Source organism: Streptomyces sp. LUP30 (genome assembly GCF_001746365.1).
Taxonomy (GTDB): Bacteria; Actinomycetota; Actinomycetes; order Streptomycetales; family Streptomycetaceae; genus Streptomyces.
In genome coordinates this window covers 55,069-111,429 of record NZ_MJAJ01000024.1, presented here as the reverse complement: position 1 = coordinate 111,429, position 56,361 = coordinate 55,069, and the positions used below count along the sequence as shown (strand labels likewise).

Genomic DNA, 56,361 nt, shown 5'->3' with positions numbered 1-56,361 from the left:
GCCCCCGCCCCCGGCGACGGCGCCGACGCGGATGCCCCGGCGCCGGTGACGGAGTTCGCCGAGCGCGCCACGCGCATACGGCGTCGGCTGGAGCGGCTGATCGGCATCGCGGCGACCGAGGGCAACTCGCTCACCGCCCTGCGCAACGGGGACGAGATCTTTCCCGCGATGCTCGAGGCCATCCGGTCCGCCGCGCACACCGTGGACATGATGACGTTCGTGTACTGGCGGGGAGACATCGCCCGGGAGTTCGCACGGGCCCTGGCCGACCGGGCCGAGGCGGGTGTACGGGTGCGGCTGCTGCTGGACGGGTTCGGCAGCCGGCTGATCGAGAAGGAACTGCTGGAGGAGATGGAGCGGGCCGGCGTGCAGATCGCCTGGTTCCGCAGACCCCTGACCCTGTCGCCGTTCAAGCAGAACCACCGCTGCCACCGCAAGGTCCTCGTCGTGGACGAGCAGACGGCCTTCACCGGCGGGGTCGGCATCGCCGAGGAGTGGTGCGGCAACGCCCGTGACCAGAACGAGTGGCGCGACACGCATGTCGAGGTCCGCGGGCCGGCCGTGGACGGCGTCGCCGCCGCCTTCGCGCAGAACTGGGCCGAGTGCCACGACGAACTCTTCGACGACTGCGACCGGTTCGTCCCGCACCGCCCGCAGGGCGACGCCGTGGTGCAGGTGGTGCGCGGCTCGGCCAGCTTCGGCTGGCAGGACATGCAGACCCTGATCCGGGTGATGCTGGAGTCCGCCGAGGAACGCTTCCGGCTGGCCACCGCCTACTTCTCGCCGGACGCCTTCTTCATCGAACTCCTGTGCGCCACCGCCCGGCGGGGCGTGGAGGTCGAGATCCTGCTGCCCGGCCCGCACACCGACAAACGGGTCTGCCAGCTGGCCGGTCAGCACTACTACGAGGACCTCACCGCCTGCGGCGTGAAGATCTACCAGTACCAGCCGACGATGATGCACGCCAAGGTCATCACCGTCGACGGTGTGGCCGCGCTGGTGGGCTCGACCAACTTCAACCGCCGGTCCCTCGACCACGACGAGGAGATCATGCTGGCCGTGCTGGACCAGGAGTTCACGGCCACGCTGGACGGGCACTTCGACGACGACGTGAAGGCCGCGGAGCTGATCCGGGAGGGGCGCTGGAAGCGGCGTTCCGCGCTGCAGCGGGCGCGGGAGACGGCGGTCCTGCCGATCCGCCGATTCCTCTGAAGACCCTTCAGGCGTTTCCGCCGCCCGATTCCTCCGCGCGATTCCGTCGCCGGATTCCCCCGGGCGCTTCTTCCGCCGATTCCCCGGGCGCGGGAGACTCGTATTACCCGGAATCCCGCAGACATGCGTCGAAGATTTGTGGGCGTGAAGGGGATTTCGTGGGGCACCTGACTCTGCGGAGGTTGATAATCATGGTTCCCCTGCTTCTTGTTCTGCTTCTCGCGCTGGTTCTGTTCGGTGCCGGCTTCGCCCTCAAGGCACTGTGGTGGATCGCCGTCATCGTCCTGGCGGTCTGGCTGGTGGGCTTCGTGGTCCGCCCCGCCGGACACGGTGGCCGCAAGGGCCGCTGGTACCGCTGGTAGACGGAAATCCCGGTGAGAAGGGCCCCATCGACGATCGTCGATGGGGCCCTTCGGCCTTCAGCCGCTCATTCACTCCGGTCGCTTTCCAGCACACCTTCCACGAAGTGGTCGAATTCGCCCGCCTGCACGCCCAGGACGAATGCGTCCCACTTACGGCGGTTCGTCGTGACGACCGTCTCCGGGGCGTCGCTTCCCCTCAGGTAGACGGGGGCCTCGCCGTCGTCCCCCGGGCCGAAGGCGATCTCGATCCAGGGGCCGGGTCCGGTCGCGTCCGGGGGAGCGGCTCGGGTCCACACGAGGTCACGGGGGATGTCGGTCACGGCTGGTGTCCTTGGGGGAGGCGAGCGGGGCAGGAGGGCGAGCGGGAAGGGGTGGGAGGGCGCGGACGGCGGGCCTTCCTCCCGGAAGTACATCAGGGAGGTCCCGGACGGCCCGCCGGATTCACTCCAATGGCCGAACCGCCGACCGGCCCGCCCGGGGCGCCCCCGGGCCCCGGGGCCCGTACGGGCCGCCCCTGCCTGCCATCCGTGCTGACCCTCGTACTCCCGTCCGAGACCGGGAAGATTGTGCGGGCCAAGTGCGGGTAGCGTCGAAAGGGACAACTGACGTTCCTCTCACCTTCGTGGGGCACAGTGAACCCGATGAAGCGAAACGCCCTCCTCGGTGCGGTCGTCATGCTGGCCGTCGCCACGGTCACCGCCGCCTCCGAGGCGACCGCCGACGGCGGGACCGGCCCCCTGGGGGTGACGGCCGTCGCTGTGGCGACGCCGCAGACCGCCCGGGTCGGCGCGCTGTTCACCGCGGAGGACGCCGAGGCCGGCAAGTTCGTCGGCCAGCACTTCTGCACCGCGTCCGTCGTGCGCAGCCCGCACCACAACCTCATCGCCACGGCGGCGCACTGCCTCGAAGGGCCTGGAGAGTTCGTCTTCGTCCCCGGATACCACGACGGGCACGCCCCCTACGGGGTCTGGAAGGCGGACCGCGTCTTCCTGCCCGACGGGTGGTCCAAGGACCAGGACGAGGACAGCGACGTGGCGTTCGCCACCCTCGACGAGCGGCAGGCCAAGGGCATCGAGGACGTCGTCGGCGCCAACCGGTTCACCACCGGCACCGCCACCGGGGCCACGCCCGTGACCGTCACCGGATACCCGCACGCCGCCGAGGAATCGGTCCGCTGCACGAACCGGCCCACCCCGCACAGCCCCACCCAGCAGCGCATAGCCTGCCCCGGCCTCACCAGCGGAACGAGCGGCAGCCCGTGGGTGAACGGCGACGGCCAGGTCGTGGGCGTGCTGGGCGGTCACGAGCAGGGCGGGGACACGGACGACGTGTCGTACAGCATCGTTCTGGGCGCGGAGGCCGCCCAGCTGTACCGCGCCGCGACCGCGGACCCCTAGGGGCCACGGGCCGCGCCGTCGGATGCGGTCTCGGGTCTGCGCCCGGCCGCCGGGAGACGGGCGTCGGACGACTGCTTTCCGCTGCCGTGTGATCACCCCGTGGTGACCGGGCCGCCTCTACACTGTCCGGGGCGGACTCCCGGGCGGCGAGGGGCGGTTGACGGTGCGTAGGACATGGATCGTGGTGACCGCTGTCGCCGGCGCCGGAACCGCCTTCATGATGGCGCTCGTCATCGGCGTGTACGTCATCGGCGGGAACCTGGCCAACGAGGTGAGCGGGGCGACCAGGCAACTGGCCAAGGGAGCCGTGCCCGCCGCCTATCAGACGCTCGTGGCGAAGTGGGGCAACCTCTGTCCCGCCCTCAACCCTGCCCTGCTGGCCGCCCAGCTCTACCAGGAGAGCGGGTTCAACCCGAGGGCGCAGAGCGGCGCCGCCGCGCAGGGGATAGCGCAGTTCATCCCGGGCACCTGGGCCACGCACGGCGTCGACGGCGACGGCGACGGCGACCGGGACGTCTGGGACCCGAATGACGCGATTCCGTCGGCCGCGTCGTACGACTGCCAGCTCGCGTCGTACGTGAAGACCGTCCCCGGGGACATCACGAGGAACATGCTCGCGGCGTACAACGCGGGGCCGGACGCGGTCATCAGGTACAAGGGGGTCCCGCCGTACGGGGAGACCCAGAACTACGTGAAGACGATCACGACGCTGGAGGAGTCCTTCGCCGCCCCGGTGACCCGGGTGGACCCCTCGAAGCAGGCCGCCGGAGCCATCTACTTCGCCCAGAAGAAGCTCGGGACGCCCTATCTGTGGGGCGGGAACGGCACCGCTGACCAGGGCGGACGGTTCGACTGCTCCGGCTTGACCAAGGCCGCCTACGAAAGCGTCGGGATCACCCTGCCCCGGGTGGCCAACGACCAGTACAACGCCGGACCGCACCCCAGGCGGAGCGAGTTGCTGCCGGGGGATCTGGTGTTCTTCTCCACCGACCCCGGCAACTCGCGGGCCATCCACCACGTGGGGATCTACGTCGGCGGCGGGTACATGATCGACGCGCCGTACACGGGCGCCGTCATCCGGTTCGACCCGATCGACACGGGCGAGTACTTCGGGGCCACCCGGGTCACCGAAGATGGCGCGAAAGCGCTCCCGACGACGGTGTGAAGAGGGCCGGCGACCCGGCTCTGAGCTGCGGGGATCTGTTTCTCTTCGATAACGTCTGAGTGATCATTCAGTGGAGAGTGGAACGTATCAACCGGGGCCGTGCGTTCCTGTTGGAGCGGGCGCATGTGAGGCGTGCCGAGCAGAACACGACGAAGGGGCCGCAGCACCATGGCTGGACTCGCCGAATCCGGGTCGAACCCCGACGTCGACCTTCTCTACGACATCAACGGGCTGGCCAAGGACGCGCCGCACTGGCTCGACCGGGTGGTCGAGTTCGTGGGCGAGTACGGGCTGCTGCTCGCCATGGTGCTGCTGATCGTGTGGTGCTGGTGGGGTGTGCGGCGGCGGCCCGGCGGGGCCGAGGAGGCCGCGTCCTCCGTCGCCGCCCTGGTGTGGGCGCCGCTCGCCGCCGGCCTGGCCGTGCTGGTGAACGTGCCCATACGCGGGTTCGTGGAGCGGCCGCGGCCCTTCCGGGACCACCAGGGGCTGGAGGTGCTCGTCTCCGGCAAGACCGACTACTCCTTCGTGAGCGACCACGCCACCCTGACCATGGCCATGGCCGTCGGACTGTTCGTCGCCAACCGGAGGTTCGGGCTCGTCGGGATAGGGATCGCCCTGCTCGAAGGGTTCTGCCGGGTGTTCATGGGCGTGCACTACCCGACCGACGTGGTCGGCGGGTTCGCGCTCGGGACCGCGGTGACGCTGCTGCTGTCGCCCATCGCCTCCATGATGCTCACCCCCGTGCTGAAGGCCGTCGACCGGTCGCCGCGGGCCGGATGGCTCGTGCGCGGGCGGGCCGCCCGGGCCGGGGAGCGGGACGCCCTGGTGACCGGCGCGCGCCCGGAACTCGCCGCCGAGGAACGGGACCTGGCCGCCTAGCGCCGGCTTCCGGGAGGCGTGGAAGCCTCCCGGAACGCCTGAGAGGCCGTCTCCCGGGCTTGTTGGGCCGACCGTTGACGGGATGGAGCGGGCGTCCGCCGGAGGCGCTCAGAGGGCCTGGGGGTAGGTGAAGAAGCCGTTGGGGTCGTACTGCTTCTTCAGCTGGGTCAGGCGGGGGAGTGCCTCGCCGTAGTAGGCCTTGCGCCAGTTCGTCAGCGTCGGGTCCGCGTAGTTCTGGTAGGCGGCGCCCGACGCGTACGGGGCCATGGCCTTGTGGGCCGTGTTCAGCCAGGACTGCGCCGCCGCCCCCGTCGTGCCCGCCCGCCACGAGGCGATGTACTGCGCCAGCATGCGCGAGCGGCGGTGGACGAACGCCGTCGCCGTGGGGGAGACCCGGTTCACCGCGCCGCCCAGCGCCGTCAGGGCGATGCTGCCCGAGCCGCCCTGAACCGACTTGATCTGCTTCAGCAGGGCCTGGATGCCCGCCGCCGACAGCGAGACGTCGAAGAAGTCGGAGCGGGCCGCGTACGTCTCGCGGACGAGCTTGCCCTGCGAGGAGCGGCCCGGGGTGGAGCCCGGCAGGTGGCACTGGGCGTCGGAGGAGAAGGACGAGCAGCCGGCGTAGGCCTCCATCGCCTGCTCGTACGTGCGGCGGCGGAGGGAGACGCTCGCCGCGGGCCCGCCCACCCGGTCCGCGAGCCGGTCCACCGCGTTCTGGAGCTGGCCGTACGTGCCGATGCAGAACGCGGCGACCGAGATGGTGGGTGTGCCGCCCGGCGCGTTCGCCACGTGCAGGGAGGACCAGATCTCGTCGGGCTGGGACGGACCCCACTCCTGCCAGGCCTTCACGACCGCGGCCGCCCTCGACCAGGGCCAGGTGAGGTAGCCCGTCACGGCCTGGGGCGCCGGATGGGTCGTGAACTGCAGTTCTGTGACGACGCCGAAGTTGCCGTTGCCGGCTCCGCGTAGGGCCCAGAACAGGTCCTTGTTCGTCGTCGCGTCGGCGGTGAGCTGCTTGCCGTCGGCGGTGACGATCGTGGCCCGGGTGAGGCTGTCGCAGGTCAGACCGTAGGCGCGGGAGACGACCCCGTGGCCGCCGCCCAGCACCAGGCCGGAGACGCCGACCGTCGGGCAGGACCCCGCCGGGATCGTGACGCCCTTGGCGGCGAGCGCCCGGTAGACGTCGATCAGCTTGGCGCCCGCGCCGACCACGGCCGTGCCGCCGCTCGCCCGGACCCGGTTCAGCTTGGAGACGTCGATGATCAGCCGGCCGTCGCCCGAGGACCAACCGCCGTAGGAGTGGCCGCCGTTGCGGATCGCGACCTTGGTGTGGTGGGCACGGGCGTACGCCATGACGGTGCGGATGTCGTCGGCGTGGGCGACATACGCCACGGCCGCCGGCTTGAGGCTGTCGAAGCGGGTGTTGTAGAGCTGCCGCGCCGCGGCCCAGGACGCCTCGCCGGGGCGGACCAGGGTGCCGTCCAGGTCGCGGGCCAACGCCGTCCAGGTGGCGGGGGCGGCGACGCTGGTCGTCGTCAGCGCCGCTCCCGTCCGCGCGGAGCCGGTGTTCGCCGTGGCCGGGGTGGAGGCGCTCGCGCTGCCGCCGGTCGCCTTGCACGCGGTCGCCGCCGCCGCGAGGGCGGCCGTGCCGCCCGCGATGAACCTTCGCCGTTCCATGTCCTTGCGCCTTCCCTCGGCTCGTCGGCTGTACCGAGCGAGACGGGGTCAGGGAACCACAGGTTCCTGACGGCTCCAGCGGTGACGGAACGGTGACGTCAGCCACGGACGGCAGCTACGGACGGCAGGCACGGATGTCAGCCACGGACGTGGGACTCCGCGTCGGATCTCGCCATGCTCCTCGCTCTGCGGGCCGGGCCGCGCCAGCCACAGGTGCAGCGGGCCAGGCAGAACCTGCCCTGTTCGACGGTCGTGGTGCTGTGTCCCGCGGCGGGGCGGGAAAGGGCCGAGCCGTCCTGCTGTGTCACAGGAACAACGGTACCCAGTTTCGGCGAAGGACCCGCATGCGGTCGCAAGCCTTCGGCCCTGCGTGACGGCGGGCACTCGGCCGTCGTTAGCCGGTACGGCAGCAGGCCCGTGACGGACTTACCGGCTGGGGGTAGACAGGCCATGACGGAGCGCCAGCGCAGGCAGAGGGGCGCCGCGGTCCTTTCGGGGATCGTGGCCGGGGTTTGTGTGTGCGCCGCCGGGTGTTCCGCGACCGGACGCGCCGCCGGGGACGGGCGGGCCGGCGACCCCGTCGAGATCCTGCACCGGGCCGCCGACGCGCTCGTCGAGGCGGGCACGTCGAAGGCCCGCACCTCGATGGAGATGGCCACCGGCGGGACCCGGGTGACCATTCGCGGCCAGGGGGTGTACGACTACCGCCGGCAGCTCGGGGAGCTGAAGGTGCTGCTGCCGCAGGACCCGGCCGGGGCCAGTGAGCACCGGCCGATCACCGAACTCCTCGCGCCCGGAGCCCTGTTCATGAAGAACCGGGGCGCGGGGGTGCCGGCCGACAAATGGGTGCGGGTGGAGACGGCGACGCTGTCCGACGGGAATCTGGTGACGGGCGGGGCCACCGATCCGTTCGCCGCCGCCGAGGTGCTGCGGGGAACGCGGACGGCGACGTACGTGGGGAGGACCGAGGTGGCCGGGACGGCGGTACGGCACTATCGCGGGACCGCCGACCTGGCGGTGGCCGCCCGGGACGCGTCGGAGGGCGGACGGGACTCGCTGCGGGCGGCGGCGAAAGGGTTCGCCACGGCCCGCGTGCCGTTCGACGCGTATCTCGACGACGAGGGGCGCATCCGCAAGGTCCGGCACCGGTTCAGCTTCCTGAACGGGCGGGGCGCGGACGACGGGCGGGGCGGACAGACCGGACGGAACGTGCAGGACGGGCGGAACGGACACGGCGGGCCGGACGGACACGGCGGCGGGCCGGACGGGCGGCCGAGGGCGGCCGTCGCGGTCGCCTCGACGACGCTGCTGTACGACTTCGGCGCGCCCGTCGACGTGCGGCTGCCGGCGGCGGACGACATCTACGCGGGCCGGATCGCGGAGGACTGAAGGCGCCCCGGGGTCGGCTTCGACTGCTTCGACCGGCTTCGAGAAGATGATTTCGGCCACGGAGACACAAGGACTAGCCCGTCCGTGCCATGCGCGCGGTGTATAGCGCTCCCTACTCTAGGAAGCCGGTGACGGCAGGGACGAGGTGATGCGCGTGGCTCCGGGCGGCGGTACGGCAGTTCAGGACCACGTGGCCCTCGCCGAGATCGAGCTGTGCGGGGAGCTGATCATCGCGGCCTCGGCGGCCGGTGAGGAACGGCTCAGCATGGAGAGCATCGACCTGGTGCTGCGGGTGGGCGAGGAACCGGACGGGTCCGGCGGCTCAGGTGCGCAGTAGGCGGGCGATCGCCTTCGTCGCCTCTTCCACCTTCGCGTCGATCTCGTCGCCGCCCCTGAGCGCCGCGTCGGCGACGCAGTGGCGCAGGTGCTCCTCCAGGAGTTGCAGGGCGAACGACTGCAGCGCCTTGGTGGACGCCGACACCTGGGTGAGTATGTCGATGCAGTAGGTGTCCTCGTCCACCATGCGCTGCAGGCCGCGGATCTGGCCCTCGATGCGGCGCAGGCGCTTGAGGTGTTCGGCCTTCTGGTCGTGGTAGCCGTGGACCGTCGCGGCGGCGGGCCGTTCGGTTTCGGCCACTGCGGCGGGTTCGGGGGTGCGGCCCGCCTCGGGGGTGGAGCGGGCTTCCGCGCCGGCCTCGGTGGTCGTCATGGTGTCCTCCAGCGCTCCAGCTCCCGACATATACCCCTACTGGGTATATCCTACCGAACTTTCGCGGGGGGACGGCCGCGGACAGCACTCAGCCGGTCGCCCCCCTGCCGGTCTCCGTGCGCGATGGGCGACACTGGTGGACGGCCCATTAGCCGTGGCCGGATGATGCGCCTAGCATCAGCCTGACCGAAACCGATGCATCTTGAGGACCCCACGTGCGCTTTCGTCTGACCCCCAGGGAGACGAGCTTCTACGACATGTTCGCCGCGTCCGCGGACAACATCGTCACGGGCTCGAAACTCCTGATGGAACTCCTCGGGGCGGACACCTCCGCCCGGGCCGAGATCGCAGAGCGTATGCGGGCCGCGGAACACGCAGGTGACGACGCCACGCACGCGATCTTCCACCAGCTGAACTCCTCGTTCATCACGCCGTTCGACCGTGAGGACATCTACAACCTCGCGTCCTCGCTCGACGACATCATGGACTTCATGGAGGAGGCCGTCGACCTGGTCGTCCTCTACAACGTGGAGGAACTGCCCAAGGGCGTCGAACAGCAGATCGAGGTGCTGGCCAGGGCCGCCGAGCTCACGGCCGAGGCCATGCCGAACCTGCGCACCATGCAGAACCTCACCGAGTACTGGATCGAGGTCAACCGGCTCGAGAACCAGGCCGACCAGATCCACCGCAAGCTGCTCGCGCATCTCTTCAACGGCAAGTACGAGGCCATCGAGGTGCTCAAGCTGAAGCAGATCGTGGATGTGCTCGAGGAGGCCGCCGACGCCTTCGAGCACGTGGCCAACACGGTGGAGACCATCGCGGTCAAGGAGTCCTGAACCCTTAATGGACACCTTTGCTCTGGTCGTGACCATCGGCGTCGCGCTCGGATTCACCTACACCAACGGCTTCCACGACTCGGCGAACGCCATCGCCACGTCCGTCTCCACACGGGCGCTGACGCCTCGAGCGGCGCTGGCGATGGCCGCGGTCATGAACCTCGCCGGCGCGTTCCTCGGGAGCGGCGTCGCGCACACGGTCAGCAAGGGGCTGATCGAGACGCCCGAGGGGTCCAAGGGGATGGGGATCCTGTTCGCCGCGTTGATCGGGGCGATCGTCTGGAACCTCGTCACCTGGTACTTCGGGCTGCCTTCGTCGTCGTCGCACGCGTTGTTCGGCGGGATGGTGGGGGCCGCGCTCGCGGGCGGCACGGAGGTGATCTGGTCCGGCGTGCTGGACAAGGTCGTCATTCCGATGTTCGTCTCGCCGGTGGTGGGACTCATCGTCGGTTATCTGGTGATGACGGCCATCCTGTGGCTGTTCCGGCGGTCCAATCCGCACAAGGCGAAGCGGGGCTTCCGGATCGCTCAGACCGTCTCCGCCGCGGGTATGGCGCTGGGGCACGGTCTGCAGGACGCCCAGAAGACGATGGGCATCGTGGTGATGGCGCTGGTCATCGGCGATGTTCAGGGAGCGGACGATCCCATTCCGGTGTGGGTGAAGATCGCTTGCGCCGTGATGCTGTCGCTCGGGACGTATGCGGGTGGGTGGCGCATCATGCGGACACTCGGCCGGAAGATCATCGAGCTCGATCCGCCGCAGGGATTCGCCGCGGAGACGACGGGGGCGTCGATCATGTTCACGACGGCGTTCCTCTTCAAGGCGCCCATCTCGACGACGCATGTGATCACCTCGGCGATCATGGGTGTCGGGGCGACCAAGCGGATCAATGCCGTGCGGTGGGGGGTCGCCAAGAACATCGTTCTCGGGTGGTTCATCACCATGCCCGCGGCCGGAGCGGTGGCGGCGTGTGCGTTCTGGATCGTGGACCTGGCGTTTCTCTAGGCCGGATCCCGCAACACCCACCCACACGATTCGGTGGGTGAAAAGGCGACCGCCACTCCGGGGCTCCGCCCGGAAGCCGGCGACCATGGTCCCGGGGCTCCGCCCCGAACCCGGTGACCGCGGCCGCCCCGGATGCCAGCGGGAGGGGGAGGGGTGCGTGTCTCCCTCTGTCCCCTCCCCCGGGCGGTTTCCGCCCTGAGCCGTCGAAGAGCCCGCCCCCCGGGAGTCAGGGGGCGGGCTCTTGCGGCCTCGCGGTGGCACCGCCATGCAGCACCGCGAGGGGTTTCGGGTCAGCCGAAGCGGCCTGAGATGTAGTCCTCCGTGGCCTGGACCGACGGGTTGGAGAAGATGCGTTCCGTGTCGTCGAGCTCGATCAGACGGCCGGGCTGGCCGACCGCGGCGAGGTTGAAGAACGCCGTGCGGTCCGAGACGCGGGCCGCCTGCTGCATGTTGTGCGTCACGATGACGATCGTGAAGCGTTCCTTCAGCTCGCCGATCAGGTCCTCGATGGCGAGGGTGGAGATCGGGTCGAGGGCCGAGCAGGGCTCGTCCATCAGCAGGACCTTCGGCTCCACGGCGATCGCCCGCGCGATGCACAGACGCTGCTGCTGGCCGCCCGACAGGCCCGAGCCGGGCTTGTTCAGGCGGTCCTTGACCTCGTTCCAGAGGTTCGCGCCCTTGAGGGACTTCTCCACCACGTCCGCGAGCTGGGACTTCTTGTAGCTGCCGTTCAGGCGGAGGCCCGCGGCCACGTTGTCGAAGATCGACATCGTGGGGAAGGGATTCGGGCGCTGGAAGACCATGCCGACCTCGCGGCGGACGGACACCGGGTCCACACCCGCGCCGTAGAGGTCCTCGTCGTCCAGCAGCACCTTGCCCTCGACGCGACCGCCGGAGGTCACCTCGTGCATACGGTTCAGCGTGCGCAGGAACGTCGACTTGCCGCAGCCGGACGGGCCGATGAACGCCGTCACCGAGCGCGGCTCGACCGTCATCGAGATGTCTTCGATCGCCTTGTGGGATCCGTAGTAGGCGGTCAGTCCGCTTACGTCGATTCGCTTGGCCATGTCTTCTACTTCACTTCCCGGTCGTATAGATCAGTCGCTGTGGCCGCGTCAGCGACCGGTCTTCGGGGCCTTCCAGCGGGCGATGCCGCGAGCCACCAGGTTCAGGATCATCACGAAGGCGATCAGCGTGAGCGACGCGGCCCAGGCGCGGTCGTAGGCCGCCGTCGAGCCCGCGCTCTGTGCGTACTGCTGGTAGATGTACAGCGGCAGCGACGCCTGCGCGCCCTCGAAGGGGTTCGCGTTGATGAACGGGTTGCCGAAGACCAGAAGCAGGACCGGGGCCGTCTCGCCGGCGATGCGGGCGATCGCCAGCATCACGCCCGTGATGATCCCTCCGATCGACGTCGGGACTACCACCTTGAGGATCGTGCGCCACTTGGGGACGCCCAGGGCGAGCGACGCCTCGCGCAGCTCGTTCGGGACGAGCTTCAGCATTTCCTCCGTCGAGCGTACGACGACCGGCATCATCAGGATCGCCAGCGCCAGCGAGCCCGCGAAGCCGAACGGCTGCATGTCCAGCATCAGCATCAGGCTGAGGATGAACAGACCGGCCACGATGGAGGGGATGCCGGTCATCACGTCCACGAAGAACGTGACCGCCTTCGCCAGGCTGCCGCGGCCGTACTCCACCAGGTAGATCGCCGTCAGGATGCCGATCGGAGCGCCGATCGCGGTGGCGAGGCCGACCTGCTCCAGGCTGCCGAGGATCGCGTGGTAGATGCCGCCGCCCGGCTCGCTGTCCGCCACCACGCCCATGGAGTGGGTGAGGAAGTAGACGTCCAGGACCTTCACGCCCCGCGCGATCGTCGTCCACAGGAGCGAGACCAGCGGGACCACGGCCAGCAGGAACGCCACCCAGACCAGGCTCGTCGCGATCCTGTCCTTGGCCTGGCGGCGGCCCTCCACCTTCGCGGCGATGCCGTAGGTGCCGACGATGAACAGGATGCCGGCGATCAGACCCCACTGGATCTTGCTGTCCAGGCCGCCGGCGAGGCCGATGACGACCGCGAGGGCGAGCGAGCCGGCCGCGATGGCCCAGGGGGACCAGGTCGGCAGGCTGGCGCCGCGGAGCGTGCTGGGGGTCTTGTCGGCTACTGCGCTTGCGTGGCTCATGCGTTGGCCCCCGAGTACTCCTTGCGGCGGGCGATGATCATGCGTGCCGCGCCGTTGACCAGCAGGGTGATGACGAACAGGACCAGGCCGGAGGCGATGAGCGCGTCACGGCCGAACTCCGTCGCCTCGTTGAACTTGCTGGCGATGTTCTGGGCGAAGGTGCCGCCACCGGGGTTGAGGAGGCTGGCGTGGATGTCGAAGTCGGGGGAGAGGACGGTGGCGACGGCCATCGTCTCGCCGAGGGCGCGGCCGAGGCCGAGCATCGAGGCGGAGATCACGCCGGAGCGGCCGAAGGGGAGCACCGACATGCGGATGACCTCCCATCGGGTGGCGCCCAGCGCCAGGGCCGCCTCCTCGTGCATCTGCGGGACCTGGCGGAAGACCTCGCGGCTGACGTTGGTGATGACCGGCAGGATCATCACGGCGAGCAGGATGCCCACCGTCAGCATGGAGCGCGGCGCGCCCTGGTCCCAGGAGAAGACGCCGGTCCAGCCCAGGTAGTCGTCCAGCCAGCCGAAGAGGCCGTCCATGTGCGGTACGAGGACCAGCGCGCCCCAGAGGCCGTACACGATGGACGGCACGGCGGCGAGCAGGTCGATCACGTACGACACGGGGCCGCTCATGCGGCGCGGGGCGTAGTGCGTGATGAACAGCGCGATCGCCACCGCGATCGGGACCGCGATGACCATGGCGATGATCGACGAGACCACCGTGCCGAAGGCCAGCACCGCGATGCCGAACTTCGGCGGGACGAGGCTGGTGTTCCACTCGAAGGCGGTGAGGAAGTTCGCCTCGTCCTTGCTGATGGCCAGGTAGGCCCGGTAGGTGAGGAAGACCGCGATGGCGGCCATGATCACCAGCAGGAAGATGCCCGAGCCGCGGGAGAGGGCGAGGAAGATGCGGTCGCCGGGCCGGGTGGCACCGCGGGCCGCGCGCTTCTGCTCGGCCGACGGGGGCGGCGGGGGCGTGGGGGGTGGGGTGTCGTCCGTGTCTGTCTTCTGCGTCGATATGTCCATGGGGATCTCCGGTCTGCGGAGCCGCCGGCGGGTGTGGGCGGCTCGGGTGGGGCCGGATGGCGGGTGGCCCCTGGCGGCGGTGCACCGGACGGGTGCGGTCCGGACCGGGTCACCCCGGCGGCCGGACCGCACCTTCAGATCAGCTCAGGCCCTCGATGGTGGTGCGGACCTTGGAGATGATGGCGTCGGGGATCGGCGCGTAGTCGATGCCCGAGAGGATGCCCTGGCCCTCCGTGCTGGCGATGTAGCGCAGGAACGCCTTGGTGGCGGGCAGGGTGTCGGCCTTGTTGCCCTTGTCGCAGGCGATCTCGTACGTGACCAGGGTGAGCGGGTAGGCGCCGTCGGCCTTGGTGTTGTAGTCCAGCTTCAGCGACAGGTCGCTGCCCGTGCCGACGACCTTCGCGGCGGCGACGGCCTTGGTGGCGCCGTCGGAGGAGGGCTTCACCGGGGCGGAGGCGCCCGTGTTGACGGAGACGGTGCCGAGACCGTCCTTGGCGTAGGACAGCTCCATGTAGCCGATCGCGCCGTTGGTCTGCTTGACGCCCTGGGCGACACCGGAGGAGCCGGCCGCGGCCTGGCCGCCCTTGGCCTGCCAGGCCTTGCCGCCGGAGTACTTCCAGTCGCTCGGGGCGGCGGCGATCAGGTACTTGGTGAAGTTGTCCGTCGTGCCGGACTCGTCGGAGCGGTGGTACGGCTGGATCTTCAGGTCGGGAAGCTTCGCGCCCGGGTTGAGCTTGGCGATCGCGGCGTCGTTCCAGTTGGTGATCTTGCCGTCGAAGATCTTGGCGATCGTGGCGGCGTCGAGCACCAGGTTGTCCACGCCGGAGACGTTGTAGGCGACGGCGATCGGGCCGGCCACCATCGGCAGGTCGATGCCCTGACCGCCCTTGCAGACCGACTTGGAGGCGGCGACCGCGTCGGGCTTCAGCGCGGAGTCCGAGCCGGCGAAGGCGACCTGGCCCTGCGTGAAGGCGGTGACGCCGGCGCCGGAGCCCGAGCCCTTGTAGTTGACCTGGACGCCGGAGCAGGCCTGGGTGAAGTTCTTCACCCAGGCGTCGATCGCGTTCTTCTGCGCGGAGGATCCGTCGGCGAGGAGCTGGCCCTTGGCGTCGTCGCACTTGATGGACCCGGCGGCCGCGGTGGCGGAGGAGCTGTTGCCGCCGCTCTTGCCGGAGCCGGTGTCGTCGGAGCCGCACGCCGTGAGGGCCAGGGCGCCGGAGACGGCGAGAGCACCGAGGGAGAGAGCCCGCCGGTTCATGCGCTGAAGCTTCACTTGGGGAAGGTCCTTCCAGGAGCCGCCGTCCTGAATCCGGCGGCGTGCGGAGTGTGCGAAGTCGTATGCGAAGTCTGTTTGGTACGGAGACGTCCCGCTTGGTCGCGAGCCGCACCGCGTAAGGCTGAAATTAGGCAGATCAGGTGAAGGCGCTTACGGGCGCGGGTGAACGGGGGGTGAACCCCTGCCGACGGTGCGGTTAGGTCACGGAACGCTCACGCCGAGGACACGGGGTGATTCCGGTCGCGGCCCGCTCGGGGGGACGTCGCGGCCCGCTCGGGGGGACGTCGCGGCCCGGACGGGACCGGGTCGGGAGGCCGGGGCGAGCCCGGGGCCACGGCGGGGGCCGTAACAGCCCGGGGCCGCTGCTCGACGGTGTGTCCGTCAGGTCAGGGGCAGGATCTGCAACAGGGCGTCCAGGAGACAGCGGTCCCTCGGCTGGGTGAGCCGGTCGCGGGCGGCGGGCGGGGCCAGCCAGAGGAGGCGGTCGACCTCGTCGGTCGGGGCGAAAGCGCCGGACACGGCCTCGGCGGCCCAGTAGCGGACCTCCTTGGGGCGGCCGTTCGCCTCGTACTCGGCGGTGGGCAGGCGAGCGCCGGGGACGGCACGGTGGCCCGTCTCCTCCTCCACCTCGCGCAAGGCGCCCGCGAGCGGGTCCTCGCCGCGTTTCAGCTTGCCCTTGGGGTGCGACCAGTCGTCGTACTTGGGTCGATGTACGAGACACACCTCCAGCGTGGCGTCCACCGGCGAAAGGCGCCACAGCACACAGCCCGCCGCCCGGACGACGTCGTCGTCCTCGGGGTTCCTCTCAGTGCTCACCGGGTTCTCACCGCCTGTCGCCCCTCTCCCGTCAGGGTTTGCCGATGGTCTGCTTCTGCCACGACCGCTGGAACGCGTAACGCGCCGCCTCCACCTCGTGGCGCTGGTCGGCGTGCAGCACGCCGAGCGCGTACGCGGTCGCGGGCGCGATGCGGGGGGTGCGGGCCGCCTGCGCCGCGGCGGACGCCGCCTCCGAGGCATCGCGGTGCCGGTCGAGTGCCTGGCCCGCGGTGACCAGCCGGACGTCCAGGGGGGCGCCGCCGCCGTGGACGACCTCGCAGGCGTACCGGTGCAGCCGCAGGAGCAGGCGGACCTGGTGCCAGGGCGCGTCCTGCGGGTGCGGGGCCGGGTCCGAGGAGAGGCCGTGGATCAGGGCCTCCGCGTTGTAGGGGCTGCCCGCGGTGATGAGCGGAAGCGCCGTGACCGCGTCGGCGAGACGTTCCTCCGCCGCTTGGGCCAGAGGGCGCAGATCGGCGGTGACGGCGGCGGGTGTGAGGGGGACCTCGCTGGCCAGGACGGCGACCTTGTCGGCGACGGCGTGGAAGCGGGAGGAGCCGAGGGCCTGCAGCGCGGTGGAGTGGGCCCGGGTGCGGGCGAGGGTGAGCTGACGGTCCAGGAGGGCGCCCGCCTTCGCCGCGCCCACGGTGAGGTGGCCGCGGTCCGGGGCGGCCGGGTGGGCGCCTGACCGGCCGCCGCCCCCCATGGCCTGACCGGCCGCGCCGCCGGTCTGCCGCTGCACCTGTGTCTGTACCTGAGTCTGAGTCTGCGTTTGCAGCGACGTCTGCGGCTGGGCCTGCGCCGGTGTCTGTGCCTGTAGCTGCATCTGCGCCTGGGCCTGCGCCTGGACCGGTACCGGCATCGACATCGGCGCGGAGGGCGTGGAGGGTGCGGAGGGCGTCGAGCCGGACAGCCGGTTCAGCGCCAGCAGCAGTCGCTCCAGCCGGGCCCCGTACGCGTGCTCCAGCGCCAGCGTGCCCGACAGCCAGGCCAGCTCGGGCCGGATGTCGTCCGACCAGTCCGGGTCGAGGAGTGGGCGGAAGGTGTGGAGGCTGCCGCTGATGCGGCGGGCCGAGCGGCGCAGGGCGCGCACCGCGTCGGTCCGGTCCTCGGACGGTCCGCCCGCCGTTCCGGCGTCCCCCGCGCGTGGATGCGCCCGGCCGGCGGGGCCGCCGGCGTGCGTCGAGTGGTGCGACGCGGCTCCCCCCGACTCCCGGTGCAGGCGCAGCGCGCGGAGGAACTCCGTGGCCTGGTCCCGGAGGTAGCCGGCCAGGGCGTCCCCCGTCGTCGCGGGCCCGGCCGCGGGGCCGGTCAGGTCATGGTGTCGCTGTGCCACGCCGGCGCCTCCGGGCGTCTATGAGCATCTCCTGGACGTTGCGCAGGGGGCCGCCGTCCGCGTCGGTCGAGTGCCGGGTCCATTCGCCGTCCGGGCCGAGGTGCCAGGAGGCGGTGCCGTCGGACATGCCGGTCTCCAGCAGCCGGTTCAGGGACGCGCGGTGGCCCGGGTCGGTGACCCTGACCAGGGCCTCGATCCGGCGGTCGAGGTTGCGGTGCATCATGTCGGCGCTGCCGATCCACACCTCGGGCTCCCCGCCGTTGCCGAAGCCGAAGACCCGGGAGTGCTCCAGGAAGCGGCCGAGGATGGAACGGACCCGGATGTTGTCCGAGAGGCCGGGGACGCCCGGGCGCACCGCGCAGATCCCGCGCACCCACACGTCGACCGTCACGCCCGCCTGCGACGCCCGGTAGAGGGAGTCGATGAGGGCCTCGTCGACGATCGAGTTCACCTTGATGCGCACATGCGCCGGCCGTCCCGCGCGGTGGTGCTGGATCTCCTTGTCTATGCGCGAGATCAGGCCGTCGCGCAGCGACTTGGGGGCGACCAGGAGACGGCGGTAGGTCTCGCGGCGGGAGTACCCGGAGAGCCGGTTGAAGAGGTCGGAGAGGTCCGCGCCGACCTGCGGGTCGGCGGTGAGCAGACCGAGGTCCTCGTAGAGCCGGGCCGTCTTCGGGTGGTAGTTGCCGGTGCCGACGTGGCAGTAGCGGCGCAGCGTGTCGCCTTCCTGGCGGACGACGAGCGACAGCTTGCAGTGCGTCTTCAGACCGACGAGGCCGTAGACGACGTGGCAGCCGGCCTCCTCCAGCTTGCGCGCCCACTTGATGTTGGCGTGCTCGTCGAACCGGGCCTTGATCTCGACCAGGACGAGGACCTGCTTGCCGGACTCGGCGGCCTCGATGAGCGCGTCGACTATCGGCGAGTCGCCCGAGGTGCGGTACAGGGTCTGCTTGATGGCGAGGACGTCCGGATCGCCGGCCGCCTGCTCCAGGAAGGCCTGCACGGACGTCGAGAAGGAGTCGTACGGGTGGTGCAGCAGGACGTCCCGGCTGCGCAGGGCCGCGAAGATGTCCGGCGGGGAGGAGGACTCGACCTCGGCGAGGTCACGGTGGGTGCCGGCGATGAACTTCTTGTACTTCAGCTCGGGTCGGTCGAGGCCGTGGATGCGGAAGAGGCCGGTGAGGTCGAGCGGGCCGGGCAGCGGGTAGACCTCCGCCTCGGAGATCTTCAGTTCGCGCACCAGCAGGTCGAGGACCTCGCGGTCGATGGACTCCTCGACCTCGAGGCGCACCGGCGGCCCGAAGCGGCGCCGCATGAGTTCCTTCTCCAGGGCCTGCAGGAGGTTCTCGGCGTCGTCCTCCTCGACCTCCAGGTCCTCGTTGCGGGTGAGCCGGAAGGCGTGGTGCTCCAGCACCTCCATGCCCGGGAAGAGCTCCTCCAGGTGGGCGCCGATGACGTCCTCGATGGGGACGTAGCGGCCGGGGGAGCTCTCCAGGAAGCGGGACAGCAGCGGCGGCACCTTGACGCGCGCGAAGTGCCGATGACCGCTGACCGGGTTGCGCACGACGACCGCGAGGTTCAGCGAGAGACCCGAGATGTACGGGAAGGGGTGCGCGGGGTCGACGGCGAGGGGGGTCAGGACCGGGAAGATCTGGTGCCGGAAGAGGGTGAACAGGCGTGCCTGCTCCTTCTCCGTGAGCTCGCTCCAGCGGACCAGGTGGATGCCCTCCTCCGCGAGGGCGGGGGCGATGTCCTCGTGGTAGGTCGCGGCGTGCCGGGCCATGAGCTCGCGCGAGCGGGCCCAGATCATCTCCAGCACCTCGCGCGGCTGGAGGCCGGAGGCGGAGCGGGTGGCGACGCCGGTGGCGATGCGGCGCTTCAGACCGGCCACCCGGACCATGAAGAACTCGTCCAGGTTGCTCGCGAAGATCGCGAGGAAGTTGGCCCGCTCCAGGAGGGGCGTGTTCGGGTCCTCGGCGAGCTCCAGGACGCGCTCGTTGAACGCGAGCCAGCTGCGTTCCCGGTCGAGGAAACGACCCTGCGGGAGCTCGGGCCCGTCGTAGGGCGCCTCCTCGTAGGTGTCGAGGTCGGCGTCGATGTCGGGCTCCAGATCGGAGACGACGGCAGCCACGGTGTGCGGGCGGTGCGCGGCTATGGAGCCCACGGAGGGCTGCGCGTGCTGGACCTCGGCCTGGGTGTCTGACTGGCTCATGTACCCATTCTTCCGCGCGAAGGGCGTTACAGGCGCGTCGGAACGTGCGGGCGGGATCGCGGCGGAGCCTCCGTGGGGCTGGATTCCCTCGGGAGGCGGCGAAGGCTCGGGCACGGCGGGCTTCATTCGCCGAGCCTCGCAAGGTCGTCTTAACCGACGGTTACGGAGACATGGCGTGCGGGATATCGGGGGGCGGCCCGCGGGGGTCGGGTCGCAGGGGCGGGCAGGGGGCGGGCGGCGTCCGGAGAGGGCCTGTGCGGCGCCTTGGCAGGGCCTGGACACGGACGGGGACGGGGGTGTGGAGGGGGACGCGGACACGGGGGCGCGGACAGGGCCGGGCGGGGGTCGCCGGGGCCGATCGGGGGGTGGGGCGTGCGGCGGCCGGGTGGGCGGCGGGCGGTAGCGGTGGGATCGGGAGAGGGGGGTCGGGGCCGGGAGTCGTGACAGGGGGCGGGCGTGGGTCGTGGGGCGTGAGCAGGGGGTGGGGAGCGGGTCCGGAAAGATCGTGGGCCGAACCGTGAACCGACCGGCGGGGCTCGTCCGATGAGGAGATGTGAGCGAAACGAGAAGTGACGGGGAGCTGCTGCGGGCCATCGCGGCAGACCGGGACCGTCACGCCTTCGAGGAGCTGTACCGGCGGTACGCCCCGTGGCTGACCGCGCGCATGCGCGGCCGGTGCGCCGACGCCGGGATAGTCGACGACGTCGTCCAGGAGACGTTCCTCGCCGTGTGGCGCGGCACCGCCCGCCACCGTGAGCAGGGCTCCTCCGACGCGGCCGGCTGGCTGTGGCGCATCGCCTCCCGCCGTCTGGTCGACGCCCTGCGCGGTGACGGGGCGCGCGGTCGGCTGCGCCAGACGCTGGCCCGGCTGCGCCACCGCGACGAGGCCTCGGCGGAGGAACGCGTGCTCGCGGGGGTGGAGCACGGGGACCTCGCCGGGGCCCTCACCCGACTCTCGCCTGAGCTGCGTGCCGTTCTGCAGGCCACCGTCATCGACGGGCTCACCACCCGGGAGGCGGCCGTTCTGCTCGGCATCCCGCCCGGCACGGTCAAGACGCGGGCCCTGCGTGCCCGCAAGCAACTGCGGGAGGCGCTGGCATGAGGCGGCACGTGTGCGGAGCAGGTCTGCGCGTCCGCGTGGGCGACGAGCGGTCGAGAGAGGTCATGGCATGACGTGGCACGTGCCGGAGGACGACCTGCGCGCCTACGCGCAGGGTGAGTTGGCGCCACCCCTGCTGTGGTCGGCCGACACCCATCTCACCGGGTGCGCCCCGTGCCGGTCCCGGCTCGCCGAGGCCGCCGACCCGGCCGCCCTGGACGCCGGCTGGGAGCGGCTCGACGCCGAGCTGGACGCGCCGCGGCCGAGCGCGGTCGAGCGGCTGCTGGCGCGGCTCGGGGTGGCCGACCACACCGCACGCCTGCTCGCGGCCACACCGGTGCTGCGCCGCTCCTGGCTGCTGTCGGTGCTGTTCCTGCTGGTCATGACGGTACTGGCGGTGCGCGTGGCGGATCAGCCGACGCTGTTCCTCGCGCTCGCCCCGCTGCTCCCGCTCGCCGGGGTCGCCCTGTCCTACGGGCCGTCGCTCGACCCGACGTACGAGATGGCGGTGGTCGCCCCGCTGCACGGCTTCCGGCTGCTGATGATCCGCACGGTGGCGGTGCTCACCGCGGGGCTGGTCTTCAACGGCCTCGCCACGCTGGCCCTTCCGGAGTACGGGCTGGCGGCCCTGGCCTGGCTGCTGCCGGCGCTCGCCCTGACCGCCACGGGGCTCGCGCTGAGCACCCGGCTGGGTTCGGTCCTCGCGCCCACCCTGGTCGGCGGGGGGTGGCTGGCGCTGCTGGCCGTCGCCAGGGTCCAGACGCAGGCGCACGACACGCTCGCGCCGTTCACGGCGGCGGGTCAGGCGACCGCGGCGGGAGTGGCCGTCCTCGCCGCCCTGCTGCTCTACCAGGGCCGCGACCGCTTGGACGCGCGTCCCCTGGGCGGCTTCCACGACGGCGGCGCCCTATGACCCGACGTCCCGGTCCCGAGTCCGCCCCCGCCCGCCACCCGGATCCCCAGGAGCCTCACATGACCGCCGCATCCGTTCCCGGGCCCGCTCCCGGCCACGACGGCCCGGGCGTCTCGGGCCCCGCCACCCTGACAGCCACCGACCTGTCCCTGCGTTTCGGTGGGACTCGGGCCCTCGACGGGGTCTCGCTGCGGCTGAGCCGGGGTGTCACGGGCCTGCTGGGCCCCAATGGCGCGGGGAAGACGAGCCTGCTGCGGGTGCTGGCCACGGCCGTCCCGCCGGACGGTGGGCGGTTCACGGCTCTCGGCCACGACCCCGGCACCGCCTCCGGGCGCCTCGCGCTGCGCCGCACGCTCGGCTATCTGCCTCAGAACCCCGGTTTCCATCCGGACTTCAGGGCCTTCGACTTCGTGGACTACGTGGCGATCCTGAAGGAGCTGACCGACCGATCCGCCCGGCTGCGCGAGGTGCGGCGCGTGCTGGACGCCGTCGACCTCTCCGAGGTGCGCGGGACCCGCATCAAGCGGCTGTCCGGCGGCATGCGTCAGCGCGTCGCCCTGGCCGCCGCGCTCGTCGGCGACCCCGGCTTCCTCGTACTGGACGAACCGACCGTCGGCCTCGACCCGGAACAGCGCATGCGCTTCCGCGAGTTGATCGCCGAGGCGGGTGAGGGCCGCACGGTCCTGCTGTCCACCCACCTGACGGAGGACGTGGCGATGCTCTGCCACCGCGTCGTGGTGCTGGCCCGCGGCCGTGTGCGCTTCCAGGGCGCCCCGGCCGAGCTGACCGCCCGCGCGGCGGGCCGGGTCTGGAGCAGCTCCGAACGCGACCCGAACGCCCTGGCCGGCTGGCGTACGGGCAGCGGCGCCTTCCGGAACGTCGGCGATCCCCCGAACGGCGCCGATCTCCTGGAACCCACCCTGGAGGACGGCTATCTGCTCGCCCTCGACGGCGACGACGCGGCGGTGACGGCATGAGCACGGCGAACGTGACGATCAACCAGCCGGCGCCCGGGCGCGCCGAGCCCCCGCGCGAGGGCCACCAGGTCCGAGCCGTCCTCGACCTCGCCCGTTTCGAGGCCCGGGAGCTGCTGCTGCAGGTCCCGCTGCTGCTGACCTTCGCCCTCTACGTCGGCTACGTCGCCCTGGGGTTCATGGACCGGGACGGCATGGACGACTATCCCGTCCTCAACACGATCGACCGGCAGACCCAGACGGAACCTCTGCTGTTCGCCATGGCCGTGTTCATCTGCTGCAACGCGGCCGCGCTGCGTTCACGGAAGCACAACACGGTGCAGCAGTTCGACGTCCTGGCGATGGAGCCCTGGCGGCGCACCCTCGCCCATGTGCTGTCCGTCGTCCCGTACGCGGCGCTCACCGCGCTGGTCGTCGCGGGCGAGTTCGGCCGGGAGGCGCTGAAGCCCGGTGCGATCGGCCACGGCTCGGTGGGCGAGCTGGCCGCCGGTCCCCTGACCGTGCTGCTGGCCGGTGTCCTGGGAGTGCTGCTGGCCCGTCTGCTGCCCTCCTCCTTCATTCCCATACTGGTCTCGATCCCCCTCTACCTGCTCTTCGTCCTCGCCTCCGATGCGGAAAACGCGGGCCGGTGGGAGGGCTGGCTCTCGCCGATCGTGTTCGTCGCCCGGACCGGCGGCGACCCGGTCCCCAGCGATCTGCTGGGCCGCCCCGCCGGCTGGCACGCTCTCTACGCGACGGGCCTGTGCGCGGTGCTGGCCTGCGTGGCGCTGCTGCGGGCCGGGGGCCGTACCAAGGCCGTCAAGGCGGCCACCGTCCTCGCGCTCGCGGTGACCGTGATCGGCGCGCTCGGCCAGCTCCCGAGTGACGCGAAGGCGCTGGACGCGGCTCGCAGGACGGCGGCGGCCACCCCGCAGAAGGTCCAGTCGTGCGCGCAGCACGGCCGCTCGACGTACTGCTCGTTCGACGAGTGGAGCACCGTGCGGTCCGACTGGGCCGAGGTCGTCGACCGCGTGCAGTCCGCGGCCGGCGGTACGGCGGCGCAGGCGCGCCTGACGGTCCGCCAGCGCGTCTACATCGACGACCAGGTGGAGGTCGACGGCGACCTCGACCCCTCCTCCACGCCGGGCGAGGTGACCGTCGGCACCCGCTGGGGCGGCAACCGCGTCCCCGAGTTCGCGGTCGGCGCCGCCGTGGTCCTGGTCGGGGGCTCGGAGGACATGACGACGCAGGAGCTGTGCGACGACGCGCGCGCGGTGACCGTCATATGGCTGGTCCTGAGCACCGACCCCACCCCGACGGACACGTTCCGGAACCTGCGGCTCGACGACAGCCTCAGCGGCTCCGCCCAGGTCCTGGCTCCGACGAACGGACTGAGCCTGACGGGCCCGCAGACGACGGTGATCCGGGAACTGCTGGAGCGTCCTCGTGCCGCGATGGCGGCGCGCGTCAAGGCTCACTGGGCGCAGCTGACGTCCGCGAGCACGACGACCGCGCAGGCCGCGAGGCTCCTGGGCGTCGAGGTGCCCAAGGAGGCGGAGAAGTGCGAGGAGTAGGGCAAGGAGTGGGGCAGGCGGAGCTGAGGGGTGGGCTGCGACCGTCACTGCCGCCGTGCTCGTCCCACCGACCGGACCGACGCCAGGCGAGGGTCTTCTGGACCGGGCCGAGCGCACCGGGCACCACGACCGCCCGCGCGGCGCAGCTGCTGGGCGTGCGCGCTCCGGCCCGGGACGCCGCCGACGAGAGCGCCTGCCGATCGCGCAGGCCCAGGCTCAAGCACAGGCATCGGCACCGCACCGGCTCGGCCTGCGGGCGCGTCACGTCTCCGAGCGGTACATCAGGTCCGTTTCGTGCGTGACGAAGCCCAGCCGTTCGTACACCGACACCGCCGCCTTGTTGTCGGCGTCGACGTACAGCATCGCGGTGGGCAGTTCCTGCGCCGCGAGATGGCGCAGGCCGATCGTGGTGAGGGCTTTGCCGAGGCCGCTCCCCTGTGCGCCGGGGGCGACGCCGAGGACGTACACCTCGCCGAGCTGTTCCTCGGCGTGGACCTTCGTCCAGTGGAAGCCGACGAGCTGCTCGCCGCGGTGGGCGAGGAAGAAGCCTGCGGGGTCGAACCAGGGCTGGGACATGCGGTCGTCCAGGTCGCGCTGGGTGAGGGAGCCCTGTTCGGGGTGGTGGGCGAAGGAGGCCGCGTTGACGGAGAGCCAGGCGGAGTCGTCCTGGCCGGGCACGAAGGCCCGCACGCTGACGCCCGCGGGCAGTACCGGCTCGGGCAGCTCGAGGCCGGTCAACGGCCGCCGCATCTGGCGCAGTTCGCGAAACAGCGTCAGCCCGAGGACCTGGGCGAGGTGCCGGGCGGCGGAGTGGCCGCCGTGGGCCCAGACCCGAAGCCGCTTGCCGGAGGCGGCCAGCAGGGCCGAGCCGAGCGCCCGGCCGTGCCCGTGCCCGCGGTGGGAGGGGTGGACGACCAGTTCGGCGGCGGGTGCCTCGACCGGGTCGGTGTCCTCCAACTGGGCGTACCCGACGATTTCGTCGTCGAGGGTGAGGACCAGATGGCAGACGCCGTCGCGGGGGCCGCCGCGCAGCTGCAGCCTGCCCTGTTCGGACACCGCCTGCTGGCCGTCCGTCCGGGCGGCCGCCGCGAGCAGTTCGAGGACGGCCCCGACCTGTGCGGGGGAGAGCTCGGAGTGGGTCTCGATGGATCGGGAGCCGGGGATCCGTGCGATGTCGTCGCTGGTCATGCGTACGAGGGTAAGGGGCGGACGCCGCAAAGTGGGGGCAAAGGAGAGGGCAAAGGGAAACCAGGATGTAACCACGAACCCCCTGTCGCGCTACGCGCGTTGACCTTAGGCTGCGCCGGACGGGAGCCACCTATTCCCAGCCGACCACAGGGGGGCGCATGCCAGCCACTTCCCAGCCGCACCGGACCGACAGACGCGGCCGACGCCGTTCGTACCGTCTCGTCGCCGCCTCCGCGGTCCTCGCCACCGCCGGTGCCCTTGCCGCCGCGCTCCCGGCGGACGCCCACGACGGCAGGCACGGCAAGCCGTTGCCGAGCCGCTACCAGGACGTGCAACTGCTGTCCTTCAACGACCTGCACGGCAACCTCGAACCGCCGTCGGGTTCGTCGGGCCGTGTCACGGAGCTGCAGGCGGACGGCACGACGAAGACGATCGACGCGGGCGGTGTGGAGTACCTGGCCACGCATCTGCGTGAGGCCCGCAAGGGCAACAAGTACTCGATCACCGCTGCCGGCGGCGACATGGTCGGCGCGTCCCCGCTGATCTCGGGTCTGTTCCACGACGAGCCCACCATCGAGGCGCTGAACAAGCTCGATCTGGACGTCACCTCCGTCGGCAACCACGAGTTCGACGAGGGCGCGAAGGAGCTGGCCCGGCTGCAGAACGGCGGCTGTCACCCGACGGCCGGCTGCTACACGGACAAGAAGTTCAAGGGTGCGGACTTCCCGTACCTGGCGGCCAACGTCCTGAACGAGAAGACCGGCCGGCCGATCCTGAAGCCGTACTGGGTCTGGAAGAAGAAGGACGTCAGGATCGGCTTCATCGGCGTGACGCTGGAGGACACCCCCGGCGTCGTCTCCGCCGAGGGCGTCAAGGGCCTGAAGTTCAAGGACGAGGTCGAGACGATCAACAAGTACGCCAAGGTGCTGCAGAAGCAGGGCGTGAAGTCGATCGTGGCGCTGATCCACGAGGGCGGTCTGCCGGCCTCGGGGGCGTACAACTACGACTGCGACTCCCCGGGCGCGGGCGCCGGCATCTCCGGCCCGATCGTCGACATCGCGAAGAACGTCACCCCTGCGGTGGACGCGCTGGTGACGGGCCATACGCACGCGGCCTACGCCTGCACGATCCCCGACCCGTCGGGCAAGCCGCGCACGGTCACCTCGGCCGCGTCCTTCGGCCGCCTCTACACGGACACCACGCTGACGTACGACCGCTACACCGGCGACATCGCGCGCACGGCGGTCAAGTCGGCGAACCACGTGGTCACCCGGACCGTCGCCAAGGCGCCCGACATGACCGAGCTGATCAGCAGGTGGAACACCCTGGCGGCTCCCGTCGGCAACCGGCCGATCGGCTACATCTCCGCGGACGTCCCCAACACGGGCACCGAGTCCCCGATGGGCGACCTGATCGCGGACGCCCAGCTCTGGTACGGCCGCAAGCTCGACCCGGGCACGGACCTCGCGCTGATGAACCCGGGCGGCGTCCGGGCCGGTCTGACCTACGCGGCCAAGGGCGGTGAGGGCGACGGCGTGGTGACCTACGCCGAGGGATTCACCGTCCAGCCCTTCTCCAACACCGTGAACCTGCAGGACTTCACCGGCGCCCAGCTGGTCCAGGTCCTCAAGGAGCAGGTGAGCGGGGCGAACGCGAGCGCCCCGAAGATCCTGCAGCCGTCCGCCAACCTGACGTACACGCTGGACCTGACGAAGAGCGGGGCCGACCGCGTCGTCACGGACTCCATCCGGCTCGACGGCGCGGCGATCGACCCGAACGCCACCTACCGCGTCTCGACCAACAGCTTCCTCGCGGGCGGCGGCGACGGCTTCACCACGCTGGGCCTGGGCACGAACGATCTGGTCGGCACCGACGACCTGACCGCCCTGGAGCAGTACCTGACGGCCGGCTCCTCGGCCTCGGGCCCGCTGGCCCCGCCGGCGGCGAACCGGATCACGATCACGCAGTAGCACCCACCTCCCCTGGGGGCGACGAGGCGGCCGCGTCACCGACGCGGCCGCCTCGTCGTACGAAAGCGGGTGTTCCTGCCCGGTCGTCGTGCCGTTCAGCGGGGCGGTCGTGCGGTGCGGCGGGTCACCGGATGACCCAGCCGAACGCTGTGCCGCCCGCGGGGATGCAGCCCCCGCCCGCCACCGTGCCCCGGGACCCGCCGGTCCCGTCCGGGCGCACGCCGATCAGGTCAGGACGCGCTGGGGGTCCAGTCCCCCAGCCAGTCCCCGACCTCCTGGCCGGCGGCCTGCGCGTCGGTGAGCTGAGGGCGGTCGGTGCTCGCGGCGCCCGCCCCCGCGCCCTTGTTCCGGTACTCGGCGAACCGGTCGTCCTTCCAGGAGAAGCCGCTCATGTCGGTCCAGGGGGCGGTCCTGATCGCGGCGCTCAGGGTGGTGTTGCGGACGGTGGCCTGCGGGTCGAGGCTCGCGTCGCCCCCGGCGTGCCAGGGACGCCCGAGGTAGAAGCTGCGGTCGGACACGTCACCGTTCACCGTGGAGTCGGTGATCAGGATGCCCTTGCGGCCGGCGGCTGTGCTGGGGGCGGTGACGAACCCGGCCGAGGTGCCGTTCCAGCGCTTCTTCAGCGTGATGACCGACCTGTCGATCACCGCGGTGGCGCGGCCGAAGATGAAGTCGACGTTGCCGACGACATAGGAGTCGGCCATGTAGACGCGGCCCAGCCGGTCCTTGGACGCGGTGTCCACCAGCAGGGTGTCCTGGTCGCCGCTGACGATGACACCGTCCAGGAACACCTTGTCGGCGGCGGTCCGCAGGGCTACCGCCTGCCCGGCGATGTCCTGGTGGGCCCCCTCGTCGAAGTCGTTGGAGATGGTCAGGTTGCGTGCCTGGAAGTCGTCCGCCTCGACCGCGACGGTGGCGCTGCCGCCGGTGCCCCAGGTGCCGCCGCCGGGCTTGGGGGTGCCCGACGCGTTGTTGTAGACGATCGTGGTGTCCTTGCGGCTGCCGCCGGTGCCCCGGATGGTGACGTGCGGCTTGTTGGACGGCACCTTGACCAGCTCGCGGTACGTGCCCGGCTTGACGGCGATCACGACACGCGAGGGGTTGTTCGCCGGGACCGCGTTCACCGCGGCCTGCACGGTCGAGTACTGCCCGCTGCCGTCCTTGGCGACGGTGAGCGTGGTCGCGGCGGCGGCCTTCGTCGTGGCCGCCGTGCCGGCCGCCGGGGCCGTGCCGACCGAACTGCGCGGGCCCGCACCCGACCTGAGCAGCGCGGGCACGTCCGCCGCCTTGTCGAGGGTGTAGGCGTAGTACGTCTTCGGGTCCCAGGCCGCGCCCGTGCCGCCGCTCTCGTTCCTGCCGCTCGTGCCGGAGAAGACGTTGCCGCGCTGGACGAGGGTCGCGGTGGCGTCCCGGATGACGGGGTTGGTCATGCCCTGGAAGCAGGAGTTCTCCAGGACCATGTTGGTCCTGCCGCGCGCGTAGTCGCCGTAGGACGACTTGACGGCCGTCCCGGGCACGTCCTCCAGGAAGTTGTTGTACAGGTGCGCGTGGGCGACGTTGTCCGTGGAGGGGTTGCGCTGTTCGGTCTCGCGGATCCAGTTGTGATGGATCGTGATGTCGGCGGTGACGTTGTCGGTCCAGCCGATGCCGAACGCCTTGTTCTCCTGGCTGAGCTTGTTCCAGGAGACGGTCAGGTAGGTGGTGTCCTTACGGCTGTCGATCAGCCCGTCGGCCATGTGCCGGATGTCGTTGTGGTCGATCCAGACGTGGTGCGCGCCGTCCATCTGGATGCCGTCGTAGTCGTGCTCCTTGTCGTTCCAGACGCCCTGGTAGGCGTCCCGGATCGTCAGGTTGCGGAGGATCACGTTGTGGACGCCCTGGCCGAGGAAGAAGCCGCCGCCGACGATCTGCCCGGCGGTCCCGGAGCCGACGATCGTCTTGTCCGACCGGACCTTGATCTCCTTGCCGACCGGGTCCATGGTGATCGTCGCGGCGACGACGATGACATACGGCTCGGTGGCCGTCGCGTACTTCTCCAGGTCGGCGAGGGTCTTCACGGTGACGGTCCTGCCGTCCCGGCCGCCGTAGGTGCCGTTCTGCCCGAGGGCGTCTACGGACGCGAAGCCGTCGGCGGAGGCGGTGGCCCAGGCGGGCGCAGCGGCGGGCACGGGGGCGGTAGCGGCGGAGGCCGTAGCCTGCCCGGCCGCGCCGAAGAGGCCGAGATCCGTGCCGTAGCCGAGGGTGCCGACGGCGATCAGGGTGAGAGGGACGCCGGCCGAGAGCGCCTTCCCGCCTCGGCGATGACGGGACTTGGCAGACCTGGCAGACATGGCAGACCTGTTGGACCGGGCCGACCCGGTCGTCCCGGCCGGCTCGGACGCTGTGCGGCGATGCTCGCTCATACGGCGAACCCTTCCGTGGGGGGAGGCTTGACTGCGGGTGAGTCGCCGCCCGGCACGGCAAGGTTGCCGAACTCTGAGCACTTCCGGTACTCCGGAAAAGAGGGGTGCAGGACACGATGCCAAGCCCTGCGACGCGAGGCATGGGCGTCCGGTTCCTGCCGGCTGACGGTTCAGGACGACGCGACAGGGCGGGTCCCGGAGCGCTCGGCTCCGGGACCCGCCCGGCGGCGCTCGACTACCGGATGGCGGTGTACCTACAGGCGGTGACCACGTCTCCCGCGTACTCACAGACCTTGATGGAGATGTGGCTCGACTCGCTCAGGTTCTTCGAGAACGTGGCGCAGTTGCCGTCGTTGCTCGGGTCGTTGCCCTTGATGAGGACGGTGCCGTTACCCGGGTCGCTGCTGGAATTGGGGGTGTAGATGTAGCCGCGAACCCCGTAGCCGTCCGAGCTCAGGTCGCACACCGTCAGGGTGTCGCCGTTCTCGGTCCATCCGGCCCAGCCGCCACTGGTGCCCGTGTAGACACCCGAGTCGGCGGCGTACGAAGTGCCTCCGCCGATCAGGAGGCCGGCTGCTGCCAGGGCAAGCGCCCCGGCCAATCGGTACTTCATGTTTCTCCTCGGTAGAGTCGGTCAGGGGCCGCTGGGCGCGAGCAGCGGACAACCACATCGCGCGCATGCCGCGCTATCCGCCAACTCGCCTTGTACGACAGCGACTTGCGCTGTTGTCCGGTTGTCTCCCGCGGCGATCACCACCATGCCCGAGGGCTGTCCGCCTGTCGTTGGCGGAGGGTCCACAGCGCACTATGCACAGAGTCCATCGGGCCCACGTTCCGCATCGGTCGAGTTGTGGACCAACATGGCTTGTGTGGACGGAAGTTGACGACGTATCGGCGTGCAACCCGGCCGAGCCCCGCACGGTCGACGTCCCTCCACACTCCAGCCGCCCGGCAAAACCCGCCGGTCAGACGGCAAAGTCCTGCTGGAGTCCTAGGGAAGTTCCGGCGAGCCGGCGGGGGGATCCTCCGGCGGAGGGGTGGGCGCGCCCGGCAGCCGGACCGTCGCCACCGTGCCGCCGCCGTCCGCGCGGGCCAGGGCGACCTGGCCTCCGGACTGTTCCACGGTGCGGGCGACGATCGACAGGCCGAGGCCCGAGCCCGGAAGGGCGCGGGCGCTGGGGGAGCGCCAGAACCGGTCGAAGACGTACGGGAGTTCCTCGGCGGGGATGCCGGGGCCGTGGTCGCGCACGGTCAGCGTCCCGCCCGCCAGCCGCACGTCGACCGTGCCGCCCACGGGGCTGAACTTCACCGCGTTGTCCAGGACGTTGACCACCGCGCGCTCCAGCGCGGCCGGCTCCGCCCGGGTGTACCAGGGCTCCAGCGAGGCGGTGATGGTCAGCTCCGGCCCGCGCAGCCTCGCCCGGCGCAGCGCCGACTCGACGGTCTCCTCCAGCGAGACCACCTGCACGCGCTCGCCGCGCTGGCCCTCGGAGCGGGACAGCTCCTGCAGGTCGCCGATGAGCGAGGCGAGTTCGGTCATCTGCGCCTTGACGGAGTCGAGCAGCGCCTTGCGGTCGGCGGCGGGGATGGGACGCCCCGTCTCCTCGCTGCGGGTGAGCAGCTCGATGTTGGTGCGCAGGGAGGTCAGCGGGGTCCGCAGCTCGTGTCCGGCGTCCGCGATCAGCTGCTGCTGGAGCTCGTGAGAGGTGGCGAGGGAGGCGGTCATCGAGTTGAAGGAGCGGGAGAGGCGGGCCACCTCGTCCTCGGCGTCCTCCTCGACGGGGATGCGGACGTTCAGGTCCTCGGTCCGGGCCACGTGCTCGACGGCTTCGGTCAGCTTGTCGAGGGGACGCAGCCCGGCCCGCGCGACGGCGAGACCGGCGGCGCCGGCGCCGAGCACTCCGACGCCGGAGACGAGGAGGAGCAGCAGTGCGAGGTCGTTGAGGGTGGACTGGGTGTTCTTGAGCGGGAGAGCGATGAGCAGGGCGGCGTTGGAAGTGTTCCGAGAGGACGAGTCGGTGACCGTGAATCCCGGCAGGGTGAGGACTCGTACGTCGTCGCCGTCCGTGTCGGTGCCGTTGCGGAAGATCCCGTGCGAGCCGCTTCCCTGCCTGATCAGGTCGGTGTCGGAACGAGTGACCTTGACCGCGCCGATGGAGTACGGCATCACGCAGGACTTCCCGTCCTCCGTGACCACTTGGTAGTACGCGTTGCGCGGCCCGTTGCCGAAATCCTGCGAGGTCTTCGTCGTGCAGTTGTTGACCGCCACGTTGGCCTGTTCCTGCAGCCGTGGCATGCTCAGCAACTTCTGCAGGTCTTGGTCGATCTGGTCGTACAGCTTCCCCTGCACGATGAACCAGCAGGTCACCGACACGGCCGCCACCGCGAAGGCCACCGCGGCGGCGACCAGCATCGACAGCCGGGCCCGGATGGGGAGGGCCCGGAACCGCCGTACGACCCTGTTCACTCCGCTCCGCCCTGTCGCAGCACGTACCCCACGCCCCGCACGGTGTGCACGAGGCGCGGCTCTCCGCCCGCCTCCGTCTTGCGCCGCAGGTACATGACGTACACGTCGAGCGAGTTGGAGGACGGCTCGAAGTCGAAGCCCCAGACCGCCTTCAGGATCTGCTCACGGGTGAGGACCTGGCGCGGGTGCGCCAGGAACATCTCCAGCAGCGTGAACTCCGTGCGGGTCAGCTCGACCTGGCGGCCGCCCCGCGTCACCTCCCGCGTCGCGAGGTTCATGCGCAGGTCGCCGAAGGTCAGGGCCTCGTCGTCCGCCAGGGCCCCCGCGCCGGCCGCCGGCGCGTAGGAGCTGCGCCGCAGCAGGGCCCGCACCCGGGCGAAGAGCTCGTCGAGCTCGAACGGCTTGACGAGGTAGTCGTCGGCGCCCGCGTCCAGTCCCGTCACCCGGTCGCCGACCGTGTCGCGGGCGGTCAGCATCAGGATGGGGGTGGTGTCGCCGGCGCCCCGGATGCGGCGGGCCGCCGTCAGGCCGTCCATGCGCGGCATCTGGATGTCCAGTACCACCAGGTCGGGGCGGTAGGCCGTGGCCTTCTCCAGGGCGTCCGCGCCGTCCACGGCGACCTCCGTGCCGTAGCCCTCGAAGGCGAGGCTGCGCTGGAGTGCTTCGCGTACCGCCGGCTCGTCGTCGACGATCAGGATGCGCTGGGTCTCACGGTCGCCTTCGACGGGGCTCATGGGCGTGGATTCCTCGGGTGTGGTGGGACGACGGGAGGCCGGTCCTGCTGAACCTGCTGAGTGCGTTCAGCGTCGCACGGTTCCCCGGATGTGCGGGAAGGCCGGGGCGGGCGGGCGCGGGATCAGCCGCGCATGGCCGCGAGCCGGTTCAGCGGCACCTTGCGCCGGTGCGGGCGGGCCGCCGTGGTGCGCAGGCCCATCAGCTGCGGGGCCGCCACCTCGGGCGCGCGGGTCGCTGCCGTCGGCGGGTGCAGCTCGTACGCCACGTCGAGGGCCAGGGCGACGTCGGCCGCGCCGACACCGGTCACCGTGTGCGAAACCTGCTGGATCATGACGTGCTCCCTGGCTCGGTCGGTGGTGGGTTCAGCTGCCGGAGCCGCCGGCCCGCAGCGTGGCGAGGTCGGCCTTGACGGTGTTGATGGGGATGGCGAAGCCGAGGCCGACGCTGCCGGCGTCGGAGGAGGACGAGTCCGCCGCGGCCGAGTACATCGCGGAGTTGATGCCGATGATGTTCCCGCCGGCGTCGATGAGGGCGCCGCCGGAGTTGCCGGGGTTCAGCGAGGCGTCCGTCTGCAGGGCCTTGTAGGTCGTCGTGGACGATCCCGTGTCGCCGTTGAACTGCTGGCCGCCGAACTGGAACGGCCAGTTGCCGCCCCCGCCGCCCTGCTGCTGACCCGGGTTCTCACCGGTGGAGACGGTCACGTCCCGGCTCAGGGCGGAGACGATGCCGCTGGTGACGGTGCCGGTCAGGCCCTCGGGGGAGCCGATCGCCACGACCGAGTCGCCGACCTTGACGCCGTCGGAGTTGCCCAGGGTCGCCGGCTTGAGCCCGGAGGCGTTCGCCAGCTTGATCAGCGCGAGGTCCTTCTTGCTGTCGGTGCCGACGACCTTCGCGGTGTACGACGTGCCGTCGCTGGTCTTCACCTTGATCGAGTTCGCGCCCGAGACGACGTGGTTGTTGGTGACGATCTCGCCGTTGCCGGTGATGATCACGCCGGAGCCGGTGGACGTCCCGTTGCTGAGCGTGGCGCTGACCTCGACGACGCTCGGGCTGACCGTCGCCGCGATGGTGGCCACGTCACCCGTCTTGCTGGAGGGCACCACGCTGGTGGTGGTGGACGAGGAGACCACCGTGTCCTTGCCGGTCAGCTCCTGGATGCCGTAGGCGGTGCCGCCGCCTATCGCGGCCGCGACGACCGCCACGGCGGCGAGCAGCGCGAACGGGCCGCGGGCTCGCTTCTTCCGTGCGGGGGGAGCCGGCTCGGCGGTCACCGGGGGGAGCGGAGCGGTTCCGCCGCCGTGGCCGTCGCCCGCGCCGCCGGCGGCCTGGGTCTGCCATACGGCGGTGGGCTCGACCGGAGCCTGCCCGGCCGGACGGTACGCCGGCGGGGGCGGCCACTCCGGGTTCACCGGGGAGGGGGTCACGGGAGAGGCGGACGCGGGGGATGAGGCGTGCTGCCGGGCGCCCTCGAACGGGGCCTGGTACGGGTTCTCGTACTCGCCGCTGCGGCGGAAGCTCTCGGTCATGGAAGAAGCTTGTCGCCTCACCATGAGAGCTCCCTGAGTGCTCCCTGAGAACGCCGCCAGAACCTCGTGTGCCGGTGATGAACACCGAGCCGGGAGCGGGGCGGTCTCTCTCAGCCAGGTCTCATGGGACCTGCCGGGATCGTGGAGCCTGCCGGGAACCGCTGCCGGGGGCTGCTCGCCACCACAGGACCGGGGCTGCTCGCCACCGCAGGTCGGGCGCTGCCCGCAGTCGCAGAAGCCGGGCGTTGCCCGCAGTCGCAGAAGCCGGGCGTTGCTCGCAGTGCAGAAGCCGGAGGCTACTCGCAGCCGCAGGAGCGGCGGGCGACGAGGCGGGACGGAAACACCTTCAGCCGCTCGCGCCGGGACCCGGCCACCCGCAGACCGTCGTCCAGGACGAGGTCGACCGCGGCGCGGGCCATCGCCGAGCGGTCCGATGCGATCGTTGTCATGGGCGGGTCGGCGAGCGCCGCTTCCTTGATGTCGTCGAAGCCGATGACCGCCAGCTCGCCGGGCACGTCGATGCGCAGCTCGCGCGCCGCGCGCAGCAGGCCGATCGCCTGGTCGTCGGTGGAGCAGAAGACGGCCGGCGGCCGGTCGGGGCCCGACAGCAGGTCCAGGGAGACGCGGTAGGCGTCGTAGCGGTTGTAGGGCGCTTCGAAGAGGCGGCCCTCGGTGCTGATCCCGGCCTCGTCCATCGCCCGACGCCAGCCCTCGACGTGGTCGGAGACGGGGTCGCCGACGGAGGGGGTCTCGGCGGTGCCGCCGACACAGGCCACGTAGGCGTGACCGTGCTCCAGGAGGTGGCGTACGGCGAGCCGGGCGCCGCCGAGGTCGTCGGTGACGACGGCGACGTCGTCGATGGCCTCGGGGCGTTCGTGCAGCAGGACCACCCGGGCGTCCCAGGCGTCGATCTCGGCGGCCGCCTGGTCGTTGAGCGCGTGGCTGACGAGGATGAGGCCCGACACCCGCATCCCGAGGAACGCCCGCAGATAGTGGACCTCGCGCTCGGCGACGTAGTCGGTGTTGCCGACCAGCACCATTTTCCCGCGCTCGGAGGCGGCCTGCTCGACCGCGTGCGCCATCTCGCCGAAGAAGGGCTGACGGGCGTCCGGGATGATCAGGCCTATGAGGTCGGTCCGCCGGGACGCCATCGCCTGGGCGACCCGGTCGGGCCGGTACCCCAGCTCCTTGATGGCGGCGAGGACACGCTCGCGCGTGGCCGGGGCGACCGGCCGGGGTCCGTTGTTGATGACGTAACTGACGACGGCGGTCGAAGTCCCCGCCAGCCGCGCCACATCATCCCGAGTCACCTTTGCCACGCACGGAGTCTACGCGGATGGACCCGCTCTGGGCAGGGCGAACGGAACCTTCCCTGTGCGCAAGCAACGCCCTGTCCGAGCCGGCGCGGCGCCTACCGACGGGTACTACGCCTCCGCCGAGACCTCGGCGGCGTCGCGGGCGTCCGTGTCGTCCGCATCCTCCGCCTTTGCCCGCTCGGACCGGTCCGTGTCGGCCTTCGCCTCGTCGACGGCGCGCTCCCCCTTCTCGGGGGTAACGAATCGATAACCGACGTTGCGGACCGTTCCGATCAGCGACTCGTGCTCGGGGCCGAGTTTCGCGCGCAGACGCCGTACGTGGACGTCGACCGTGCGGGTGCCGCCGAAGTAGTCGTAGCCCCAGACCTCCTGGAGCAGCTGTGCGCGTGTGAACACCCGGCCCGGGTGCTGGGCGAGGTACTTCAGGAGCTCGAACTCCTTGAAGGTGAGGTCCAGGACCCGCCCCTTCAGCTTCGCGCTGTAGGTCGCCTCGTCCACCGACAGATCGCCGTTGCGGATCTCCATCGGGGAGTCGTCGGCCACGATCTGCTGGCGGCCCATGGCCAGTCGCAGCCGCGCCTCGACCTCGGCCGGGCCGGCGGTGTCGAGCAGTACGTCGTCGATGCCCCAGTCGGCGGTGACGGCCGCGAGGCCGCCCTCGGTCACGACCAGGATGAGCGGACAGCCCGGACCGGTGGAGCGCAGCAGCTGGCACAGGCTGCGGACCTGCGGCAGGTCGCGGCGGCCGTCGATGAGGATGACGTCGGCGCCCGGGGTGTCGACGAGAGCGGGTCCTTCCGCCGGGGCCACCCGCACGTTGTGCAGCAGCAGGCCGAGGGCCGGCAGTACTTCCGTCGACGGCTGGAGAGCGTTGGTCAGGAGCAGCAGAGAACTCATATGTCTGGTTCCTCCTCGGTCCCTGCGTGGGGCCCCTCCCGCGCCATGGGGCAGTGGGGGAGTCGTGCGGCACTGCGGCTGTTGCGGCACTGCTCGCGTTCCCGGGGGGCCGTACACCCACGGTCACCTGGTGTTTCCCACCCGGTCGCCATTTCGTATACAACGCTTCCGAAAGCACGAAAGGACCCGGGGGCTGCGCTGCCCGAGTCCTCTGTCCAGCAGAATAGCCCACATGAGCAGGGGTCCGGCAGGTCATGTGGCGCGTTCCACCGTTCGTCCGAATTCCGAGACGGGCAGGTGCGCACCATTGCGGACGTTTCTGACCACCGCCGACGGGATTTCCATCGATTCCGTATACGAACCGGGTGACGTCGTATACGACGCCTCCGGGTCACCCGTCCGTCGCCCGGTGTTCGTGATCGCGCACGGGTTAACGGGGGACGTGGACCGCCCGCACCTGCGCCGGGTGGCCGCCGCCTTCGCCCGGCACGGAGCCGTCGTCACGTTCTCCTTCCGTGGGCACGGCCGCTCCGGCGGACGCTCCACCGTCGGCGACCGTGAGGTGCTGGACCTGGCCGCCGCCGTCGAGTGGGCGCGCTCGCTCGGGCACGCGCGCGTGGTGACCGTCGGCTTCTCCATGGGCGGCTCGGTGGTCCTGCGGCACGCGGCCCTGCCCGGGCGGGCCGTGAACGCCGTGGTCTCCGTGAGCGCGCCCGCCCGCTGGTACTACCGCGGCACGGCTCCCATGCGCCGGCTGCACTGGATGGTCACCCGCCCGGCAGGCCGGCTGGTCGGCCGCTACGGGTTCCGCACCCGTATCCACCACCGGGACTGGGACCCGGTGCCGCCGTCCCCGGTCGAGTCGGCGCCGAGGATCGCGCCCACCCCGTTGCTGATCGTGCACGGCGACCGGGACGGCTACTTCCCCCTCGACCACCCCCGCATGCTGGCCGAGGCCTCCGCCGGCCACGCCGAACTCTGGCTGGAGCACGGCATGGGCCACGCCGAGCACGCCGCCGCCGACGACCTGCTGGCCCGCATCGGGGACTGGGCGGTCGCGCGGGCGGGCTAGCCTTGGGCCCTGTTGACCACCGTGTCGACCACCGAGACGTGAAGTGACGAACTGACTTGAGGGACGAGATGGCAAAGGTCACGGTGCGCTACTGGGCGGCCGCCAAGGCCGCGGCCGGAGTCGCCGAGGAGCCGCACGACGCGGCCACGCTCTCCGAGGCGCTCGCCGCCGCGCGGGAGCGACACCCCGGCGAACTCGTGCGTGTCCTGCAGCGATGCTCGTTCCTCGTCGACGGTGACCCCGTGGGCACCCGCGCACATGAGACGGTACGGCTGGCCGACGGCGGCACGGTCGAGGTGCTCCCGCCGTTCGCAGGAGGGTGAGATGACCGACCAGCCGTACGACGCCTCTTATCAGGGGGGCCGCCCCCACGAGGGCTACCAGGGTTACGAGGGGTACCAGGGCTACGAGGGTCACGAGGGGTACGACCCCCAGGCGCCGCAGCAGCAACAGCCGCAGCCGCAGCCGCATCCTCAGCAGCCGCAGCAGGCGCAGGCCCAGCAGGCGTGGCCCGGGCAGCAGCAGGGGTACGACGACCCGCAGGCCCACCTGCACCACACCCAGCAGTGGCAGGGCCAGACCTGGGAGACCAGCGTGCAGCAGCCGGTCACCGCCGCCGACCCGGCCGGGACCGCCTACCTGCCGCCCCGGACCGGCGACGGCCCCGCCTACGGGAACCCGCAGTCCGCGTACGGGAACCCGCAGTCCGCGTACGGCGACTCCTCCGCGTACGGCGGCGCCCAGGCCTACGGCGACACCTCCGGCTACGGTCACGTCTCCGCGTACGGTTCTCCGGCGGGGGCCGAGCCCCTGCCGCCCGCGAACCGCTCCGCGGGCGACGACCGGCACACCCCGGTCCCGCGCCAGGAGGCCCCCGCGCCCCCCGCTCCGGCTCCCGCGCCGGGCCCGGCCTCCGCCGCCACAGGCGGTCCGACCTACGGCCCCGCCACCCTCGCCGGCAACGCGCGCATCACCGACGCCCAGCGGGCCCGCCTGGAGGGACGCTCGCCGATCATCGAGCCGGGCATGCAGCCCGCCGCGCTCACCGCGCTCCTCGGCCTGCTCCTGTCCGGCGCCGCGGCGATCGGCACGTACGCCCTCGTCGTCCCCCTCGTCGCGCTCCAGGCCGTCACGGCGGCGGGCTGGTTCCGGCTGAACGGCATGTGGCCGGCCCGGCAGGGCATCGCACTCGCCTTCCTCGGCGCGCTGGTCTCGGACGTCGTCCTCCTCGCGGCCGGCCGTGAGCACGCGCCCGCCGCGATCCTGGGCACCCTCGGCGTCTGGGTGCTGCTCTGCCTGGTCCTGCAGCTGCGTTCGCACGCCGACCCCGACGAGCGCATGTACGGGCTGATGGCGACCGTCGCCTCCTCCGCCCTGGCCGTCCTGGCCACCGGGCACCTCGGCGCCGAGCCGGACGCGGTGACGGTCGGCGCGGCCGCCGTGGCGGTGGCCGTGCTGGCCCGCGCGCTGCCGCTGCCCACTCCGGCCTCCGTCGTGGTGGCGCTGCTCGCCGCGGCGGGCGCGGGCATCGCCGTCGGCCAGATGACCGGACTGGGCGCCCGGGGCGCCCTGCTCGGCGCGGGCGCGGCGGTCTGCGCGCTCATCGGCCACCGGGTCGCGAGCTACGACTACCCGTCCCGCTTCGTGCACTTCACGGCGGGCGTCGCCCTGCCGCTGGCCGCCGCGGCGCCGGCGGTGTACGTGCTGGGACGGGCGCTGGCGTAACACGGGTCCGGGCCGGGCGGGACCTGAGGGACTGTCACAGGTGATCGACAATCCGGCGGCGGCCCGCGCGCTCGGGGTTACCTTGAACCGTTGTCAATGAGAGACGACCGGTCATCGTGGCCGGCCGTCGTGGACCGTTCACCGTGAACCGTTCAGGCCATCCGGGTGGGGGAACTGCCGCATGCGTGCGCTTCGAATACTGCTGGTCGTCGTCGTGGTCCTGGGCGGCCTGTTCGTGCTCGCGGACCGCCTCGCCGTGAACTTCGCGGAAGGGGAGGTCGCCGACAAGCTGAAGTCCCGCGAGGGCCTCGCCGCCACCCCGGACGTGTCCATCAAGGGCTTCCCGTTCCTCACCCAGGTCGTGGGCGGCTCGCTGGACGACGTCGAGATCGGCATCGACGACTACGAGGCGGCCACCGGCACCAGCGGCCGGACCATCCGCATCGACGGCCTCCAGGCGGACATGAAGGGCGTCGAGTTCTCCGGCGACTACAGCTCCGCCACCGCCTCCAGCGCCACCGGCACCGCGTCCATCACCTACGCCGAGCTGCTGAAGACTGCCCAGGCCGAGACCACCGAGCTGCCGCTGGGCATCACCGCCAAGGTCGTCGGCCTCTCGGACGGCGGAAACGGCAAGATCAAGGTCGCCGTCAAGGCGAGCGTCCTGCCGCAGCCGGTCTACGTGCTGAGCACCGTCACCGTCGTGGGCGACACCGTGCGTGTGCACGCCGACTCGATTCCCAGCTTCGGCGGGGTACGGGCCGCCGAGAAGGAGGTGCGCTCGATCACCGACTTCCAGCAGAAGATCGACGACCTGCCCGGCGGGATCAAGCTCGACAAGGTGGTCGCCGCGACGAACGGCGTGGAGATCTCCGTGAAGGGTTCGAACGTCAGGCTGGCCGGGTAGAACCGCCCGACCACCACTGAGCATGGACGACTGACCATGGACGACTGACCATGGACGACGGACATGTACAGCTGGCATGTGCGGCTGGACATGGACGGCGAACGTCCGACAGGCGAGACGCGGTACTCCGCACCCCGGCTGTGACGACCGATACAAGCGCCCGGAACCCGTGTCCCCACGGCCCGGGCGCTTTTCCCATCCCGACATGCGGACGATCGCGTCTCACTATGCGGAGCGCTGGTGACATGGCCGCCTGTCCGTCCCTACGATCGACGACATGATGCAGCGACAGGCGGATCTCACGAAGCGGCGGGCAGTAGACCTGTGCCGCGTCGCCGCCATGCTCTGTCGCCCCTTCTGAGCGGAAGCGCCGCCGGCCTTCCGCGCCTCCCGGCGCCCTCGAACCGAGGGCATCCGTGCGCCGCCCGCCGGCGAGCCCCGGCCGCGCACTCTCTTTTCTTGCACACCCCCGCCGTAACTGCCCCGGAGGAGAACGAGCATGAGCCGCAGCGACGTCCTGGTCGATGCCGACTGGGTCGAGGCCAACCTCGACAACGCCGACATCGCCATCGTCGAGGTCGACGAGGACACGTCCGCGTACGAGAAGAACCACATCAGGAACGCGATCCGGATCGACTGGACCAAGGACCTCCAGGACCCGGTCCGCCGTGACTTCGTCGACCAGGAGGGCTTCGAGAAGCTCCTGTCCGCGAAGGGCATCGCCAACGACACGCTGGTGATCCTCTACGGCGGCAACAACAACTGGTTCGCTTCCTACGCCTACTGGTACTTCAAGCTGTACGGCCACGAGAACGTCAAGCTTCTCGACGGTGGCCGCAAGAAGTGGGAGCTGGACGCCCGCGAGCTGGTCGAAGAGGTGCCCGAGCGCCCCGAGACCTCCTACCAGGCCAAGCCGCAGAACAAGGCCATCCGCGCCTTCCGTGACGACGTGGTGGCGGCCATCGGTTCGCAGAACCTGGTCGACGTCCGCTCGCCCGACGAGTTCAGCGGCAAGCTGCTCGCCCCCGCGCACCTTCCGCAGGAGCAGTCGCAGCGCCCGGGCCACGTCCCGTCCGCCCGCAACATCCCGTGGTCGAAGAACGCCAACGACGACGGCACCTTCAAGTCGGACGACGAGCTCAAGGAGCTCTACGCCGACGAGCAGGTCGACCTGGCCAAGGACACCATCGCGTACTGCCGCATCGGCGAGCGCTCGGCCCTGACCTGGTTCGTGCTGCACGAGCTGCTGGGCGTGGAGAACGTCAAGAACTACGACGGCTCCTGGACCGAGTACGGCTCCCTCGTCGGCGTCCCGATCGAGCTCGGCGCCAACAAGTAACCAGGTCGCGCCCACCGGGCGAACGGACAAGAAGCGAACCCGACCGGCCTTCCGGTCAGACATCTCTGGAGAAGCACATGTGTGGAGCGAAGGCCGGCGGCCCGGACGCCTCGACGATCAAGCCCGGTGAGACCACGATCCAGGGTCAGGTGACCCGGGACGGCGAGCCGGTGGTGGGTTACGTCCGCCTGCTGGACTCGACCGGCGAGTTCACCGCGGAGGTCCCGACCTCCGCCACCGGACAGTTCCGCTTCTACGCGGCGGAGGGCACCTGGACCGTGCGCGCCCTCGTCCCCGGCGCCACCGCCGACCGTACGGTCGTCGCCCAGCAGGGCGGCCTCGCGGAGGTCGCGATCGCGGTCTGAGCGATCAGGCAGGGGCCGTGTCCCTCGGGTCGAACGCCCGGGACGCGGCCCTTCGCCGTGTCCCGGCCTACCCTGGACGTATGTTGGCCCGCCGACGGCACGTGTACTTCGCGATGATGGGCACCTGCATCGCGCTGTTCGTGCTGGCCTGGGCCGTCGTGCGCCTCTGGTCGGTGCCGGCGGCCGTCGGCATGTGCGTCGTGGCCATGCTCATCCCGCCGGTCGCCGCGATGGTCGCCAACCGGCGCGGCCCGGACGACCGCTGGTGGGACGACCCCTCGGGCGACCCCACGTCCGACGAGTGGTGGGACGAACTGGACGGTAAACGCCGCCGCCCCCGCGACCGCCCCTGACAGCCGGACCACCCCGACGGCCGGGCCACGGCCTCCACCGCTCCTGCCGCCGCCCCTAATACACGAGCGCCGTCGTCTCGTCCCCCAGCGCCTCCTGAACGAACACCTGGGCGCCGGCGATCCGCACCCCCTCGAGGACGTCCTTCTCCGTGATGTCCCGACGGGCCGCGCACTGGGTGCACAGGGTGAGACGGCCGCCGGCCAGGACCGAGTCGATCAGGTCGGGCAGCGGGGCCGCGTGCGGAAGCTCGAACTCGGCGGCCCGCCCCGGCAGGGCGAACCACGCGGACTCCCCGGTCAGCCACAGCGACACCTCGACCCCGCTGGCCACGGCCACCGCCGCCACCGTGAACGCCTGCGAGCACCGCTCGGGAGCATCCGCCCCCGCCGTCACCTTGATCACGAGCTTCTTCGCCATGCCTGAATCGTAATCAAGCCCCCTGCGACTGACGATGATGACCGTGGGTTCCCTGTGCGACGCGGGATGAATGCCCGGCACGGCCCCTGCGGAGCCCGGTTGCCGGGCTGACGCCCGCGAGGGCGCACCTCGCAGGGAGGGCCGGGGGCGGGCCGCGTAAGCTGGGGCCCGGCCCTGTCGTACGTGTGCCGAGTCGTACGTACCCCGCACCACGCTCATCCGAGGAGCACCCGTGGAGATCTTCTTCGAAGCCCTGCTGGTCCTGGTCTGCGTCGGCGTCCTCGCCTTCGCCGGTCTGACCGTGAAGAAGCTGTACCAGGGCCAGCGCTGACCTACCAGTCCAGGAACTGCCACTCATGATCGAGATTCCGTCCGACCTCCACAAGGACCTCGTCCCTCTCGCCTTCCTGCTCGGCAGCTGGGCGGGCGCCGGCGTGCACGACTTCCCGGGGTCGGAGAAGTGCAACTTCGGGCAGGAGGTCACCTTCGGCCACGACGGCCGCGACTTCCTCGAGTACCGCTCCCACACCTGGGTCCTGGACAAGGACGGCAACAAGGTCCGCCCCCTGGAGTCGGAGTCCGGCTTCTGGCGCATCGACGCCGACCGCAAGGTCGAGGTGACGATGGTCCGCGACGACGGCGTCGTCGAGATCTGGTACGGCGAGCTGGCCGCCAAGAAGCCGCAGATCGACCTGGTCACGGACGCGGTGGCGCGCACGGCGGCCTCGGGCCCGTACACCGGCGGCAAGCGGCTCTACGGATACGTCAAGAGCGACCTCATGTGGGTCGGCGAGAAGCAGACCCCCGAGGTCGAGCTGCGCCCCTACATGTCGGCCCACCTGAAGAAGGTCGTCACCCCGGAGGACGTCGAACGCTGGGCGAAGGCCCTCCCCGACGACATGCCGGACGACGGGATCGCCTTCTTCAAGTAGTCCTAGACTCTTGGGTGTGGTGAGCACTGAAAGCACTGACTGGAAGAGCGACCTGCGGCAGCGTGGCTACCGGCTGACGCCGCAGCGCCAGCTTGTCCTCGAAGCCGTGGACACCCTGGAGCACGCGACCCCCGACGCCATCCTCGTGGAAGTGAGGAAGACGGCGTCGGGGGTCAACATTTCGACCGTGTACCGCACGCTGGAGCTCCTCGAGGAGCTCGGCCTGGTCAGCCACGCGCATCTGGGGCACGGGGCGCCCACCTACCACCTGGCCGACCGCCACCATCACATCCACCTGGTCTGCCGGGACTGCGACGACGTCATCGAGGCGGACGTGAAGGTGGCCGCCGAGTTCACGGCCAAGCTGCGCGAGAGCTTCGGCTTCGAGACGGACATGAAGCACTTCGCGATCTTCGGCCGCTGCCGGGACTGCGCGCGCAGGGGTTCCGCCGCGAAGGGCGAGGCCGCGGGTTCGGGCGCGGGTTCGGCTGCCAAGGGTTCGATCACCGAGTCGTAGGCTTGGGCCCATGAAGAGCCCTCTGCTGTCCCTGCCCGGCGCCGTTCCCGCCGAGGGCGTGGACGAAGACGTCGCCGGTCACTACGGCGATCTGTTCCGTGAGCAGCGCGCCCTGGCCGACGGCGCCGGATTCGTCGACCTCTCGCACCGCGGGGTCGTCGCCGTCTCCGGCGAGGACCGGCTGAGCTGGCTGCACCTTCTGCTCACCCAGCACGTCACCGACCTCGCGGCCGGCCAGGCCACCGAGGCGCTGATCCTCTCCGCACACGGCCACATCGAACACGCGCTGTATCTGGTGGACGACGGCGCGACGGTCTGGGCGCACATCGAACCCGGCACCCAGGAGGCGCTGCTCGCGTACCTGGAGTCGATGAAGTTCTTCTACCGGGTCGAGGTCGCCGACCGGACGGCCGACACGGCCGTCGTCCATCTCCCGGCGGGGTCGATCGCCCCCGTGCCGGCCGGTGTCGTCGTCCGGGAGACGGCGTACGGCCGCGATCTCTTCCTTCCCCGCGCCGACCTGGAGTCGTTCGCCGAGCAGGCCGGCCCGCCGGTCGGGATACTCGCGCACGAGGCCCTCCGTGTGGAGCAGCACCGCCCGCGCCTCGGCTTCGAGACGGACCACCGCACGATCCCGCACGAGCTCGGCTGGATCGGCACGGCCGTGCACCTGCAGAAGGGCTGCTATCGCGGGCAGGAGACGGTCGCCCGCGTCCAGAACCTCGGCAAGCCGCCGCGCAGGCTCGTCTTCCTCCACCTCGACGGCAGCGAGGTGTACCTTCCGCCCGCCGGCACCGAGCTCCGCGTCGCGGACGAGGACCCCGACGGCCGCAAGATCGGTTTCATCACCACGTCCGCCCGTCACCACGAACTGGGCCCGGTCGCGCTGGCCCTGGTGAAGCGCAACGTGCCGGTGGACGCCCCCTTGATGGCCGACTCGACGGCGGCGGCGCAGGAGGTCGTGGTCGAGCCCTAGACCTCGATCAGGACGGTGAACGGGCCGTCGTTGGTCAGGGAGACGCGCATCTGTGCGCCGAACCTGCCCGTGGCCACCGTCGCGCCCAGGGCGCGCAGCCGGGCGACGACCTCGTCGACGAGGGGTTCGGCGACCGGTCCGGGGGCGGCCGCGTTCCAGGTGGGGCGGCGGCCCTTGCGGGCGTCCCCGTACAAGGTGAACTGGCTGATGACCAGCAGCGGTGCGTCGACGTCGCTGCACGATCTCTCGTCGTGCAGCATGCGGACCGACCACAGCTTGCGGGCGAGCTGGGCCGCCTTCTCCGGGGTGTCCTCGTGGGTCACGCCGACCAGGACGCACAGGCCCTCGCCGTCGATCTCCCCGACCGTCTCGCCGTCCACGACGACGCTCGCGCCGTCCACCCTCTGCACCACCGCTCGCATGCGGACCATGATGCCGGGTGCCGGGCGCGGGCCCGCGAGGGGCCCATTTTTATTCCTTAAGCCACCATCTGGGGCCGTTCGGGGGGACTCGGTAACTTCGCGGGCACTCGGGGTGGCACGATGCTTCACACAGCCGGTCGAGGGGACGGTAGAAGGACATGAGCACACCGAGTACCGGGCGGCCCGCTGCACACCGGCCGCCTGCACAGCGCAACGACGGCACCGTGCTGCCCGTCGAACCTCCGGCCCACGAGCTGGGCGGGCTGAGCCTGCCCGAGCTGCGCACCCTGCGCCGGGACGCCCAGCGCGACGAGGCCGACCTCAGTTATGTGCGGCGCCTGCTCCAGGGCCGTATCGACATCCTGCGCGCGGAGCTGGCCCGGCGCTCCCCGACGGGTGCGGCGTCCGTGGTCGAGCGGCTGTCGGAGATCCTCACCGACGCTCCGGCCCGGCACCGCTCCTCGGCGCGCCACGTCACCCTGGGCACTCCGCACAGTGAGGAGTACCGGCGGCTGGCCGCCGACATGCTCGCCGACGTCGAGCTCTCCGACCTCGACGCGCGCACCGATCCCGAGCTGCACGAGGCGATGGGCCGTCTGGTCCGTTACGAGCAGCAGGTCTCCAGCCGGCGTCAGCGGTTGCAGCGGACGGCCGACGAGTCGGGCGCGGAGATCACTCGGCGCTACCGTGAGGGAGAGGCGCAGGTCGAGGATCTGCTGGTCTGACGGCGAAAGAACGAGCGGGCGCCGCCCGGGGGGTCGACGCCCTGCTGCGAACGTCCGGGCGCCCTGGGTGCCCGGACATGTGCTGACGGCTCCTTTCGGCGGGGTGGGAAAGTGGTCCATCCGTAGCTGTTCAGTTGTGGCTGTGCGTGCGCTCTGAAGTTGTGGCTGTGCGGGCGATGTTCAGTTGTGGCTGTACGTCGGCGCCGTCTGCTCGGGCTCCCGGCTCCCCTCCGGAAGGAAGCCCGACCGGCCAACCGTCTGAAAGTTTGACCACGTTGTTGAAGTTGGCAGCCAACTTCACTGTAGTTATGTCCGCTTGGAAGCGTCCTATAACCATCTCTCTTTGAACTGCCCAAAGATGGCGGGAAGTTGTACTGTGCGGACGTGGAGACGGAAAATGCCTCCGTCAAGGGGCGGAGGGGAGCCGAGCGGTCGCAGCGCTCACACCGCGAGGTGGCCGACGAGCTGCGCGCCCGCATCAGAGCCGGGGTGCTGCAGCCCGGGCAGCGCATGCCCACGCAGGCCAAGCTGGCGGACGAGTTCGGCGTCGAGCGGGGCGCCGTACGCCGGGCCCTGCGCATTCTGCAGTCGGAGCGGCTGCTGACCAACGTCTCCAAGGGAAGCCCTGCGACCGTCGCGGGGCAGCCGGACCCGCCCGGTCTCCCGATCGGCCCCGGGGCGGCGCCGCAGCCCTCGATGGCGGGCCTTCCGCCCCGCGTCACCGAGGCCTTCGCGGCCGAGCACGTGCAGGTGGACGCCCTCTGTCTGACCGCTGTCTCGCTGACCGCCGCGATCGGCGAGCCGGTGCGGCAGATCCATGCGGGGCAATTGAAACCGGCCAAGATCGACGTCCGTGTCCTGTTGCCGTCCCGGGACATCGACCTCGCCTTCCCGTCGCCGGTGGACGCCTCGGCCACCGGGCGGCTGCAGCGGCGCTGGCTGGCCCACCGCAACGCCCAGGGCCAGGTGCTGCGGCACAACCTGCTCACGCTGCGCTCCACGCACGGCATCGACGTGCACGTCACCTTCCGCGCACTGCCCTTCACCCCGCCCGTCAAGCTGTACCTCCTGAACGGGACGGAGGCGCTGTTCGCCTACTACACGGTCCAGCGCGGGGAGCAGACGGTCGGCCAGGAGAGCATGGACATGTACGACGCCGAAGGCACGCGGTCGGTGCTGTTCGCCTTCGAGCAGGGGGCCGGACCGCGTGACACGACGTTCGTCGATCAGTCGCGCCGGTGGTTCGACGCGCTGTGGGACACGATCAGTTCGGAGCTGGTGCTCACGAGCTGACGGCGGGCCCGGTGGCCAGGAGGGCGAGGATCACGGCGCCGACCGAGCTGAGGGCGGGGCTCTTGGCCTTGACGCCCACGCTGAGCAGGAGCAGGCCGACGGTGCCGGTGGTGCCGTACTTCCACTGGATGGTCTGCTCGACGCCGACGACGAAGGCGGCGCTGAGGAGGACGAGGACGGGCATGGTGGTTCCCCCCTTCCAGGCTGGGAGCGGGAGGCGAACCTTCCGCCAACTCGCTCAAGTTGGTAACCAACTATGACTATGTTGTCCCCACTTGGCAGCAACTGCTAAACAACTTTCAAACAACTCCCGTCAGATGGATCGAAGTTGTAGCGTTTGGTCGTGACCCAGGAGAACGTGGCAGTGAACGGCAGCAGCAGGCTCTCTCCTCAGGAGATCGCCGATGCCCTGCGCGAACGCATCCGCGTCGGGGATCTCAAAGCCGGCGACCGGCTGCCCACCCAGGCCGAGCTGGCCGACGAGTTCGGCGTGGAGCGCGGCGCCGTGCGCCAGGCGCTGCGGGCGCTGCAGGACGACGGGCTGCTCGCCGGCGTCAGCAAGGGCAGCCCGCCCCGGATCGCGGAGCCGACGCCCACGGGCCCCGAGGAGCCCCAGCCCACCATGGTCGGCCTCGCTCCCCGGCTGACCGCGGCCTTCTCCGCCCCGCACGTGCGCATCGACGCGGCCTGTCTGACCGCCGAGAGTCTCATCCCGGCCCTGGGCGAGCCCCTCCGGCTGATCCACGGAGGGCAGTTGAAGCCCGCCAGGATCGACGTCCGCATCCTCCTGCCCTCCCGGGACATCAGCCTCGCGTTCCCGGTCCCGGTCGACGGCCGCGGCGACGACGACCCCGTCCACCAGCGCTGGCTGGCGATGCGCAACGCCCAGGGGCACGTCCTGCGCCACAACCTGCAGACGCTGCGCTCGCACGGCATCGACGTCAGCATCACGTTCCGCGCCCTGCCGTTCACCCCGCCGGTGAAGCTGTACCTCCTCAACGGCCAGGAGGCGCTGATGGCGTACTACATGGTCACCCGGCGCGAGGAGTCCACCGACACCGGAACCCTCGACATGTACGACGTCCTCGGCACCGAGTCGCTGCTCTTCTCCTTCGAGAAGGCGACCGGTCAGCGCGACGCCGCGTTCGTGGAGGAATCCCAGAAGTGGTTCGACGCCCTCTGGGAAACCATCACCACGGACCTGACACTCTCCTAGTGACTTCTGATACGCAGCAGACCCAGCACGCGACCCCCGACACCGAGACCGAGGCGGCGGACTTGCGGGAAGTGATCAGGGGGGCGCGAGTCGTCCTGTGGGACTTCGACGGGCCGATCTGCCGCCTCTTCGCCGGTCACTCGGCGGAGGGCGTGGCCGACGGCCTGGTGGAGTGGCTCGAAGGACGGGGCCTGCACCACCTGCTGACAGAGAGCGAGCGGGAGTCGCTGGACCCGCATGTCGTCCTGCGCGCCGTGGACCGTCTGCGCCCCGGCAGCGACCTGGTCGCGGAGCTGGAGGAACGTCTCACCCAGGAGGAACTGAGAGCCACGGCCACGGCGAGGCCCACCCCGTACGCCGACCCGTTGATACGTACCCTGACGGCCCTGGGCCTGCGGCTGGCGATCACCACCAACAACTCCCCCCGGGTCGTCACCACCTACCTGGCGAACCGCGGGCTCACCTCCTGCTTCGCGCCCCACATCTACGGCCGCACCCAGGAACTGCACCACCTCAAGCCGCATCCGCACTGCCTGAACCTCGCCCTGACCGCCACGGGCTCGGCGCCCGGCACCGCCCTGATGATCGGCGACACCCCGTCGGACTTCCTGGCCGCCCGCGAGGCGGGCGTCCCGTTCCTGGGCTACGCGCGTAACGAGCGCAAGGAGAAACTGCTCAGGGGAGCGGGCGCGACCCGGGTGGTGTCGTCGCTGGAGCCGGTGCTGGAGGCGTTCAGGGGCTGAGCGCCGGGCCCGGCGTCAGGGCTTGGGCACGAAGACCGCACACCAGAGGTCCCCCGCCCATGAACGCGCCGACGACCGGCCTGGCCAGGTTCGCGGCGAGCAGTACTAAGGGGTTCCCCAGTTCCCGTGGGCCGATGATGTTCGGGCCCGGCCACGAGGCCGTCCACGGTCAGGAGACACCTCATGAGTTCCCTCTCTCGGCAACATCACGGCTACCGCCGGACGATGTCCGCCGGTGAGTGGCTCTATCACGGCCTGGCTCCTCGTCACGCGAACATGGTCCAGTACGTGGTGGAGGGCACGGGGACGCTGGATGAGCGACGGCTGGCCGAGGCTGTGACCCGCGCTTCGCAGGCCAGTCCCGGGACACGACTGGTGCGCGACGGCCGGCATCTGGTGGACGGCGGTGTCCCGCCGTGCGTCCGGGTCATGGAGGCGGGCTCGTTCGACGGGCGGCTTCTGCACTCGCCCGCGCTCCGGCACCCACTGCGGAGTCCGGGCGCCACGTTCGAGGTCCTTCTCTTCCCGGGCGGCACGGAGGGTTCCGAATCCGCCGGGGAGCGCGCCGCCCTGGTCTTCCGCGCCTCGCACAGCGTCACGGACGCCCGGGGACTGATGCTGTGGGTCGAGGACGTGTTCCGGGTGCTTCAGGGCTCCGAGCCGTCAGGCGCACCGTCCACTCTGAGCAGGGACGAGTTCCTCGAAAGCCTCGACCTGCCCGACGGACTCCCGCCGATCTCCCGGAACGTCGGTGAGTTGGTGTGGCCCTCGCCGCTGGGCCCGGTGCCGCGCAAGCCCTCGGGGACACTCTGGCGCCGTCGGTCGGTCGACGGAAGCCACCCGGCGGCGACGGCGAAGGTGGCCGCAGCGGTGGCCGGGATGTACGGCCCGGACGGCGCCGGCCGCTTCCTGGTCCCCGTCGACCTGCGCCGGCACGCACCCGAGATCCGCTCCACGGCCTGGCTGTCGCAGGCGTTCGTGCTGGACGTCGCCGCCGGAGACAGCTGGCAGGAGGTACACGGACGGGCCCTCAAGGCACTCGCCGACGGCGCGGAGCTGGCGGTGCGCACCGATCCCAAGATGCTGAAGACCCCGCTGCCACTGATCCGGGCGTTCTCCTCGGCTGTCGGCCGGGCGGCCGCGCGGAAGAACCGCTGCTCGGCGCTGTCCCTCGTCACCCATCTGGGGATCCACGACCTGGCGTCCTTCGATTGCGACGGCTTCACGGCAACGGCGCTGTACGCGCTGGGTGCTACGGGCCCCGGGGCCCCACCCTCGATCGACATGATCGAGAGCGACGGCCGTACCGAGGTAACCGTGACCTGGCAGGACGGGCCGGGTGTCGCCGAGCGGGCGCAGACGCTGCTGGACGTGGTCGAGGAGGCTCTGTCGCCCCGGAAGAACCGCGTGTGGCCGGGTAACGACACTGCTCTTGCACTGGATTCGGACGCTTCGGTGGTGCAGCGCTTCCGTGAAAAGGTGCGGCGCACACCGGACCGTATCGCTCTCAGCGGGCCCGAAGGTCCGGTCACCTACGCGGAGTTGAGCCGACGGGCCGACGCGGTGGCCAGGACGCTGCGGGACCGGGGCGCGGGTCCGGGGACGGTGGTGGGGCTGCTCGCCGACCGCTCGGTGGCCCTGGTGGCGGGCATCTGGGGGGTCTTGCGGGCCGGCGCCTGCTACCTGCCCCTGGACGCGCAGCACCCGGACGCCCGGCTCTCGGGCCTGCTGACGGATGCCGGGGCGGCGTACTGCCTGGTGGAGGAGGCGTACGGGCAACGACCGGTCGTACCGCCAGGGTGCGAGCAGCTGGCGCTGGGCCGGCTCACCGCCGTTCCCGGCCCGGAGCGCGACGGTGAACCGCTCTTCCAGGACGCCGAGGCGTCCCCGGACGACCTGGCGTATGTGATCTACACCTCCGGCTCGACCGGCCGCCCCAAGGGAGTGCAGATCGAGCACCGCAGTCTGGTGCACTACGTCGACTGGGCCACCCGGGAGTTCGGGGTGGACGCGGACACCCGGCTGCCGCTGATCACCTCACCGTCGTTCGACGTCACGGGCACCTCCGTCTTCCTGCCGCTGCTGGCCGGCGGTGAAGTCGTCCTGATGCCGCAGGAGCCGAGCCACCTGTCGCTGCGGCGGTTGCTGCAGACCTCCGGCGCCACCATGCTCAATCTGACGCCGTCCCACCTGGACCTGATCGGGCAGCTCGACATCTCGCCGGCCGGCTACCGAAGCGTGGTCGTCGTCGGCGAGCAACTGCGGGTGGAGGTCGCCGCCCGCGCCCAGGAGATGTTCGGGCCGCAGTGCCGGATCATCAATCTCTACGGTCCCACCGAGGCGACGATCGGCTGCACCGCCCATACCTTCAGGGCCCGCGAGGACACCGGCATCGCGGTGCCCATCGGGGTACCGGCGGACAACACCACGGTGCATCTCCTGGACGAGGGCCGTCGCTTCGTGGCGCCGGGGGACGTCGGGGAGATGTACCTGGGCGGTGTGCAACTGGCCCGTGGATACCTGGGCCGTCCCGATCTGGACCGGGAACGCTTCGTCCGTCTCGCCGACGGCAGTCGTGTCTACCGGACCGGTGACCTGGCCCGCGTCATGCCGTCGGGCGGCCTCGAGTTCGTCGGACGCATCGATGACCAGGTGAAGGTGCGAGGCCACCGGGTCGAGCCGGCCGAGGTGGCGCAGACGCTGGAGGGCCATCCGGGAGTGACCCGGGCTGTGGTGATCGCGAAGGCCCGGCCGGGGAGCGCCTCGAAGGCGTTGTACGCGTACGTGGTGACCGGTCCTGATCCGGATGAACAGGAGTCCTTGGTCGAAGAGTTGACCACATACGTCACGGAGCGGCTGCCTCGGTACATGGTTCCCGCGGCGATCCTGGCGCTCCCGGAACTCCCTTACACGGTGAGCGGGAAGGTCGACACGAAGGCGCTTCCGGACGCCTTCGTGGCGGCTGGAGCCGATGCGGACCCGATGGCGGCCCCGGAGGGGCCCATGGACCCGGTGGAGGAGGCGGTGGCCGAGGTGTGGTCCCGCACCCTCGGGGTGGAGCGCTCCAGGCTGGAAGGCCGCTCGGACTTCCACCAGTTGGGCGGGGACTCGTTGTCCCTGCTCGCCATGATCGCCGGGGTGTGCCGGGCCGTACTGGACACCGAACGAGAGGAGGTGTTCATGGCGGAACTGGCACAGATCGTCGGGGAGCCGACGCTGGACCAGGTGGTCAGGTTGTGCCGGAAGGCGGCGGGGGCGCACAGCCCGGCGCCGGTCGCGGAGTGAGCCGCGGCGGGGGCGGGCGCGCCGGCGGCGGACCGAACTGGATTCCGAGGAGCATATGACCGCCCTCGGCATGCCGGGCCTCGGCGCCACGCTCACCCGCCAGGTGAAGGACGGCGACCCCGACCCGTCGGGCACGGTGTTCGTGGAAACCCGGCCGGCGTGGTGCGACTCGGTCTGGAGTACCTCGCCGAACAACCGGTCCGCGCTGCGCTAGCATGCCTCAATCGCGCGAGCAATCACTCCCGTCCTTACGTATACGTATAAGACAGCGAACCAGTTGGTCTCGGACGGCCTGACGTGGATGAGTGGCACCCACCCATTGGCTCACTTGCATCGCTCCGGTCGTGCGGCGCCTTTACCGTTTGCCCTAACATGCCCAGCGCGAGTATCCGGAGCGGCCAGTGGTCGACCACCTTGTTCCCCCTTGTCACGCCGGGGAACGAGCCGCCGAGGACACGTCCGATGTCCTTCGTGCCTTCGTCCGGGCCGCAGAGTCCACCCAGGCGTCCAGCGGCCACCACAATCGCAACTATGTGCTGCCGCTGACGGACGAGGCGGGCCGACGGCTGGGCCGTGAGGCGGGCACGCCTGTGACCGTGCGCATCCGGCGGCAGGACGCGCTGCCCGTGGTGATCAGGACCTGGCAGAACGAGGCGGCGATCCTCGACGCCCTCCAGGGTGTCCTGCCCCACGCCCCCGCCTGCCTGGTCAGGACGCCGGACTACTCGGTCCACAGCTATGTGGAAGGCGTGCCGCTCTCCACCATCTGCGGAAACGGTAAGCCTGTCGACACCCTGCTGATGAGGGCGCTGGCCGAGCTGCTGGCCCAGATGACCCAGGTGCGTCTGTCGGCGCTGCCGCCCCTGCCGAGGTCGTGGCCCGCCAACCACAGCGACAGCCAGACCTTCCTGAAGCATCTGGCCCATCTCGCCGACGCGGAGATCCGCAAGCCGAACTGGGACGAGTTCGGCGGGCTGTTCAAGGCGTTGGGAGTCTCCGACGACGCGCTGCTCCGGCTGGCCGAGCGGGTGCCGGCCATGACCCGGCGGCCGTACAGCCTGCTCCACGCGGATCTGCACCGGGACAACCTGATCGTCTCGTACAACGGCGACCCGCCGCTCGTCTGCGTCGACTGGGAGCTCGCGACGTACGGCGACCCCCTGCACGACCTCGCCACCCACCTCGTGCGCATGCGGTACCCGGACCACCAGTGGGACGCGGTGATCGGGGCATGGGCGGAAGCCATGCGGGAGTGCCGGCCCAGCGCGGTCAAGGGGCTCGCCAGGGATCTGCGCCACTACCTCGATTTCGAGCGGGCGCAGTCCCTCTATCCCGACGTCATGCGGGCCGCGCGGTCCCTACTCGAGTCGTTCACCCAGAAGAGCCTGGACGAGGCGACGGTGGAGGTGGGCCGGGCGCTGCGGGAGGCGGCGGAGCCCCTGCGGCTCAGGAACGTCCCGACGAACGACGAGATCGGGCGCGCTCTGTTCCGGTGGCTTGCGTCGCGGGGCGACGGGGCGGTGAGCGGCCGGGGCTGGATCATGAAGGCCTTCGGCTGGCAGCCGGATCCGCGGCTTGCCGAGAACCCCCGGTTCCCGGCGTCCGCCGTGCGGGAGGCGCTGCTCGCGGAGGGAGCCGCTCCGGCGCACCGGGTCTTCAAGGGGACCGCGCACCTCAACTCCGTGGTCCGGGTGCAGGGGACACGCACCCCCGTGGTCGTGCGCCGCAAACTGCCCGACGTCTCGCGCCGGGAGCCCAAGTACCTGAGCGAGCACGCCGTCCTGCAGGCAATCCAGGAGTCGCGGGTCCGGGTGGCGGCGCCGGAGGTCCTCGCCCTGGGCGTGAGCTATCCGGACGACCAGCTCAGCATCCACACCTACGTGGGCACCCACATCGACCGGGCGCCCGTCCACCCGGTGAACGGCCTGCTGCCGCACGAGGCGGACGCACTCGTCGACCAGCTGTGCGAACTGACCCGGGTGGACCATGCGTTGATCGATCCGCAGGCCGGTCACGTCGATTTCTGCGAGTGGCTGAAGGAACAGCTGGTCGGTCTGGTCCGGGACCTGCCGAAGAAGTCGCTGCAACTGGCCCGCACGCTGGGGCTGCCCGACGAACGGCGGCTGCGGGAGATCCTGTCGGGGCACCGGGTGGGCCATCGGGCGCCGGCCCTGCTGCACGGCGACCTCAACCCGTGGAACCTGGTGCGCCGCGACGACGCCCTGGCGCTGACGATCATCGACTGGGAGATGGCCCTGGTCGGCGACCCGCTCTACGACCTGGTCCGGCACATGCATCTCACGCCGACGAAGCCGGAGATCAGGGAGCGGATGTTCCTCCGCTGGCAGCGGCGGCTGGCCCCGGAGTACACCCGGGACTGGGGGAAGGACTGGGTCGTCTACCGCCGGATCGAGATCGTCCGCTCCGCGTACATCGACCTCGACCGACTGGCGACCGGGTCGAGTCTGGACGCGCCCAACGTCCGCCGGGCCGTCAACTCCTACGCCGACACCCTCGCGGCCGCCACCGCTTGCCTCGGTCTCTCCGTCCCGGCGACCGCGAACCCCTACCTTGCCCGGGCACTGGCCTGAGGCGATCACGGTGCCATGGAACGCAGGTCGGACCGGGGCCGGCCGGGTCGACGCCCTCCTGGCGTCGGACGCGCGGGGGGCGGGCGTATGCGCGGCGGGGAGCGGGACGACGGGTGAGGGCGGTGCGCTCCTCGGCCTGGCCGGCCTCTTGCCGTACGACACCCTGAACGGGGCTGGCCGTGCGACTCCTCGGCGCCGCCCCGACTCGCGACCGGCGGCGCCCTGGTGGCCGTCCGCGGCGCCGCGGCACGCCGTGCCCGGCGGCCCGTAGGCTCGCTCCATGAGCGAGACCGGGCTGCGTGAGCGCAAGAAGCAGCGGATGTACCAGGCCGTGTCGGAGGTCGCCGTCCGGATGTTCCTGGAGCGGGGTTTCGACGCGGTGTCCGTCGCCGAGGTCGCCGCGGCCGCGGAGATCTCCAAGCCGACCCTCTTCCGCTACTTCCCGGCGAAGGAGGATCTGGTGCTGCACCAGATCGCCGATCACGAGCAGGAGGCGGCGCGGGTCGTCGTCGCGGGCCGGGCCGGGGGCGTCGCGCCGCTGGCCGCCCTGCGCCGGCACTTCCTGGCCGGGCTGGCCGCGGACGATCCCGTCACCGGGCTCAACGACCACCCCCAGGTGCGGGCGTTCTACAACCTCCTCTACGGCACCCCGTCGCTGGTCGCCCGCCTGTACGGCTATCTGGAGCGTTCGGAGGCCGCCCTCGCCGAGGCCCTCTCGGACGACCTGCCCACCGCCCTCGACGCCCGGCTGGCGGCCGGCCAGATCGTCGCCGTCCGGCGGATCCTCGCGGAGGAGAACTGGCGGCGGGTGGCGGCCGGGGAGCGGCCGGCGGAGGTGCGGGCGGATGCGGTGGCCGCGGCGGAGCGGGCCTTCGACGCGCTGGCGACGGGGCTGCCACGGCTCGCCTGACCCGCGTGGAGCGACAGCGCTCGACGGCCACCATGCCTCAGACCCGGTGAAGCCCGGTAAAAAATGT

The 56,361-nt window shown here is 71.0% G+C and carries 55 protein-coding genes (1 of these 55 only partly in view); 33 read left to right on the top strand and 22 right to left on the bottom strand.

Annotation, left to right across the window (positions count from 1 at the left end):
* Positions 1–1,212, top strand: the 3' portion of a protein-coding gene (locus BG482_RS21190) for a phosphatidylserine/phosphatidylglycerophosphate/cardiolipin synthase family protein (protein ID WP_069770633.1). 39 nt of this gene lie to the left of the window's left edge; only the last 1,212 of its 1,251 coding nucleotides appear in the window; the start codon falls outside the window, past its left edge; the stop codon is at positions 1,210–1,212.
* A 191-nt stretch (positions 1,213–1,403) separates the two neighbouring features.
* Positions 1,404–1,574 carry a hydrophobic protein gene (locus BG482_RS21185; RefSeq protein ID WP_069770632.1) on the top strand — a complete coding sequence of 57 codons (171 nt, stop codon included), beginning with the start codon at positions 1,404–1,406 and terminating at the stop codon, positions 1,572–1,574.
* A gap of 65 nt (positions 1,575–1,639) precedes the next feature.
* Here BG482_RS21185 and BG482_RS21180 read toward each other — a convergent pair whose 3' ends face one another.
* A complete protein-coding gene (locus BG482_RS21180) occupies positions 1,640–1,894 on the bottom strand; it encodes a DUF397 domain-containing protein (protein WP_069770631.1) in 255 nt (84 codons plus the stop codon).
* 321 nt (positions 1,895–2,215) lie between these two features.
* On the opposite strand from BG482_RS21180, the gene BG482_RS21175 reads away from it, so the two are divergent.
* The 3 genes from BG482_RS21175 (at position 2,216) to BG482_RS21165 (ending at position 5,015) form a co-directional block, all read left to right on the top strand.
* Positions 2,216–2,971, top strand: coding sequence for a serine protease (locus tag BG482_RS21175; RefSeq protein WP_069770630.1), 756 nt, complete (start codon positions 2,216–2,218; stop codon positions 2,969–2,971).
* A 157-nt stretch (positions 2,972–3,128) separates the two neighbouring features.
* Positions 3,129–4,136 carry a bifunctional lytic transglycosylase/C40 family peptidase gene (locus tag BG482_RS21170; protein ID WP_069770629.1) on the top strand — a complete coding sequence of 336 codons (1,008 nt, stop codon included), beginning with the start codon at positions 3,129–3,131 and terminating at the stop codon, positions 4,134–4,136.
* A gap of 168 nt (positions 4,137–4,304) precedes the next feature.
* Complete coding sequence (locus BG482_RS21165) at positions 4,305–5,015, top strand: phosphatase PAP2 family protein (protein ID WP_069770628.1); 711 nt, start codon at positions 4,305–4,307, stop codon at positions 5,013–5,015.
* A gap of 108 nt (positions 5,016–5,123) precedes the next feature.
* On the opposite strand, the gene BG482_RS21160 is transcribed toward BG482_RS21165, so the two are convergent.
* Entirely contained in the window at positions 5,124–6,692 is a 1,569-nt protein-coding gene (locus tag BG482_RS21160; protein ID WP_069770627.1) for an FAD-binding oxidoreductase, read from the bottom strand.
* Between the two features lie 450 nt (positions 6,693–7,142).
* Here BG482_RS21160 and BG482_RS21155 point away from each other — a divergent pair, with 450 nt between their 5' ends.
* Positions 7,143–8,081, top strand: coding sequence for a hypothetical protein (locus tag BG482_RS21155; protein WP_256096424.1), 939 nt, complete (start codon positions 7,143–7,145; stop codon positions 8,079–8,081).
* Between the two features lie 148 nt (positions 8,082–8,229).
* Positions 8,230–8,418 (top strand): hypothetical protein, encoded by a 189-nt coding sequence (locus BG482_RS21150; protein ID WP_069770626.1) that lies wholly within the window; start codon positions 8,230–8,232, stop codon positions 8,416–8,418.
* Here BG482_RS21150 and BG482_RS21145 read toward each other — a convergent pair.
* The gene (locus BG482_RS21145) at positions 8,404–8,790 is read right to left on the bottom strand and encodes a metal-sensitive transcriptional regulator (RefSeq protein WP_069770625.1); all 387 of its coding nucleotides are present in this window, start codon (positions 8,788–8,790) and stop codon (positions 8,404–8,406) included. The genes BG482_RS21150 and BG482_RS21145 overlap by 15 nt on opposite strands.
* Positions 8,791–9,005: 215 nt before the next feature.
* On the opposite strand from BG482_RS21145, the gene BG482_RS21140 reads away from it, so the two are divergent.
* Both BG482_RS21140 and BG482_RS21135 read left to right on the top strand, forming a co-directional pair.
* The gene (locus BG482_RS21140; protein WP_069770624.1) at positions 9,006–9,626 is read left to right on the top strand and encodes a DUF47 domain-containing protein; all 621 of its coding nucleotides are present in this window, start codon (positions 9,006–9,008) and stop codon (positions 9,624–9,626) included.
* Positions 9,627–9,633: 7 nt separating this feature from the next.
* On the top strand, positions 9,634–10,632 hold the full coding sequence (locus tag BG482_RS21135) for an inorganic phosphate transporter (RefSeq protein ID WP_069770623.1): 999 nt from the start codon (positions 9,634–9,636) through the stop codon (positions 10,630–10,632).
* 290 nt (positions 10,633–10,922) lie between these two features.
* On the opposite strand, the gene pstB is transcribed toward BG482_RS21135, so the two are convergent.
* From pstB to BG482_RS21100, 7 genes are all read right to left on the bottom strand, one after another.
* On the bottom strand, positions 10,923–11,699 hold the full coding sequence (gene pstB / locus BG482_RS21130) for a phosphate ABC transporter ATP-binding protein PstB (RefSeq protein ID WP_069770622.1): 777 nt from the start codon (positions 11,697–11,699) through the stop codon (positions 10,923–10,925).
* Between the two features lie 48 nt (positions 11,700–11,747).
* Entirely contained in the window at positions 11,748–12,812 is a 1,065-nt protein-coding gene (gene pstA, locus BG482_RS21125) for a phosphate ABC transporter permease PstA (RefSeq protein ID WP_069770621.1), read from the bottom strand.
* Positions 12,809–13,828, bottom strand: coding sequence for a phosphate ABC transporter permease subunit PstC (gene pstC, locus BG482_RS21120; protein ID WP_069770620.1), 1,020 nt, complete (start codon positions 13,826–13,828; stop codon positions 12,809–12,811). Before pstC ends, pstA begins: the two co-directional genes overlap by 4 nt.
* Positions 13,829–13,967: 139 nt before the next feature.
* Positions 13,968–15,101 (bottom strand): phosphate ABC transporter substrate-binding protein PstS, encoded by a 1,134-nt coding sequence (gene pstS, locus BG482_RS21115; RefSeq protein WP_069770619.1) that lies wholly within the window; start codon positions 15,099–15,101, stop codon positions 13,968–13,970.
* Between the two features lie 384 nt (positions 15,102–15,485).
* On the bottom strand, positions 15,486–15,920 hold the full coding sequence (locus BG482_RS21110) for an NUDIX hydrolase (protein ID WP_069770618.1): 435 nt from the start codon (positions 15,918–15,920) through the stop codon (positions 15,486–15,488).
* Positions 15,921–15,951: 31 nt separating this feature from the next.
* Positions 15,952–17,253, bottom strand: a complete 1,302-nt coding sequence (locus BG482_RS21105) for a CHAD domain-containing protein (protein ID WP_069770617.1) — start codon at positions 17,251–17,253, stop codon at positions 15,952–15,954.
* Positions 17,234–19,591 carry an RNA degradosome polyphosphate kinase gene (locus tag BG482_RS21100; RefSeq protein WP_107450668.1) on the bottom strand — a complete coding sequence of 786 codons (2,358 nt, stop codon included), beginning with the start codon at positions 19,589–19,591 and terminating at the stop codon, positions 17,234–17,236. Before BG482_RS21100 ends, BG482_RS21105 begins: the two co-directional genes overlap by 20 nt.
* 427 nt (positions 19,592–20,018) lie before the next feature.
* Between BG482_RS21100 and BG482_RS21095 the strand changes: the two genes are divergently transcribed.
* The 4 genes from BG482_RS21095 (at position 20,019) to BG482_RS21080 (ending at position 24,004) form a co-directional block, all read left to right on the top strand.
* The gene (locus BG482_RS21095) at positions 20,019–20,567 is read left to right on the top strand and encodes an RNA polymerase sigma factor (protein WP_069770615.1); all 549 of its coding nucleotides are present in this window, start codon (positions 20,019–20,021) and stop codon (positions 20,565–20,567) included.
* 67 nt (positions 20,568–20,634) lie between these two features.
* The gene (locus BG482_RS21090; RefSeq protein ID WP_069770614.1) at positions 20,635–21,477 is read left to right on the top strand and encodes a hypothetical protein; all 843 of its coding nucleotides are present in this window, start codon (positions 20,635–20,637) and stop codon (positions 21,475–21,477) included.
* Positions 21,478–21,536: 59 nt separating this feature from the next.
* Entirely contained in the window at positions 21,537–22,454 is a 918-nt protein-coding gene (locus tag BG482_RS21085; RefSeq protein WP_079141981.1) for an ABC transporter ATP-binding protein, read from the top strand.
* Positions 22,451–24,004 (top strand): ABC transporter, encoded by a 1,554-nt coding sequence (locus BG482_RS21080; RefSeq protein WP_069770613.1) that lies wholly within the window; start codon positions 22,451–22,453, stop codon positions 24,002–24,004. Before BG482_RS21085 ends, BG482_RS21080 begins: the two co-directional genes overlap by 4 nt.
* Positions 24,005–24,265: 261 nt before the next feature.
* Here the strand turns inward: BG482_RS21080 and mshD are convergent, their stop codons facing one another.
* Positions 24,266–25,192, bottom strand: coding sequence for a mycothiol synthase (mshD, locus tag BG482_RS21075; RefSeq protein WP_069770612.1), 927 nt, complete (start codon positions 25,190–25,192; stop codon positions 24,266–24,268).
* A 158-nt stretch (positions 25,193–25,350) separates the two neighbouring features.
* On the opposite strand from mshD, the gene BG482_RS21070 reads away from it, so the two are divergent.
* Positions 25,351–27,162 (top strand): bifunctional UDP-sugar hydrolase/5'-nucleotidase, encoded by a 1,812-nt coding sequence (locus BG482_RS21070; RefSeq protein ID WP_069770611.1) that lies wholly within the window; start codon positions 25,351–25,353, stop codon positions 27,160–27,162.
* A gap of 230 nt (positions 27,163–27,392) precedes the next feature.
* Here BG482_RS21070 and BG482_RS21065 read toward each other — a convergent pair whose 3' ends face one another.
* From BG482_RS21065 to BG482_RS21030, 8 genes are all read right to left on the bottom strand, one after another.
* Positions 27,393–29,492: a pectinesterase family protein gene (locus BG482_RS21065; RefSeq protein WP_069770610.1), complete on the bottom strand. Its 2,100-nt coding sequence runs from the start codon at positions 29,490–29,492 to the stop codon at positions 27,393–27,395.
* Between the two features lie 307 nt (positions 29,493–29,799).
* Complete coding sequence (locus BG482_RS21060) at positions 29,800–30,177, bottom strand: hypothetical protein (RefSeq protein ID WP_069770609.1); 378 nt, start codon at positions 30,175–30,177, stop codon at positions 29,800–29,802.
* Positions 30,178–30,555: 378 nt separating this feature from the next.
* Positions 30,556–32,031: a HAMP domain-containing sensor histidine kinase gene (locus BG482_RS21055; protein ID WP_069770608.1), complete on the bottom strand. Its 1,476-nt coding sequence runs from the start codon at positions 32,029–32,031 to the stop codon at positions 30,556–30,558.
* Positions 32,028–32,765 carry a response regulator transcription factor gene (locus BG482_RS21050; RefSeq protein WP_069770607.1) on the bottom strand — a complete coding sequence of 246 codons (738 nt, stop codon included), beginning with the start codon at positions 32,763–32,765 and terminating at the stop codon, positions 32,028–32,030. The genes BG482_RS21055 and BG482_RS21050 overlap by 4 nt, the downstream gene beginning before the upstream one ends.
* A gap of 122 nt (positions 32,766–32,887) precedes the next feature.
* The gene (locus BG482_RS21045; protein WP_069770606.1) at positions 32,888–33,097 is read right to left on the bottom strand and encodes a hypothetical protein; all 210 of its coding nucleotides are present in this window, start codon (positions 33,095–33,097) and stop codon (positions 32,888–32,890) included.
* Positions 33,098–33,128: 31 nt separating this feature from the next.
* Positions 33,129–34,292: a S1C family serine protease gene (locus BG482_RS21040; protein WP_069770605.1), complete on the bottom strand. Its 1,164-nt coding sequence runs from the start codon at positions 34,290–34,292 to the stop codon at positions 33,129–33,131.
* A gap of 296 nt (positions 34,293–34,588) precedes the next feature.
* Positions 34,589–35,611, bottom strand: coding sequence for a LacI family DNA-binding transcriptional regulator (locus BG482_RS21035; protein WP_079141979.1), 1,023 nt, complete (start codon positions 35,609–35,611; stop codon positions 34,589–34,591).
* 105 nt (positions 35,612–35,716) lie between these two features.
* Positions 35,717–36,505 (bottom strand): response regulator transcription factor, encoded by a 789-nt coding sequence (locus tag BG482_RS21030; RefSeq protein WP_069770603.1) that lies wholly within the window; start codon positions 36,503–36,505, stop codon positions 35,717–35,719.
* A gap of 232 nt (positions 36,506–36,737) precedes the next feature.
* Between BG482_RS21030 and BG482_RS21025 the strand changes: the two genes are divergently transcribed.
* The 8 genes from BG482_RS21025 to BG482_RS20995 all read left to right on the top strand — a co-directional run bounded on the left by BG482_RS21025 (position 36,738) and on the right by BG482_RS20995 (position 42,266).
* On the top strand, positions 36,738–37,577 hold the full coding sequence (locus tag BG482_RS21025; RefSeq protein WP_079141977.1) for a S9 family peptidase: 840 nt from the start codon (positions 36,738–36,740) through the stop codon (positions 37,575–37,577).
* A 68-nt stretch (positions 37,578–37,645) separates the two neighbouring features.
* Entirely contained in the window at positions 37,646–37,900 is a 255-nt protein-coding gene (locus BG482_RS21020; protein WP_069770601.1) for a MoaD/ThiS family protein, read from the top strand.
* Between the two features lies 1 nt (position 37,901).
* A complete protein-coding gene (locus tag BG482_RS21015) occupies positions 37,902–39,302 on the top strand; it encodes a hypothetical protein (RefSeq protein WP_069770600.1) in 1,401 nt (466 codons plus the stop codon).
* Positions 39,303–39,483: 181 nt separating this feature from the next.
* Positions 39,484–40,209, top strand: coding sequence for a DUF2993 domain-containing protein (locus BG482_RS21010; RefSeq protein WP_069770599.1), 726 nt, complete (start codon positions 39,484–39,486; stop codon positions 40,207–40,209).
* A 277-nt stretch (positions 40,210–40,486) separates the two neighbouring features.
* Positions 40,487–40,570 carry an Ms5788A family Cys-rich leader peptide gene (locus BG482_RS46205; protein ID WP_350818853.1) on the top strand — a complete coding sequence of 28 codons (84 nt, stop codon included), beginning with the start codon at positions 40,487–40,489 and terminating at the stop codon, positions 40,568–40,570.
* A 138-nt stretch (positions 40,571–40,708) separates the two neighbouring features.
* Positions 40,709–41,548, top strand: a complete 840-nt coding sequence (locus BG482_RS21005) for a sulfurtransferase (RefSeq protein WP_069770598.1) — start codon at positions 40,709–40,711, stop codon at positions 41,546–41,548.
* Positions 41,549–41,625: 77 nt separating this feature from the next.
* Positions 41,626–41,913 (top strand): DUF1416 domain-containing protein, encoded by a 288-nt coding sequence (locus BG482_RS21000; RefSeq protein ID WP_020122955.1) that lies wholly within the window; start codon positions 41,626–41,628, stop codon positions 41,911–41,913.
* Positions 41,914–41,993: 80 nt separating this feature from the next.
* Entirely contained in the window at positions 41,994–42,266 is a 273-nt protein-coding gene (locus tag BG482_RS20995) for a DUF3099 domain-containing protein (protein ID WP_069770597.1), read from the top strand.
* Positions 42,267–42,321: 55 nt separating this feature from the next.
* On the opposite strand, the gene BG482_RS20990 is transcribed toward BG482_RS20995, so the two are convergent.
* Entirely contained in the window at positions 42,322–42,684 is a 363-nt protein-coding gene (locus BG482_RS20990; RefSeq protein WP_069770596.1) for a DsrE family protein, read from the bottom strand.
* Between the two features lie 356 nt (positions 42,685–43,040).
* Here BG482_RS20990 and BG482_RS20985 point away from each other — a divergent pair, with 356 nt between their 5' ends.
* From BG482_RS20985 to BG482_RS20975, 3 genes are read left to right on the top strand one after another with little or no spacing between them, the layout of a single operon-like run.
* Positions 43,041–43,616, top strand: coding sequence for an FABP family protein (locus tag BG482_RS20985; RefSeq protein ID WP_069770595.1), 576 nt, complete (start codon positions 43,041–43,043; stop codon positions 43,614–43,616).
* 16 nt (positions 43,617–43,632) lie between these two features.
* A complete protein-coding gene (locus BG482_RS20980; RefSeq protein ID WP_069770594.1) occupies positions 43,633–44,133 on the top strand; it encodes a Fur family transcriptional regulator in 501 nt (166 codons plus the stop codon).
* 10 nt (positions 44,134–44,143) lie between these two features.
* The gene (locus BG482_RS20975) at positions 44,144–45,109 is read left to right on the top strand and encodes a folate-binding protein YgfZ (RefSeq protein ID WP_069770593.1); all 966 of its coding nucleotides are present in this window, start codon (positions 44,144–44,146) and stop codon (positions 45,107–45,109) included.
* Here the strand turns inward: BG482_RS20975 and dtd are convergent.
* Positions 45,106–45,531 carry a D-aminoacyl-tRNA deacylase gene (gene dtd / locus BG482_RS20970; protein WP_069770592.1) on the bottom strand — a complete coding sequence of 142 codons (426 nt, stop codon included), beginning with the start codon at positions 45,529–45,531 and terminating at the stop codon, positions 45,106–45,108. The two genes, BG482_RS20975 and dtd, sit on opposite strands and share 4 nt — an antisense overlap.
* A gap of 158 nt (positions 45,532–45,689) precedes the next feature.
* Between dtd and BG482_RS20965 the strand changes: the two genes are divergently transcribed.
* Positions 45,690–46,256, top strand: a complete 567-nt coding sequence (locus tag BG482_RS20965) for an aerial mycelium formation protein (protein ID WP_069770591.1) — start codon at positions 45,690–45,692, stop codon at positions 46,254–46,256.
* Between the two features lie 384 nt (positions 46,257–46,640).
* On the top strand, positions 46,641–47,549 hold the full coding sequence (locus BG482_RS20960; RefSeq protein ID WP_069770590.1) for a winged helix-turn-helix domain-containing protein: 909 nt from the start codon (positions 46,641–46,643) through the stop codon (positions 47,547–47,549).
* Here the strand turns inward: BG482_RS20960 and BG482_RS20955 are convergent.
* Positions 47,539–47,733: a hypothetical protein gene (locus tag BG482_RS20955; protein WP_069770589.1), complete on the bottom strand. Its 195-nt coding sequence runs from the start codon at positions 47,731–47,733 to the stop codon at positions 47,539–47,541. The two genes, BG482_RS20960 and BG482_RS20955, sit on opposite strands and share 11 nt — an antisense overlap.
* Positions 47,734–47,886: 153 nt before the next feature.
* Here BG482_RS20955 and BG482_RS20950 point away from each other — a divergent pair, with 153 nt between their 5' ends.
* From BG482_RS20950 to BG482_RS20930, 6 genes are all read left to right on the top strand, one after another.
* Complete coding sequence (locus BG482_RS20950; RefSeq protein ID WP_176741432.1) at positions 47,887–48,765, top strand: winged helix-turn-helix domain-containing protein; 879 nt, start codon at positions 47,887–47,889, stop codon at positions 48,763–48,765.
* Entirely contained in the window at positions 48,765–49,508 is a 744-nt protein-coding gene (locus BG482_RS20945; RefSeq protein WP_256096423.1) for an HAD family hydrolase, read from the top strand. The genes BG482_RS20950 and BG482_RS20945 overlap by 1 nt, the downstream gene beginning before the upstream one ends.
* 183 nt (positions 49,509–49,691) lie before the next feature.
* Positions 49,692–52,793: a non-ribosomal peptide synthetase gene (locus BG482_RS20940; RefSeq protein WP_069770587.1), complete on the top strand. Its 3,102-nt coding sequence runs from the start codon at positions 49,692–49,694 to the stop codon at positions 52,791–52,793.
* 55 nt (positions 52,794–52,848) lie between these two features.
* A complete protein-coding gene (locus BG482_RS44060) occupies positions 52,849–53,007 on the top strand; it encodes a hypothetical protein (protein ID WP_176741431.1) in 159 nt (52 codons plus the stop codon).
* A gap of 187 nt (positions 53,008–53,194) precedes the next feature.
* Entirely contained in the window at positions 53,195–55,384 is a 2,190-nt protein-coding gene (locus BG482_RS20935) for a phosphotransferase family protein (protein ID WP_079141971.1), read from the top strand.
* Positions 55,385–55,664: 280 nt separating this feature from the next.
* A complete protein-coding gene (locus BG482_RS20930) occupies positions 55,665–56,294 on the top strand; it encodes a TetR family transcriptional regulator (protein ID WP_069770586.1) in 630 nt (209 codons plus the stop codon).
* Positions 56,295–56,361: the final 67 nt, after the last annotated feature.

Coding starts and splice junctions, on each gene's coding strand:
- BG482_RS20975 (WP_069770593.1), top strand. CDS start 44,144: ATGAAGAGCCCTCTGCTGTCCCTGCCCGGCGCCGTTCCCGCCGAGGGC.
- BG482_RS21175 (WP_069770630.1), top strand. CDS start 2,216: ATGAAGCGAAACGCCCTCCTCGGTGCGGTCGTCATGCTGGCCGTCGCC.
- BG482_RS21100 (WP_107450668.1), bottom strand. CDS start 19,591: ATGAAGCCCGCCGTGCCCGAGCCTTCGCCGCCTCCCGAGGGAATCCAG.
- BG482_RS21165 (WP_069770628.1), top strand. CDS start 4,305: ATGGCTGGACTCGCCGAATCCGGGTCGAACCCCGACGTCGACCTTCTC.
- BG482_RS21065 (WP_069770610.1), bottom strand. CDS start 29,492: ATGTCTGCCAGGTCTGCCAAGTCCCGTCATCGCCGAGGCGGGAAGGCG.
- BG482_RS21050 (WP_069770607.1), bottom strand. CDS start 32,765: ATGAGCCCCGTCGAAGGCGACCGTGAGACCCAGCGCATCCTGATCGTC.
- BG482_RS21030 (WP_069770603.1), bottom strand. CDS start 36,505: ATGAGTTCTCTGCTGCTCCTGACCAACGCTCTCCAGCCGTCGACGGAA.
- BG482_RS21090 (WP_069770614.1), top strand. CDS start 20,635: ATGACGTGGCACGTGCCGGAGGACGACCTGCGCGCCTACGCGCAGGGT.
- BG482_RS21080 (WP_069770613.1), top strand. CDS start 22,451: ATGAGCACGGCGAACGTGACGATCAACCAGCCGGCGCCCGGGCGCGCC.
- BG482_RS21070 (WP_069770611.1), top strand. CDS start 25,351: ATGCCAGCCACTTCCCAGCCGCACCGGACCGACAGACGCGGCCGACGC.
- pstA (WP_069770621.1), bottom strand. CDS start 12,812: ATGAGCCACGCAAGCGCAGTAGCCGACAAGACCCCCAGCACGCTCCGC.
- BG482_RS21150 (WP_069770626.1), top strand. CDS start 8,230: ATGCGCGTGGCTCCGGGCGGCGGTACGGCAGTTCAGGACCACGTGGCC.
- BG482_RS20990 (WP_069770596.1), bottom strand. CDS start 42,684: ATGGCGAAGAAGCTCGTGATCAAGGTGACGGCGGGGGCGGATGCTCCC.
- mshD (WP_069770612.1), bottom strand. CDS start 25,192: ATGACCAGCGACGACATCGCACGGATCCCCGGCTCCCGATCCATCGAG.
- BG482_RS21025 (WP_079141977.1), top strand. CDS start 36,738: ATGAGCAGGGGTCCGGCAGGTCATGTGGCGCGTTCCACCGTTCGTCCG.
- BG482_RS21015 (WP_069770600.1), top strand. CDS start 37,902: ATGACCGACCAGCCGTACGACGCCTCTTATCAGGGGGGCCGCCCCCAC.
- BG482_RS21135 (WP_069770623.1), top strand. CDS start 9,634: ATGGACACCTTTGCTCTGGTCGTGACCATCGGCGTCGCGCTCGGATTC.
- BG482_RS20955 (WP_069770589.1), bottom strand. CDS start 47,733: ATGCCCGTCCTCGTCCTCCTCAGCGCCGCCTTCGTCGTCGGCGTCGAG.
- BG482_RS20985 (WP_069770595.1), top strand. CDS start 43,041: ATGATCGAGATTCCGTCCGACCTCCACAAGGACCTCGTCCCTCTCGCC.
- BG482_RS20965 (WP_069770591.1), top strand. CDS start 45,690: ATGAGCACACCGAGTACCGGGCGGCCCGCTGCACACCGGCCGCCTGCA.
- BG482_RS21010 (WP_069770599.1), top strand. CDS start 39,484: ATGCGTGCGCTTCGAATACTGCTGGTCGTCGTCGTGGTCCTGGGCGGC.
- dtd (WP_069770592.1), bottom strand. CDS start 45,531: ATGCGAGCGGTGGTGCAGAGGGTGGACGGCGCGAGCGTCGTCGTGGAC.
- BG482_RS20930 (WP_069770586.1), top strand. CDS start 55,665: ATGAGCGAGACCGGGCTGCGTGAGCGCAAGAAGCAGCGGATGTACCAG.
- BG482_RS21160 (WP_069770627.1), bottom strand. CDS start 6,692: ATGGAACGGCGAAGGTTCATCGCGGGCGGCACGGCCGCCCTCGCGGCG.
- BG482_RS21045 (WP_069770606.1), bottom strand. CDS start 33,097: ATGATCCAGCAGGTTTCGCACACGGTGACCGGTGTCGGCGCGGCCGAC.
- BG482_RS21060 (WP_069770609.1), bottom strand. CDS start 30,177: ATGAAGTACCGATTGGCCGGGGCGCTTGCCCTGGCAGCAGCCGGCCTC.
- BG482_RS21155 (WP_256096424.1), top strand. CDS start 7,143: ATGACGGAGCGCCAGCGCAGGCAGAGGGGCGCCGCGGTCCTTTCGGGG.
- pstB (WP_069770622.1), bottom strand. CDS start 11,699: ATGGCCAAGCGAATCGACGTAAGCGGACTGACCGCCTACTACGGATCC.
- pstC (WP_069770620.1), bottom strand. CDS start 13,828: ATGGACATATCGACGCAGAAGACAGACACGGACGACACCCCACCCCCC.
- BG482_RS20995 (WP_069770597.1), top strand. CDS start 41,994: ATGTTGGCCCGCCGACGGCACGTGTACTTCGCGATGATGGGCACCTGC.
- BG482_RS21005 (WP_069770598.1), top strand. CDS start 40,709: ATGAGCCGCAGCGACGTCCTGGTCGATGCCGACTGGGTCGAGGCCAAC.
- BG482_RS46205 (WP_350818853.1), top strand. CDS start 40,487: ATGATGCAGCGACAGGCGGATCTCACGAAGCGGCGGGCAGTAGACCTG.
- BG482_RS21185 (WP_069770632.1), top strand. CDS start 1,404: ATGGTTCCCCTGCTTCTTGTTCTGCTTCTCGCGCTGGTTCTGTTCGGT.
- BG482_RS21145 (WP_069770625.1), bottom strand. CDS start 8,790: ATGACGACCACCGAGGCCGGCGCGGAAGCCCGCTCCACCCCCGAGGCG.
- BG482_RS21040 (WP_069770605.1), bottom strand. CDS start 34,292: ATGACCGAGAGCTTCCGCCGCAGCGGCGAGTACGAGAACCCGTACCAG.
- BG482_RS21000 (WP_020122955.1), top strand. CDS start 41,626: ATGTGTGGAGCGAAGGCCGGCGGCCCGGACGCCTCGACGATCAAGCCC.
- BG482_RS21085 (WP_079141981.1), top strand. CDS start 21,537: ATGACCGCCGCATCCGTTCCCGGGCCCGCTCCCGGCCACGACGGCCCG.
- BG482_RS20940 (WP_069770587.1), top strand. CDS start 49,692: ATGAGTTCCCTCTCTCGGCAACATCACGGCTACCGCCGGACGATGTCC.
- BG482_RS21020 (WP_069770601.1), top strand. CDS start 37,646: ATGGCAAAGGTCACGGTGCGCTACTGGGCGGCCGCCAAGGCCGCGGCC.
- BG482_RS44060 (WP_176741431.1), top strand. CDS start 52,849: ATGACCGCCCTCGGCATGCCGGGCCTCGGCGCCACGCTCACCCGCCAG.